General features: G+C 59.8%; 48 protein-coding genes, 4 tRNA genes and 1 riboswitch (1 of these 53 running past the window's edge). Of the genes, 14 read left to right on the top strand and 38 right to left on the bottom strand.

Features of this window, described 5'->3' with window-relative positions; translation table 11 throughout:
• A protein-coding gene (rne, locus tag ACTD9P_RS07220) for a ribonuclease E (RefSeq protein ID WP_438867173.1) crosses the window boundary here: on the top strand, positions 1-2076 show its 3' portion. The gene continues 1119 nt to the left of window position 1, outside the view; 2076 of the gene's 3195 nt are visible here — the last part of the coding sequence; the start codon falls outside the window, past its left edge; the stop codon is at positions 2074-2076.
• A 171-nt stretch (positions 2077-2247) separates the two neighbouring features.
• On the opposite strand, the gene ACTD9P_RS07215 is transcribed toward rne, so the two are convergent.
• From ACTD9P_RS07215 to ACTD9P_RS07205, 3 genes are all read right to left on the bottom strand, one after another.
• The gene (locus ACTD9P_RS07215) at positions 2248-2835 is read right to left on the bottom strand and encodes a nucleotidyltransferase family protein (protein ID WP_438867172.1); all 588 of its coding nucleotides are present in this window, start codon (positions 2833-2835) and stop codon (positions 2248-2250) included.
• Positions 2835-3821 (bottom strand): XdhC family protein, encoded by a 987-nt coding sequence (locus ACTD9P_RS07210; RefSeq protein WP_438867171.1) that lies wholly within the window; start codon positions 3819-3821, stop codon positions 2835-2837. Before ACTD9P_RS07210 ends, ACTD9P_RS07215 begins: the two co-directional genes overlap by 1 nt.
• Positions 3822-3956: 135 nt before the next feature.
• A complete protein-coding gene (locus ACTD9P_RS07205) occupies positions 3957-5288 on the bottom strand; it encodes a dicarboxylate/amino acid:cation symporter (protein ID WP_017138374.1) in 1332 nt (443 codons plus the stop codon).
• Positions 5289-5627: 339 nt separating this feature from the next.
• Here ACTD9P_RS07205 and ACTD9P_RS07200 point away from each other — a divergent pair, with 339 nt between their 5' ends.
• Entirely contained in the window at positions 5628-6626 is a 999-nt protein-coding gene (locus ACTD9P_RS07200; RefSeq protein WP_438867170.1) for an AraC family transcriptional regulator, read from the top strand.
• 119 nt (positions 6627-6745) lie between these two features.
• On the opposite strand, the gene ACTD9P_RS07195 is transcribed toward ACTD9P_RS07200, so the two are convergent.
• The 3 genes from ACTD9P_RS07195 to ACTD9P_RS07185 are packed head-to-tail and all read right to left on the bottom strand — an operon-like array spanning position 6746 to position 9093.
• Entirely contained in the window at positions 6746-8092 is a 1347-nt protein-coding gene (locus ACTD9P_RS07195) for an ATP-binding protein (protein ID WP_058420767.1), read from the bottom strand.
• Entirely contained in the window at positions 8089-8766 is a 678-nt protein-coding gene (locus ACTD9P_RS07190) for a response regulator (RefSeq protein WP_017138377.1), read from the bottom strand. Before ACTD9P_RS07190 ends, ACTD9P_RS07195 begins: the two co-directional genes overlap by 4 nt.
• An 18-nt stretch (positions 8767-8784) precedes the next feature.
• A complete protein-coding gene (locus ACTD9P_RS07185; protein WP_438867169.1) occupies positions 8785-9093 on the bottom strand; it encodes a hypothetical protein in 309 nt (102 codons plus the stop codon).
• Positions 9094-9231: 138 nt separating this feature from the next.
• On the opposite strand from ACTD9P_RS07185, the gene ACTD9P_RS07180 reads away from it, so the two are divergent.
• The gene (locus ACTD9P_RS07180) at positions 9232-9948 is read left to right on the top strand and encodes a 4'-phosphopantetheinyl transferase family protein (protein WP_438867168.1); all 717 of its coding nucleotides are present in this window, start codon (positions 9232-9234) and stop codon (positions 9946-9948) included.
• Positions 9949-10029: 81 nt separating this feature from the next.
• On the opposite strand, the gene ACTD9P_RS07175 is transcribed toward ACTD9P_RS07180, so the two are convergent.
• Together ACTD9P_RS07175 and ACTD9P_RS07170 are read right to left on the bottom strand one after the other, a co-directional pair.
• Positions 10030-11640: an ATP-binding protein gene (locus ACTD9P_RS07175; RefSeq protein ID WP_438867167.1), complete on the bottom strand. Its 1611-nt coding sequence runs from the start codon at positions 11638-11640 to the stop codon at positions 10030-10032.
• A complete protein-coding gene (locus ACTD9P_RS07170; protein ID WP_438867166.1) occupies positions 11637-12362 on the bottom strand; it encodes a response regulator in 726 nt (241 codons plus the stop codon). Before ACTD9P_RS07170 ends, ACTD9P_RS07175 begins: the two co-directional genes overlap by 4 nt.
• A 718-nt stretch (positions 12363-13080) precedes the next feature.
• Here ACTD9P_RS07170 and ACTD9P_RS07165 point away from each other — a divergent pair.
• Positions 13081-15975: a ribonucleoside-diphosphate reductase subunit alpha gene (locus tag ACTD9P_RS07165; RefSeq protein WP_200433157.1), complete on the top strand. Its 2895-nt coding sequence runs from the start codon at positions 13081-13083 to the stop codon at positions 15973-15975.
• Between the two features lie 82 nt (positions 15976-16057).
• On the opposite strand, the gene ACTD9P_RS07160 is transcribed toward ACTD9P_RS07165, so the two are convergent.
• From ACTD9P_RS07160 to flgB, 5 genes are all read right to left on the bottom strand, one after another.
• Positions 16058-17158, bottom strand: coding sequence for a hypothetical protein (locus tag ACTD9P_RS07160; RefSeq protein WP_438867165.1), 1101 nt, complete (start codon positions 17156-17158; stop codon positions 16058-16060).
• A gap of 186 nt (positions 17159-17344) precedes the next feature.
• Positions 17345-18655 (bottom strand): flagellar hook protein FlgE, encoded by a 1311-nt coding sequence (gene flgE, locus ACTD9P_RS07155; protein ID WP_438867164.1) that lies wholly within the window; start codon positions 18653-18655, stop codon positions 17345-17347.
• A 31-nt stretch (positions 18656-18686) separates the two neighbouring features.
• Positions 18687-19418 (bottom strand): flagellar hook assembly protein FlgD, encoded by a 732-nt coding sequence (gene flgD, locus ACTD9P_RS07150; protein WP_438867163.1) that lies wholly within the window; start codon positions 19416-19418, stop codon positions 18687-18689.
• Positions 19419-19434: 16 nt separating this feature from the next.
• A complete protein-coding gene (flgC, locus tag ACTD9P_RS07145) occupies positions 19435-19887 on the bottom strand; it encodes a flagellar basal body rod protein FlgC (protein ID WP_017138385.1) in 453 nt (150 codons plus the stop codon).
• 3 nt (positions 19888-19890) lie between these two features.
• Complete coding sequence (gene flgB / locus ACTD9P_RS07140; RefSeq protein ID WP_003214246.1) at positions 19891-20298, bottom strand: flagellar basal body rod protein FlgB; 408 nt, start codon at positions 20296-20298, stop codon at positions 19891-19893.
• Positions 20299-20623: 325 nt separating this feature from the next.
• Here flgB and ACTD9P_RS07135 point away from each other — a divergent pair, with 325 nt between their 5' ends.
• On the top strand, positions 20624-21400 hold the full coding sequence (locus ACTD9P_RS07135) for a hypothetical protein (protein ID WP_438867162.1): 777 nt from the start codon (positions 20624-20626) through the stop codon (positions 21398-21400).
• Between the two features lie 88 nt (positions 21401-21488).
• Here the strand turns inward: ACTD9P_RS07135 and cheR are convergent, their stop codons facing one another.
• Together cheR and ACTD9P_RS07125 are read right to left on the bottom strand one after the other, a co-directional pair.
• A complete protein-coding gene (cheR, locus tag ACTD9P_RS07130; RefSeq protein WP_017138387.1) occupies positions 21489-22316 on the bottom strand; it encodes a protein-glutamate O-methyltransferase CheR in 828 nt (275 codons plus the stop codon).
• Between the two features lie 43 nt (positions 22317-22359).
• Positions 22360-23292 (bottom strand): chemotaxis protein CheV, encoded by a 933-nt coding sequence (locus tag ACTD9P_RS07125; RefSeq protein WP_138814213.1) that lies wholly within the window; start codon positions 23290-23292, stop codon positions 22360-22362.
• 95 nt (positions 23293-23387) lie between these two features.
• Between ACTD9P_RS07125 and flgA the strand changes: the two genes are divergently transcribed.
• From flgA to ACTD9P_RS07105, 4 genes are all read left to right on the top strand, one after another.
• Positions 23388-24146, top strand: coding sequence for a flagellar basal body P-ring formation chaperone FlgA (gene flgA / locus ACTD9P_RS07120; protein WP_138814212.1), 759 nt, complete (start codon positions 23388-23390; stop codon positions 24144-24146).
• 142 nt (positions 24147-24288) lie between these two features.
• Positions 24289-24615, top strand: a complete 327-nt coding sequence (gene flgM / locus ACTD9P_RS07115) for a flagellar biosynthesis anti-sigma factor FlgM (protein ID WP_438867161.1) — start codon at positions 24289-24291, stop codon at positions 24613-24615.
• A gap of 48 nt (positions 24616-24663) precedes the next feature.
• A complete protein-coding gene (locus ACTD9P_RS07110) occupies positions 24664-25134 on the top strand; it encodes a flagellar protein FlgN (protein ID WP_138814210.1) in 471 nt (156 codons plus the stop codon).
• A 95-nt stretch (positions 25135-25229) separates the two neighbouring features.
• Complete coding sequence (locus tag ACTD9P_RS07105) at positions 25230-25979, top strand: flagellar brake protein (protein ID WP_219267049.1); 750 nt, start codon at positions 25230-25232, stop codon at positions 25977-25979.
• 61 nt (positions 25980-26040) lie between these two features.
• On the opposite strand, the gene ACTD9P_RS07100 is transcribed toward ACTD9P_RS07105, so the two are convergent.
• Positions 26041-27426, bottom strand: a complete 1386-nt coding sequence (locus ACTD9P_RS07100; RefSeq protein ID WP_200433165.1) for an MFS transporter — start codon at positions 27424-27426, stop codon at positions 26041-26043.
• A gap of 282 nt (positions 27427-27708) precedes the next feature.
• A tRNA-Arg gene (locus tag ACTD9P_RS07095) sits at positions 27709-27785 on the bottom strand.
• A 325-nt stretch (positions 27786-28110) separates the two neighbouring features.
• Between ACTD9P_RS07095 and ACTD9P_RS07090 the strand changes: the two genes are divergently transcribed.
• The 3 genes from ACTD9P_RS07090 to ACTD9P_RS07080 all read left to right on the top strand — a co-directional run bounded on the left by ACTD9P_RS07090 (position 28111) and on the right by ACTD9P_RS07080 (position 29249).
• On the top strand, positions 28111-28338 hold the full coding sequence (locus ACTD9P_RS07090) for a hypothetical protein (protein WP_138814198.1): 228 nt from the start codon (positions 28111-28113) through the stop codon (positions 28336-28338).
• An 11-nt stretch (positions 28339-28349) separates the two neighbouring features.
• On the top strand, positions 28350-28529 hold the full coding sequence (locus ACTD9P_RS07085; RefSeq protein ID WP_438867160.1) for a PA3371 family protein: 180 nt from the start codon (positions 28350-28352) through the stop codon (positions 28527-28529).
• Between the two features lie 393 nt (positions 28530-28922).
• Positions 28923-29249 carry an Arc family DNA-binding protein gene (locus ACTD9P_RS07080; protein ID WP_003193592.1) on the top strand — a complete coding sequence of 109 codons (327 nt, stop codon included), beginning with the start codon at positions 28923-28925 and terminating at the stop codon, positions 29247-29249.
• 173 nt (positions 29250-29422) lie between these two features.
• On the opposite strand, the gene mgtE is transcribed toward ACTD9P_RS07080, so the two are convergent.
• From mgtE to ltaE, 8 genes are all read right to left on the bottom strand, one after another.
• Complete coding sequence (gene mgtE / locus ACTD9P_RS07075) at positions 29423-30865, bottom strand: magnesium transporter (protein ID WP_065929353.1); 1443 nt, start codon at positions 30863-30865, stop codon at positions 29423-29425.
• Between the two features lie 339 nt (positions 30866-31204).
• Positions 31205-31281 (bottom strand) — tRNA-Arg (locus ACTD9P_RS07070).
• A 72-nt stretch (positions 31282-31353) separates the two neighbouring features.
• Positions 31354-31430, bottom strand: a tRNA-Arg gene (locus ACTD9P_RS07065).
• 108 nt (positions 31431-31538) lie between these two features.
• A tRNA-Ser gene (locus ACTD9P_RS07060) sits at positions 31539-31629 on the bottom strand.
• A gap of 62 nt (positions 31630-31691) precedes the next feature.
• Positions 31692-31880, bottom strand: coding sequence for a carbon storage regulator CsrA (gene csrA, locus ACTD9P_RS07055; protein WP_003175645.1), 189 nt, complete (start codon positions 31878-31880; stop codon positions 31692-31694).
• 175 nt (positions 31881-32055) lie between these two features.
• Complete coding sequence (locus tag ACTD9P_RS07050) at positions 32056-33297, bottom strand: aspartate kinase (RefSeq protein WP_056861669.1); 1242 nt, start codon at positions 33295-33297, stop codon at positions 32056-32058.
• A 97-nt stretch (positions 33298-33394) separates the two neighbouring features.
• On the bottom strand, positions 33395-36013 hold the full coding sequence (gene alaS, locus ACTD9P_RS07045) for an alanine--tRNA ligase (protein WP_438867159.1): 2619 nt from the start codon (positions 36011-36013) through the stop codon (positions 33395-33397).
• Between the two features lie 146 nt (positions 36014-36159).
• The gene (gene ltaE / locus ACTD9P_RS07040) at positions 36160-37164 is read right to left on the bottom strand and encodes a low-specificity L-threonine aldolase (protein WP_438867158.1); all 1005 of its coding nucleotides are present in this window, start codon (positions 37162-37164) and stop codon (positions 36160-36162) included.
• Between the two features lie 182 nt (positions 37165-37346).
• Positions 37347-37516, top strand: a riboswitch (FMN riboswitch).
• A 114-nt stretch (positions 37517-37630) separates the two neighbouring features.
• Here ltaE and ACTD9P_RS07035 point away from each other — a divergent pair.
• Positions 37631-38140: a 6,7-dimethyl-8-ribityllumazine synthase gene (locus tag ACTD9P_RS07035; RefSeq protein WP_003233516.1), complete on the top strand. Its 510-nt coding sequence runs from the start codon at positions 37631-37633 to the stop codon at positions 38138-38140.
• A gap of 133 nt (positions 38141-38273) precedes the next feature.
• Here the strand turns inward: ACTD9P_RS07035 and astE are convergent, their stop codons facing one another.
• From astE to ACTD9P_RS07000, 7 genes are all read right to left on the bottom strand, one after another.
• Positions 38274-39278 (bottom strand): succinylglutamate desuccinylase, encoded by a 1005-nt coding sequence (gene astE / locus ACTD9P_RS07030; RefSeq protein ID WP_438867157.1) that lies wholly within the window; start codon positions 39276-39278, stop codon positions 38274-38276.
• A gap of 11 nt (positions 39279-39289) precedes the next feature.
• A complete protein-coding gene (locus ACTD9P_RS07025) occupies positions 39290-39580 on the bottom strand; it encodes a hypothetical protein (RefSeq protein WP_003214319.1) in 291 nt (96 codons plus the stop codon).
• Between the two features lie 37 nt (positions 39581-39617).
• Entirely contained in the window at positions 39618-40964 is a 1347-nt protein-coding gene (gene astB, locus ACTD9P_RS07020) for an N-succinylarginine dihydrolase (protein WP_438867156.1), read from the bottom strand.
• 188 nt (positions 40965-41152) lie between these two features.
• Positions 41153-42622, bottom strand: coding sequence for a succinylglutamate-semialdehyde dehydrogenase (astD, locus tag ACTD9P_RS07015; protein ID WP_438867198.1), 1470 nt, complete (start codon positions 42620-42622; stop codon positions 41153-41155).
• Entirely contained in the window at positions 42619-43644 is a 1026-nt protein-coding gene (gene astA, locus ACTD9P_RS07010) for an arginine N-succinyltransferase (RefSeq protein WP_438867155.1), read from the bottom strand. Before astA ends, astD begins: the two co-directional genes overlap by 4 nt.
• A 49-nt stretch (positions 43645-43693) precedes the next feature.
• Positions 43694-44713: an arginine/ornithine succinyltransferase subunit alpha gene (gene aruF / locus ACTD9P_RS07005; RefSeq protein ID WP_169985057.1), complete on the bottom strand. Its 1020-nt coding sequence runs from the start codon at positions 44711-44713 to the stop codon at positions 43694-43696.
• Positions 44714-44970: 257 nt separating this feature from the next.
• Entirely contained in the window at positions 44971-46191 is a 1221-nt protein-coding gene (locus ACTD9P_RS07000; RefSeq protein ID WP_438867154.1) for an aspartate aminotransferase family protein, read from the bottom strand.
• A 299-nt stretch (positions 46192-46490) separates the two neighbouring features.
• On the opposite strand from ACTD9P_RS07000, the gene ACTD9P_RS06995 reads away from it, so the two are divergent.
• Positions 46491-51548 carry a dermonecrotic toxin domain-containing protein gene (locus ACTD9P_RS06995; protein WP_438867153.1) on the top strand — a complete coding sequence of 1686 codons (5058 nt, stop codon included), beginning with the start codon at positions 46491-46493 and terminating at the stop codon, positions 51546-51548.
• 6 nt (positions 51549-51554) lie between these two features.
• Here ACTD9P_RS06995 and ACTD9P_RS06990 read toward each other — a convergent pair whose 3' ends face one another.
• The 6 genes from ACTD9P_RS06990 to ACTD9P_RS06965 form a co-directional block, all read right to left on the bottom strand.
• A complete protein-coding gene (locus tag ACTD9P_RS06990) occupies positions 51555-52535 on the bottom strand; it encodes a GlxA family transcriptional regulator (protein ID WP_017138427.1) in 981 nt (326 codons plus the stop codon).
• A 297-nt stretch (positions 52536-52832) separates the two neighbouring features.
• Entirely contained in the window at positions 52833-53597 is a 765-nt protein-coding gene (locus ACTD9P_RS06985) for an ABC transporter ATP-binding protein (protein ID WP_003214336.1), read from the bottom strand.
• A gap of 27 nt (positions 53598-53624) precedes the next feature.
• Positions 53625-54737: a succinylglutamate desuccinylase/aspartoacylase family protein gene (locus tag ACTD9P_RS06980; protein WP_438867152.1), complete on the bottom strand. Its 1113-nt coding sequence runs from the start codon at positions 54735-54737 to the stop codon at positions 53625-53627.
• A gap of 1 nt (position 54738) precedes the next feature.
• Positions 54739-55437, bottom strand: a complete 699-nt coding sequence (locus ACTD9P_RS06975; RefSeq protein WP_058422264.1) for an ABC transporter permease — start codon at positions 55435-55437, stop codon at positions 54739-54741.
• On the bottom strand, positions 55434-56123 hold the full coding sequence (locus tag ACTD9P_RS06970) for an ABC transporter permease (protein ID WP_017138431.1): 690 nt from the start codon (positions 56121-56123) through the stop codon (positions 55434-55436). Before ACTD9P_RS06970 ends, ACTD9P_RS06975 begins: the two co-directional genes overlap by 4 nt.
• Positions 56124-56214: 91 nt before the next feature.
• Positions 56215-57000: an ABC transporter substrate-binding protein gene (locus tag ACTD9P_RS06965; protein ID WP_438867151.1), complete on the bottom strand. Its 786-nt coding sequence runs from the start codon at positions 56998-57000 to the stop codon at positions 56215-56217.
• Positions 57001-57671: the final 671 nt, after the last annotated feature.

Below are 57671 nucleotides of genomic sequence, written 5' to 3'. Positions count from 1 at the left end.
GGCCGTATCTCGCGCTTCGGCCTGCTGGAAATGTCCCGTCAGCGCCTGCGTCCATCCCTGGGCGAGAGCAGCGGCATCGTCTGCCCACGCTGCAACGGCACCGGCATCATCCGTGACGTTGAATCGCTGTCGCTGGCGATCCTGCGCCTGATCGAAGAAGAAGCCCTGAAAGACCGCACCGCCGAAGTCCGCGCGCAAGTGCCGATCCCGGTGGCAGCGTTCCTGCTTAACGAAAAACGCAACTCGATCACCAAGATCGAGCTGCGCACCCGTGCCCGTATCGTCATCCTGCCGAACGATCACCTCGAGACGCCGCACTTCGAAGTGCAACGCCTGCGTGATGACAGCCCGGAAGCCCACAGCGGCCAATCCAGCTACGAAATCGCTGCTGCCGCTGCCGAAGTGGAAGAAGTCCAGCCAGCCGCTGCGACCCGTACCCTGGTTCGCCAGGAAGCCGCCGTGAAGACGGCACCGGCGCGTGCCAACGCACCGGTCCCGGCTGAAGTGGCTGCACCGGTTGCCGCACCAGCCGCCATGCCTGAGCCAAGCCTGTTCAAGGGCCTGGTGAAGTCGCTGGTCAGCCTGTTCGCCAGCAAAGAAGAACCTGCTGCGCCGGTTGTGGTTGAAAAACCAGCCACCGAGCGCCCGGCCCGTAACGAAGAACGTCGCAACGGTCGTCAACAGAGCCGTAACCGCAACGGTCGCCGTGACGAAGAGCGCAAGCCGCGCGAAGAACGTGCTCCACGTGAAGAGCGCGCACCTCGTGAAGAACGCGCACCTCGCGAAGCCCGTGAAGAAACCCCAACCGTAGCCCGTGAAGAACGTGCACCGCGCGAAGAGCGCGCGCCACGTACTCCGCGTGCTCCACGTGAAGACCGCAAGCCACGTGGCGAGCGTGAAGAACGCGTGCGTGAACTGCGCGAGCCCCTGGACGCTGCACCGGCAGTAGCTGCCGTCGCTGCCGAAGCCGCAAGCGAAGAACGCCCGGCTCGCCAGCCGCGTGAAGAACGCGCCCCACGCGAAGAGCGCCAGCCGCGCCCACCGCGTGAAGAGCGTCAACCACGCGCCGAGCAGGCTGCTGCTGTCAGCGAAGAAGAAGAAACGCTGACCGGCGAAGAGCAACTGCAGGAAGATGGTCAGGACAACGCCGAAGGCGATCGTCCACGCCGCCGCTCCCGTGGCCAGCGTCGTCGCAGCAACCGTCGTGAGCGTCAGCGTGATGCCAACGGCAATGTGATCGAAGGCTCGGAAGAGACCGGCGAGAACGGCGAAGCGGCAACCGCAGAACCGACGGGCGCCGAACTGGCAGCCGGCCTGGCTGTGACTGCCGCCGTTGCCAGCAGCGTGATCAGCGCACCGGCTGAAGCCCAGGCGCATGAGCAAGCTGAACGCGCTACCGCTGCTGTTGAAGAAACAGCGCCTGTAGAAGCACCGGTTGCCGAGACCTCAGTGGTTGAAGCGCCGATTGTTGAAGCACCAGTCGTCGAAGCCATTACCCCGATCGAAGCCCCAGTGGTTCCGGCAGTGGAAGTAGCCTCGCCAGTGCGCGACGTTCAGCCAGAAGTCGAAGTGGCTGCTGCCGAGCCTCAGCCAGTGGTTGAAGCCATCGTTGAAGCGCCGGTTGTTGAAGAAACCGCCCCGGTAGTGCGTGAAGTTCGCGAAGAACAGACCGCCTTCCAGTGGACTGCCGAGCCAGCTGCACCGGTTGAAGCGCCAGCACCTGCCCCTGTGGTAGAAGAAGCGCCTGCACCGGTTGCCGAAGTGGTTGCCGAACCCGCCCCAGTGGTGGAGCCTGCACCCGTGGTTGAAGCGCCCGTAGTTGTTGAAGCACCCGTGGTTGCCGAAGTCGCAGCGCCAGTGATTGAAGCTGCTCCCGTTAGCGCCCTGACCGAAAACGGCCGAGCGCCGAACGACCCACGTGAAGTGCGTCGTCGTCGCAAGGAAGCTGAAGCCGCCGCTGCTGCAGCCGCTGCCGCACCGGCTGCCGAAGTAGTCGAAGCGCCAGCCCCGGTTGTTGAAGCCGTGGTTGAGCACAAGGCCCTGGAAGAAGAGCACGAGCCTAAACCCCTCGTCTGATTCCATCCGCCACTAAAAAGCCCCGCCTGAGTGATCAGGCGGGGCTTTTTTATGCGGTTTGGAAGCAGCAGGAGATCGAATGTGGGAGCGGGCTTGCTCGCGAATGCAGAGTGTCAGCCAATAAATCTGGTGGCTGATGCACCGCTTTCGCGAGCAAGCCCGCTCCCACATTTAGTCCGCGCCGAAACTCAATGCTTGCGGCAGGTCCACATCCCACAGCACACCGGGATCCTCCACTCTCACCTCCCGCACCACCGCCCGGGCAAATAAGGGCTTTGCGCCACGATCACCGCTCAATGCCATCAGTCGCGGCCCAAGCGCCCGGCCAAAAGCCACCGGATGCCCGTATCTACCAGCCTGCACCGGCACACTGATGCCATCGTCCTGGACCGCATCAACCACTCGCTCAATGGACGACGACTGAATAAACGGCATATCCCCCAACACCACCAACCAGCCATCGGCCTCACCACTGGCTGCGACGGCTGCCGCGATGCTGTCGCCCATACCTGGCGAGTCCAGCAACAAGACTTCACAGCCATACGCCTTGGCCAAACGAATAACGGCCAGGCGGTCCGGCGAGGTGACGAGCCAGCGCTTTACGATGCACTCGGGCAAGCTCACCAATACCTGTTCGATCACGGGGCGTGTCACACCATCGATGCCTACGCAATCGGCCAGCAACTTGTCCTGATCAGCACCGGCCTCAGCACGAAAGCGACTGCCCTGCCCGGCTGCCAGCACAATCGCCGTGACCATTACTCAGCCACCACGGGCATTGGTTTCTTCTGCATTGGCGCTACACCATTCTTGATCGCGACAATTTCCGCCATCAGTGACAGGGCAATTTCCGCCGGTGTATGGCTACCGATATGCAGACCGATCGGCCCATGCAAACGCGCAATCGCCTCCGCCGACAAACCCAGCGCCGCCAGGGTTTCCCGGCGTTTCTGCGTATTGACCCGCGAACCGAGGGCGCCAATGTAGAACGCCGATGAGTCGAGCGCCGTCAGCAGCGCCATATCGTCCAATCGAGGATCGTGCGTCAGGCAGACGATTGCCGTGCGCTCATCCGTCTGGATATTCAACACCGCCTCATCCGGCATGCCGGGCACAAAGCGGCCATGTTGTTCTTCCCAGCCGTAGACGAATTCTTCACGCGGGTCGCAGATCAGCACTTCGAAATCCAGCAAGCGCGCCATTTCAGCCACGTAGCGCGACAATTGCCCGGCACCGATCAGCAGCAACCGCCAACGCGGGCCGTAGATAGCCCGCAGGCGTTCACCATCAAAGGTCACGACATCGGTCTTGGCCGCGCTGCTCAGGGTGACCGCGCCACTGCTCAAGTCCAACTCACGCGCGACAATCTGGTGGTCTTCACAACGCGCCAGCAGTTGCGAGACCCAGTCGAAGTCATCCACGCGCTCCTCAGTCAGGCGCAACGTACCGCCGCAAGGCAAGCCAAAACGCGCCGCCTCATCGCGGGTGACGCCGTAGGTCACCAGCTGCACCGGCAGGCCATCCTCCGGCAAACGGCCATCTTGCAGGCGTGCGATCAAGTCATCTTCGATGCAGCCGCCCGACACCGAGCCGATCACCACACCATCGCCGCGCAAGGCCAGCATCGCCCCCGGCGGGCGTGGCGCGCTGCCCCAGGTCTGGACCACGCTGTACAACACCACTCGGTGCCCGGCGCGGCGCCATTCGAGCACGCTGCGCAGGACATTCAGATCCACACTGTCCATCAGGTCTCCTACAGCGGATGAAGTATTTACTTACTGTAAAGCAAGCAAAACCCAAAGCGCCACGTCAGAAACGCAAACGCCCCGAACCAGTCGGGGCGTTTGCAGGCTTTGGGTGTTGTTCACACCCCGGGCAATTTACTTGATAGCAGGCGCAGGGCCTTCAGCCACGCCCAGGTCATCTTCCGGACGGGTATCGGAGATACCGGTGCCGCCGGATGCCAACTCGCTGTGCAGCTTGTCGGTGTCCAGTTCTTTAACCCACTTGGCCACAACGATGGTGGCAACCGCGTTACCCACCAGGTTGGTCAGTGCGCGGGCTTCGGACATGAAGCGGTCGATACCCAGGATCAGCGCCAGGCCGGCAACCGGCAAGTGGCCGACGGCAGACAGGGTGGCAGCCAGTACGATGAAGCCCGAACCGGTCACGCCTGCAGCGCCTTTGGAGGACAGCAGCAGCACCAGCAGCAGGGTGATCTGGTGGGTAATGTCCATATGGGTGTCAGTCGCCTGGGCGATGAACACGGCAGCCATGGTCAGGTAGATCGAAGTACCGTCGAGGTTGAAGGAGTAGCCGGTTGGGATCACCAGGCCTACTACGGATTTCTTCGCGCCCAGACGCTCCATCTTGATCAGCATGCGTGGCAGTGCGGATTCGGAGGAGGAAGTACCCAGTACGATCAACAGCTCTTCACGGATGTAGCGAACCAGCTTCAGCACGCTGAAACCGTGCGCGCGGCAGATGGCGCCCAGCACCACCACCACAAACAGGATGCAGGTGATGTAGAAGCAGATCATCAGCTGACCCAACTGCACCAGCGAACCTACACCGTAGGCACCGATGGTGAACGCCATGGCGCCCAGGGCACCGATTGGCGCGAGCTTCATGATCATGTTGATGATGTTGAACATCACGTGGGCGAAGCGATCGATGAAGTCCAGCACAGGCTTGCCGTATGCACCCAGGCGATGCAGGGCGAAACCGAAGATCACCGAGAACATCAGCACTTGCAGGATGTCGCCGTTGGCGAAGGCACCGACGATGGTGTTGGGGATCACATTGAGGATAAAGCCAACCACGCTCTGGTCTGCACCAGCAGTCACGTAGGCCGCGACTTTGGAGGCGTCCAGGGTCGCTACGTCGATGTGCATGCCGGCGCCCGGTTGCACAACGTTGACGACGATCAGGCCGATCAGCAGGGCGATGGTGGAAACAACTTCGAAGTACAGCAGCGCGTAGCCGCCGGTTTTGCCCACCGATTTCATGCTTTGCATGCCAGCGATGCCGCTGACAACGGTGCAGAAGATGATCGGGGCGATGACCATTTTGATCAGCTTGATAAAGCCGTCACCCAGTGGCTTGAGGGCCACGCCGGTCTGTGGGTAGAAGTGACCGAGCAAAATACCGATAACGATTGCGACGATCACCTGGAAATACAGGGATTTGTAGATTGGCTGACGAGTCGTCATTGCAAAGTTCCTCAATCGCACCGTGTGGCAAAGATCCGCCATTGCCCACGACACTTGAATTGCGAACCCTCCTGCACTGGAGGGATTTGTTGTTTGCGAGGCCTGTAGGAACAAGCCTGCGCTGTAGTCCTTATCGCAAACGCCGTGCCACTTTGCTAAAAAACCCTGAAGGCCTTTAGACATCAGGGCCGAGGACCCACACCACGCCCTCGCCACTGTGGATGAGGTGGCGGAATTCCGCCCACCCATCCAATCGCGTCCTACAATTTGGCGGATATCCGCCTTGTCGCCCCACCTGGGGATGGCTAACATCCGCCACTCCATGGACGAGGCCCTCACATGCGTGAACGTACCATCGCCAGTCACTACGCCCGCGCCGCCCTGGGCGGAGCGCGCCGCGCGGGTTACGACTGTTCGGGCCTGCTGCTGCAAGTGGGCATCACACCGGAACTGCTGAGCGAAGCCCGCGCCCGCATCGCCCCGGAGCAATTTACCCGGTTGTTGCAGATGCTGTGGCTGGCGCTGGACGACGAATACCTGGGGTTCGCCGAAGGCCCGAGCAAGCGCGGCACCTTCGCCATGATGTGCCACGCGCTGATTCACTGCCGCACCCTGGAGAAGGCTCTGGAACGCGGCTTATTATTTTATAGCCTATTCCCGCAGGGTCCGCGCTGGCAGCTGACCAGAGAAGGCGACATGGCCCGCTTGAGCCTGGACGATTCGCAATTGTGGGACCCGGACCACTTTCTCAGTGAGTGCCTGCTGGTGATCTGGCATCGCCTCGGCAGTTGGCTGATCGGCCAGCGCATCCGGCTACAGCAAGCCACGTTCAGCTACCCGATGCCAGCGCATGCGGGCGAATATGATTTGCTGTTCCCCTGCCCTCAGGTATTCGGCGCGCCGAACAGCAGCCTGGTGTTTCCCGCCCGCTACTTGAGCCTGCCGTTGTTGCAGGACGAGCGCACCCTCAAGCACTTTCTCGAGCGCTCACCCGCCGACCTGTTGTCGCGCCCGGATGAAGGCGACAGTTTAAGCAGCCAACTGCGCCGCCTGCTCAGCCGCGACCGCACGCCCTGGCCCGACCTGGAGGCCGTCGCCCAGCACCTGCACATCAGCCCGCAAACCCTGCGCCGGCATTTACGTGAAGAAGGCAGCAGCTTTCAGGCGCTCAAGGATGAGTTGCGGCGGGACATCGCCATTTATCACTTGGGGCGCGCGGATTTGTCGTTGCAGGAGATTGCCGAACAGTTGGGGTTCTCTGAACCGTCCGCGTTTCATCGGGCGTTCAAGAAGTGGACGGGGCTGACGCCGGGGGCTTACCGCGCGCAGGAGAGTTAGATTTGTAGTGTTTGGACTGACGCTTTCGCGAGCAAGCCCGCTCCCACATTTGATTTGTGAATACATTCAAAATGTGGGAGCGGGCTTGCTCGCGAAGAGGCCGGCATGGCCTATAAAGATCAAGCTGCCGGAAAGTGAATCTTGAACGCCGCGCCACCCAAAGGTGAGTCACCCAGGGTCAACCGCGCGCTGTAGCTTTCAATGATGTCCTTGACCACCGCCAGGCCAATGCCCTGCCCCGGATGCTGACGGTCCAGCCGTTCACCCCTTTGCAGAATCCGCGCACGCTGATCGGGCGGCACGCCAGGGCCGTCGTCTTCGATGCACAACTCAGTACCTTCAAGGTTCTCCGTCAGGCTGATGCGCACTTCACTCAGGCACAAGCGATAGGCGTTTTCCAGCAGGTTGCCAAGCATTTCCAGCAAGGCGCCCTTCTCGATCGGCACATCACACTCGGGCGGCAACTCGAAGGTCACGGTCACGCGCTTGTCGCGGTAAACCTTGTCCAGCGTGTCGCACAGGCTTTGCAGTACCGGTTCCAGGCGCACCTGATGACGCACCAGGCCGCTTTTGCGCAGGCTGGCGCGCTGCAACTGGTAGCCGATCTGCTGGCTCATGCGTTCGATCTGTGATTGCAGCACCCAGGCCTGGCCGCGCTCTTCCGGGCGTTGGGCCATGTCTTCACTCACGCCCTGCAACACCGCCAGCGGGGTTTTCAGGCTGTGGGCCAGGTCGTCGAGGGAATCGCGGTAGCGCGCCCGTTGCTCGCGCTCGCTGTGCAGCAAACGGTTCAGCGAGCCGGTCAGGCGCAGCAGTTCGCGGGGGTGTTCTTCGGTAAGGCTTTCGCGAGTGCCGCCTTCGATCTGGTCAAGCTCCTGGCTCAAGCGCCGCAAGGCTTGCAAGCCCCAGGTCAGGCCCAGCCACAACAGCGTCAGCAATACCAGCAAGGCTGCGCCGAAGCCGAGGTAGAGGTTTTCCTGCAGGCCTTCGAGGGTCAGTTGGTATTCACGCACCGGTTGCAGCGCGACGATACTGAACGCCGCGCTCTTGCCGCCCAGCAGCTTGACCTCGACGTCATACACGAAGAACTCCTGGCCATTGGCTTCGCGAATCCGCGCAAATTCATTACCGCGCCCGTCGTAGCGCGGCTTGTAGTTGATGTTTTCTTCCTGGGTCGCCCGCGAGCGCCACACCAGATGGCCTTCACGGTCGTAGATGTAACCGAGCAGGCGACTGTCTGTGAGGTTGAAGCGTTCGTCCGGCAACTGCGCCGGCATCAACAGGCGGTTGTTTTCGACCCGCGCGGCGGAAATCAGCGTGGTGACGTCCGAGGCCAGGCGCTGCTCGATGGAATCCTGCAGCGCCAGGCTGAACGCGCCTTGCATGGCAGGCAACAAGCCCAGCATAAACAGCACGGCCAGGGTGGTGGCCGCGAGCATCAAGCGCACACGTAGCGAGCGAATCAACGGCAGCGCTCATTGAACAGGTAGCCCAGGCCACGCACGGTGTCGATCGGCTTGAACCCGGCCGGGCCTTCCAGCTTGCGGCGCAGACGCCCCACCAACACTTCGATGACGTTCGGATCACGCTCGTCGTCATCGGGGTAGAGCTGCTCCATCAAGCGGTCCTTGGCGACCACCTGCTGATGGTGACGCATCAGGTATTCGAGAATCCGGTACTCGTAGGCCGTCAGCGCCAACGGCTGCTCATCCAGCGAGGCTTGTTTGCGATTGAGATCCAGCAGCAAAGGCCCGGCGACGATGGTCGACTGGGTGAACCCGCTGGAGCGGCGCAGCAAGGCGTTCATCCGCGCCTCCAGCTCTTCGAACTGGAACGGCTTGACCACGTAATCGTCGGCGCCGGCGGCCAGGCCTTCGACCTTGTCCTGCCAGTTGCCGCGCGCGGTGAGGATCAGGATCGGGAATGTCTTGGCCTGGCTGCGCAGTTGGCGGATCAGGTCCAGGCCGCCCATGCCGGGCAGGCCCAGGTCGATAATCGCCAGGTCATGGTTGAATTGGCCGGTCTGGTACAGGGCCTCCTCGGCATTGGCCACGGCTTCGACCACATGGCCGCTGTCGGTCAGGCGGGTGAACAGGTGATGGCGCAGCAGCGCCTCATCTTCCACGACCAGCAATTTCATAAGGCTCTCCAAGGCGATTCAACTGTCCGACAGGGGGATATCATAGCGGCCCTGCAAGTCTTGCGGGCGCAGTTTAATGCCATTGTATTGGCCCGTCAGGTGTTCGTAGCCGGCGCGGTAGGCAGGTTGCGGCGTGGTCATGCCCAAAGACTGGCCCCACGGCGCGGCGTGGCCGCCCACCTCTTCGAAGCTCACACGTTGAACCAGGTTGCTGGATTTCCTGGTTTTCTCGCTGCCGAACGCGGCAAAAGCACCGTCCGAAGCCTGAACCCCAGCAGTGGCGCCGAGCATGCTTAAGGCCAGAATCAGCTTTTTGATCGCAGTCATGGGGCTTACCTCTACGCGTTTTGGCTGTTGAAGCCAGACTACGCAGGCGCCCCTGAACTCCCCCTGAACGGGCTCTGAACCGGGCCTGAACCGTTACGGGCTATCCACCGGCGCGCCAACTGACGCAAAATACCGCGCATGACGCCTCTACCCGCTTGCTGCACTCCGCTCGATGCCCATTGGCCACTGCCCATCCCGCTGCCGGGCACGGTGTTCTTGAGCACGCGATTCGACCCGGCCTTGCTGCTCGCCGATGACTTCCAGCGCAGCGCCGTGCCACCACCGGCCAGCATTCAGCGCTCGGTGGCCAAGCGCCAGGCGGAGTTCCTGGCGGGTCGCCTGTGCGCCCGTGCAGCGCTGCAACAGCTTGACCATCTGGATTGCGTGCCTGCCATCGGCGACGACCGTGCGCCGGTGTGGCCTGGGCATATCAGCGGCTCCATTACTCACAGCACCGGGCACGCGGCGGCGATTGTCGGGCACAAGGCGCAATGGCGCGGTTTGGGGATGGACCTTGAAAATCTGCTGTCACTGGAGCGAGCGGAACGTTTGGCTGGGGAGATTCTCACCGCCGACGAATTGCAGCGCATAGCATTAGTGCCGCGCGAACAGGTTGCCTTGTTGGTGACGCTGACGTTTTCGGTCAAGGAGAGCCTGTTCAAGGCGCTCTACCCGATTGTGCACAAGCGCTTCTACTTTGAGCATGCCGAGGTACTTGAGTGGTCGCAGGCCGGGCATGTGCGGTTGCGGTTGCTGACGGATCTGTCGGCAGAGTGGTGTTATGGCAAGGAGTTGGAGGGGCAGTTTGCGCTGGAGGGGGAGCAGTTGTTGAGCTTGGTGGCTATCGGCGCCTGATCTACCGCCTTCGCGAGCAAGCCCGCTCCCACATTTGGAATGCGTTCCCCTGTGGGAGCGGGCTTGCTCGCGAAAGCGGTGTCAGGATTTATCTTGATCCCTGGGCCAACTCAGACTAAAGCACGCCCCACCCAGGTTGTTGCTCTTGCTGATCAACGCCCGCCCGCCGTGCCAATAGATAATCCGCCGCACAATCGACAAGCCCAGGCCATGCCCGCCTGAAGCTCGCGTGCGACTGTCGTCCAGACGCAAAAATGGCGTGAATATCCGCTCCCAGGCGCTTTCCGGCACGCCCGGCCCGTCATCTTCGACATCAATGCGGCAACGCACCTGGCCCACCTGATAACTGATCAACACCTGGCCCTGGGCATGGCGCATGGCATTGCCCACCAGGTTTTGCAGGGCACGGTGCAGGTAGCGCGGCTCGGCGTCGACCCAGGCGTCATCCCAATGCGCCGATGACAGGCAGATACCCCGGCTGACACTGACCTGCGGGCGCAGTGGCGATAATTCGCCGATCACCTGATCGAGCAAGGCATTGAGGTCGACCCGCTGGAAATTCAGCTCCGGCGCACCTTGCTCCAAGCGGGCGTAGGTGAGCATTTCGTCGACCAGGCCGTCGAGATCCTGGATATCGCTGTCCATGCCTTCCATATATTTACGCCGCGCTTCTGGTGTGGCGGCGTCGCCGATCATCTCCAGGCCGAAACGCAGGCGCGCCACCGGGGTGCGCAATTCGTGGGAGACCGCGCGCACCAGCTCGCGCTGGATCGCCAGCAATTGCTGCAAGTGCTCGGCCATGCCATTGAAGGCGGCGGCCAAACGCCCTACCGAATCGGCGCCACGGGCCGGTACGCGCACTTCCAGGTTGCCTTTGGCAATGCGCGTGGCCGCCGCCTCCAGGCCTTTGAGGCGGCGCTCAAGCTGGCGCACCAATAAATAGACGATCAAACCGATCAGCGTGAGGCTGATCAACGCGATCAGGATCAGCCACTGCGGCGGGTACGGGTTCATTTGATACAAGGGGCCGATTTCCAGCACCCACGGCGTGCCGACCATGCCGGCGAACACGCGGATGGAGTCGCCGCCTTTGCCCAGGGCCATCACCGTATCGCCTTCCGCGACCCGGCGGCGCTGGTCGTCATCCATATCCGCCTGATCCAATGTCATCAGGTGCATCTCAAAACCAAAGCCCTTGGCCTCTTTTATATCCGCCAGGCGTTGCGGCTGCTCGGCCACCGGGAAACGCACCAGTTCGTCAGCCAACAGGTAAATCGTCGCACGCGCCAGTTGCTCGCTGATCTGCTGCACTTCACCGGTGAGCACCAGTTGCGACTGCTCACTGACCAGGCGCAGCACGCGCGCGGCGTGCGGGCCGGTCTGCTCCACCAGCACCTGGCCGCGTTGCAGGCGGTTGCGCTGGGTCAGGTCCAACTGCGCGTCCGCCAACGGGCGCAATTCCAGGGGAATGCCGAGCAAGCGCTCCCACACCGCCAGGGCGCGCTGGCGCTCGATGGGGCTCATGGGTTGCAGGTTGTCGCCCATCAGCGCAAAGGTGCCGTGGGCCAGGCGCTCACGGTACTGGCCACTGCGCACTTCATTGAGCAGGTGCAAGGCCAGCACGCCGAGCAACGCCACCAGGATCAGCGCCGCGCACATGCCGCCGTAGATGCGCAGGAAGATCGAGTTCACAGCGGCAGGTCGGCGGCAGCTTCAGGCACGAACAAGTAGCCTTTGCTGCGGATGGTCTTGATCAGCCGCGGGTGAATCGGGTCGTCGCCGATTTTGGGCCGGATACGCGAGATGCGTACGTCGATGGAGCGGTCCTGGCCGTCGTAGCCAATCCCGCGCAAGGCGATAAAGATTTCTTCGCGGGACAGGATGCGTCCGGCATTCGCCACCAGCAGCCACAGCAGGTCGAACTCGGCACTGGTCAGTTCGATGCTGCCCTCATGCAGCCAGGCTTCGCGCAGAGCGTTGTCCACCACCAGTGGGCCGAATTGCAGACGCCGCTGGTTTTCCACGGCGGTGGGTATTGCCGGCTCGCTGCGCCGCAACAACGCCTGGATACGCGCGAGCAACAAGCGCGGGCGCACGGGTTTGCACACATAGTCGTCGGCGCCCATGTCCAGGCCCTGTACCTGGTCCATGTCGTCGGTGCGGGCGGTGAGCATCAGAATCACGCCGTCATAGCGCTCACGCACTTTGCGGCAGATGCTCAGGCCGTCTTCGCCGGGCAGCATCAGGTCGAGGATCACCAGGTCCGGTTGTTTGGCGATGATGCGCGCCGCCGCCTGGGCGCCGTCGCTTTCCACTGACACCTGCAAGCCGTTGCTCTGCAGGTAGTCACGGGTCAACTCGGCCAATCGCTCGTCGTCCTCGACGATCAATATCTGCCAGGCTTCCTGCTCCATGCGCTACCTCGGTTCTCATTATTGTCATGTGCAGCAAACACACTACTGCCTCTTTTATAGAGGCCGATTGTAGCCATGGGCCAGCCCTCAAACACAAGCCGGGAAATGCATTCGGTGATCGCGTTTTTTTGTGATAGGGTTCGCGCCCTCAAAAATCCAACAGGCGGTTGTTGCCTTGGAATATTCGGTGACAAACGGCGTAATCCAGCAGTACTGCGGCCTACACGGGCGTTCCACGTTTCATACACATTTTACCCACAGCGTTATCCACAGGTAGTGCGTTGCTAAGCCCCCCAAAACGCATTATCTTGTACCTCGGCGCTAAAAAAACCCTACATGTAGGGTTTTAAGCGAAAAACCAAACACAAATCAGACAAGAAACTCAAGCGCTTTCTTGCTCCTGTTTGGTTGAACCAAAGCATTTTTTAAAAGCCCAAACCGCGCACGCGGATGGCAACCGTTCTCCCCGCCCAATTGGCAGAAAACGGTACGGGTGTTGCAGTGCTTGCAGCGAGCAACTGTTACCCAACAGGAATACGGCCAAGGGCTATTTCAAGCCCCGAACCGAAGACTTCGGCATGGAAGCGGCGCGAAAAGCTCCCTTCCTCCTGTCCCGAAGTTGTTATGCCAGGCCCAGGCCTGTTGTAAGTGCTTCAGGACGGAACGGTGGGCACCGTGATGGTGCCCAAATAAATATAGAATGTGGAGACAACCCCCCATGCAAACCGACACAACTCGCGAGAACCCGCAGGGCTCCGTGCCGCAGGCCGCTGATTCGAACCTGGATCTGTCCGCCACCGCACCTGGCCAACTGCGTGTGATCAAGCGTAACGGCACTGTCGTTCCTTACACCGATGACAAAATCACCGTCGCCATCACCAAAGCGTTTCTTGCAGTTGAAGGCGGCACCGCTGCCGCTTCGTCGCGCATTCACGACACCGTTGCCCGCCTGACCGAACAAGTCACCGCGACCTTCAAGCGTCGCATGCCCTCGGGCGGCACCATCCACATCGAAGAAATCCAGGACCAGGTCGAACTGGCCCTGATGCGTGCCGGCGAGCAGAAAGTGGCGCGCGACTACGTGATCTACCGTGACGCCCGTTCCAAGGAACGCGCCGTGCGCTCCCCGGCTGAAGAAGCGGCCGTGCAAGCTCACCCATCGATCCGCATCACCCTGGCCGACGGCAGCTTTGCGCCGCTGGACCTGGGCCGCCTGAACACCATCATCACCGAAGCCTGCGAAGGCCTGGAAGAAGTCGACGGTGACCTGATCCAGCGCGAAACCCTGAAAAACCTGTACGACGGCGTGGCATTGACCGACGTCAACACCGCTCTGGTGATGACCGCCCGTACCCTGGTTGAGCGTGAGCCGAACTACTCGTTCGTGACCGCCCGCCTGCTGATGGACACCCTGCGTGCCGAAGGCCTGGGCTTCCTGGGCGTGGCCGACAGCGCCACCCACCACGAGATGGCTGACCTGTACGCCAAGGCCCTGCCGGCCTACATCGCCAAGGGTATCGAATTCGAATTGCTGAACCCGATCCTGGCCACTTTCGACCTGGAAAAACTCGGCAAGGCGATCAACCACGAGCGCGACCAGCAGTTCACCTACCTGGGCCTGCAAACCCTGTACGACCGTTATTTCATCCATAAGGACGGTGTGCGCTTCGAACTGCCGCAAGTGTTCTTCATGCGCGTGGCCATGGGCCTGGCGATTGAAGAGAAGCACAAAGAAGACCGTGCCATCGAGTTCTACAACCTGTTGTCGTCCTTCGACTACATGTCGTCGACCCCGACCCTGTTCAACGCCGGCACCCTGCGTCCACAGCTGTCGAGCTGCTACCTGACCACCGTGCCGGATGACCTGTCGGGCATCTACCACGCGATCCACGACAACGCCATGCTGTCCAAATTCGCTGGCGGGCTGGGCAACGACTGGACGCCGGTTCGCGCCTTGGGTTCGTACATCAAGGGCACCAACGGCAAATCCCAGGGCGTCGTACCGTTCCTGAAAGTGGTCAACGACACCGCCGTTGCGGTTAACCAGGGTGGCAAGCGCAAAGGCGCTGTGTGTGCCTACCTGGAAACCTGGCACATGGACATTGAAGAGTTCATCGAGCTGCGCAAGAACACCGGTGATGATCGTCGTCGTACCCACGACATGAACACTGCCAACTGGATCCCTGACCTGTTCATGAAGCGTGTCTTCGATGACGGCCAGTGGACCCTGTTCTCGCCATCCGAAGTGCCGGACCTGCACGACCTGACCGGCAAGGCCTTCGAAGAGCGTTACGAGTACTACGAAGCCCTGTCCCAGTACCCAGGCAAGATCAAGCTGTTCAAGACCATCCAGGCCAAAGACCTGTGGCGCAAAATGCTGTCCATGCTGTTTGAAACCGGCCACCCATGGCTGACCTTCAAAGACCCGTGCAACCTGCGCAGCCCGCAGCAGCACGTGGGCGTGGTTCACAGCTCGAACCTGTGCACCGAGATCACCTTGAACACCAACAAGGACGAGATCGCCGTTTGCAACCTGGGCTCGATCAACCTGCCGAACCACATCGTCAACGGCAAGCTGGACACCGCCAAGCTGGAACGCACCGTCAACACCGCCGTACGCATGCTCGATAACGTTATCGACATCAACTACTACTCGGTGCCACAGGCGCAGAACTCCAACTTCAAGCACCGTCCGGTTGGCTTAGGGATCATGGGTTTCCAGGACGCCTTGTACCTGCAGCACATTCCTTACGGTTCGGACGCTGCGGTCGAGTTCGCCGACAAGTCCATGGAAGCGGTCAGCTACTACGCGATCCAGGCTTCCTGCGACCTGGCCGACGAGCGCGGCGCCTACGAGACGTTCCAGGGTTCGCTGTGGTCCAAAGGCATCCTGCCGCTGGATTCGCAACAGATCCTGATCGAGCAGCGTGGCCAGAAGTACATCGACGTTGACCTGAACGAATCCCTGGACTGGGCGCCGGTACGTGCCCGTGTGCAGAAAGGCATTCGTAACTCCAACATCATGGCCATCGCACCGACCGCGACCATCGCCAACATCACTGGCGTGTCGCAGTCGATCGAACCGACCTACCAGAACCTGTATGTGAAATCGAACCTGTCGGGCGAATTCACCGTGATCAACCCGTACCTGGTTCGCGACCTCAAGGCTCGCGGCCTGTGGGACTCGGTCATGATCAACGACCTGAAGTACTACGACGGTTCCGTACAGCAGATCGAGCGCATCCCGCAAGAACTCAAAGAGCTCTACGCGACTGCCTTCGAAGTGGACACCAAGTGGATCGTTGACGCCGCCAGCCGCCGTCAGAAGTGGATCGACCAGGCGCAGTCGCTGAACCTGTACATCGCCGGCGCATCGGGCAAGAAGCTCGACGTGACCTACCGCATGGCCTGGTACCGTGGCCTGAAAACCACTTACTACCTCCGTGCCCTGGCTGCGACCAGCACCGAGAAGTCGACCATCAACACCGGTAAGCTCAACGCTGTTTCCAGCGGCAACCACGGTGATGATTCGGTGCTGGCAGCTCCCGCCGGCCCGGCGCCAGTGCCAAAGGCTTGCGCGATTGACGAGCCGGATTGCGAAGCTTGCCAATAAGCTGAGTGAGTCCTGGGCTTGAACGCCCAGGATGTAAAAAACCGATAAACCTGGATGCATTTGGGTTTATCGGTTTTTTTTGCTACGTGAATGCGTAGGCGTTACCGTCCTGGGGCCTGCCACCGCGCCCACCCCACAATTCTATGCGCCCGCCAATCACCGCCATTGAATGGCCGCCATAATCCACAACACCCAGCCTGCCGCTTGCCAGCTCGGAACTCGAAGACTGCCTGTAGAGACCTTTCAGCCCAAGCCGGTCCAGCGCTTCCCAGCCCATTTCGCCATTGTTCAAACTTTGCATCGCATGAGCGAAACTCTGTTTTGCAGTATTGGGGTTGTCATCATGGCCATTGCCTTCTATTTGAGCCCGCTTGGCGCTCGCGGCATACATGAAATTTGCGTCGGTAAGCATGCCCGGATTATCGCCCTTGAACTGCGCGTAAGCGGCTGCATGCCTTAACTCGCCCTTGGTTAAATCAAGCTCGAAACCGTCTCGCATTTTCACGTGGTAACCCTCTGGCGTCTCACTCACCTCCTTGAAGACGTCGGTAGGTTTTTGACCAAACTTCATCATTGCACCCTTTATCGCCGACACGGTGACACAATTGCCGTCAGGGCCCTGGCTGAAGCCACTCCAGATATTGTCCGGCTTTTTACCTGGGTTGCTTGCATCCGGCTGGTAGTTAAAATGCCTGGAGCCCTCGGTAATCGGCAGATTACTCATGGGTTCGCTACCGCCGAAATCCTTCGGATTTACCCTGGCACCACCACCACCACCACCACCACCACCACCACCACCACCACCTGGTGACGGTCGAGGAGCTGGAGCAGGCGCTGGAGACGGCTCATCCGCAAATAAATCCGGAAACAGCCTCTTCAACAATGCGAGCAAATCGGTAGACGCGTCCTTCTTCAGTTGCTCAAGGATCTCCTTGAACTTCTCGTCCCCCAGCGCTTTGCGCTTTTCGTTGAGTTTGTCCCGCAAGTCCTGGGCAGTTTGGTTTTTGTGGCCCTTTTCGGCCTCATCCAGCTCTTTGAGCATCTGGGCGACGGTTGTTTTATCGGCTTCTACGTCATCTTTTTTTTGCTCTGAAAGGCTTACGCCCCACAGGTTCTGCCCCCCACCACCCACGTCATAACGCACACCTCCAGCCCCATGGCCAGACACCGACGAACTCCACATACCCAGCCCCTGTAATATCCAATACCTTTAAGCCCGATAAGTGGAGAGAACGGCGTGGTCGGTTCCAACAAAAGCCTGTCGGCTGGCAATCGCGCGCAAAGTCGGAATTGTTTCCGGCCAAATAACACGCAAAAAAAGCCCCTCGCGTGAGGGGCTTTTGTTCGCAGCAGTGTCAGGCCAACTGCATCAGGTCATCTGAATGATGGTCTGCATGATGGTGCTCTGGGTAGAGATGGTCTTGGCGTTCGCCTGGTAGTTACTCTGGGCCTTGATCAGGTCCACCAGCTCGTTGGTCAGGTTAACGTTGGAGTTTTCCAGGGACTTGGACACGATAGAACCCAAGGTACCGGATTGCGGTGCGTCGTAACCCGGCTGGCCTGAGGCGAAGGTCTCTTTCCAGGTGGTGCCACCCGCCGGTTGCAGGCCTTGTTCGTTGTTGAAGCTGGCCAGGGAGAGCTGACCAATGGCCTTGCTCTGCTGGTTGCTGAAAGTGGCGAACAGCACGCCGTTACCGTCGATGTTCAGGCCGGTGATCTGGCCGGTGGCGTAGCCATCGGTGACCGGCGGGTTACGGTAAGTGGCCGAGTTGTACTGGGTGATGTTGCCCATGTTGATGGCGATGCCACCAGGGTTGGCATTCGCGCCGTTTTTGGTCCACACACCATTGGTCACTGTGCCCGGCACCCAGCCGCTAAGCTGCAAGGTGGTGCTGGAAGTGGTGCCGGTAACAATCCCGGTAAGTTTGCCCGAGCCGTCAAAGCTCAACGTCGATGCCACTGGTGGCGTCGAGCCGGTGCCGGTCGGTGCCGAGCCGTCAGGGTTGCGGCCGTCGATCAGGGTGTAGGACTTCCAGGTGTTGGAGTCGGTTTTGACCAGGTACTGCACCATCGGGTGCGCGTTGCCCTGGGTGTCGTACAGCGTGGTGTTGTACTGGGTGCTGAACGAGCTGGATTCGGTTGGATCGAACGGGTGGGCCGCCTGGTCGATTACCGGCGACGACGAGTTCAGGTTACTGGTGGAATCCACTTTGGTGGAGGCCTTGGGCGGCAGGTTCGACAGGTTCAATTGCAGGTCGGTCAGCGCGCCTTTGATGATGTTGCCGTCAGCGTCCGCTGCGTAGCCTTGCAGACGCGAGGTGCCGGTGTTGTTGGTGATGTAACCGTCTTTGTCCGAACGGAAGGTGCCGCTGCGGGTATATTCCAGCGAACCGTCGCTGCCCTTCTGCACGAAGAAGCCGCCGCCCTGGATCGCCATGTCCAGCAGGCCGCCGGTGTTGTTGACGTCACCCTGGGTGAACTGCTGGGACACCGCCGCCAGGTTCACGCCACTGCCGACACTGTTCTGGCCAGTGCCCAGTTTGGACGCCGCGTAGATGTCGGAAAACTCCGCGCGGGACGATTTGAAACCCGTGGTCGCAACGTTGGCAATGTTGTTGCCGGTTACGTCCAGTTGTTTGTTGGCCGCATAGAGGCCGCTAAGGCCGATGTTAAAAGACATGTTTCTCTCCTTCTGCCGTATTTAGCCGGCTCTATGTACCGATAGTCTGGATTTGCGACAGCTTGACGCTGCCCATGCCGCCAGCAAGGTTGAGCAGCATTTCGCCGCCGGTCTTGCTCAGCGTCACGCTGGTGACCGTTGCCGGCAGCGACGTCAACAAGGCAACCGAGTCGCCTTTGTCATTCTTGGTGCTGGCTGCGAAGGTATAAGTGCCGGCGGGGGCGACTTCACCTTTGTCGTTCTTGCCATCCCAGATAAAGCTGGAATCACCGGCGCTTTGGGCACCCATGTCAATGGTGCGTACCACGTTGCCGTCTTTGTCGGTGATTTTCACCGAGACGTTGCCCGTCGCTGCCGTCACTGCCACCGAGCCAGTCATGCTCTTGCTGGTATCAACCATGGCCTTGTCGGTCTGGGTGATGATCGAACGCCCGACCAGCGAAGACGCCTGCAGCGCCTGCGAGGAGCTGAAGTTGCTGGAGATCGCATTCACCGAGTCATTCAGGGTGTTGATGCCTTCCAGGCTGCTGAACTGTGCCAACTGGGCCACGAACGCGCCGTTGTCCTGAGGCGACAGCGGGTTCTGGTTTTTCAGCTGGGTCACCAGCAGTTGCAGGAACGCATCCTTGCCCAACGCCTGGTTGCCCGTGGCCGCCTTGGCAGCACCATCAAGGCCGCTGTTGTCTGTGGCGGTCTTGACCTTGGAGTTGAACAGGTCCTGAACCGCCGTGTTAGTTGTAGAAGTGGTATCAACAATGGCCATTATTTGGCGCCCCTTATCACTGACCCAGGGTCAGGACCTTCTGCATCATGGTTTTGGCGGTGTTCATCATTTCCGCGTTGGTCTGGAACGAGCGGCTGGCGGAAATCATGTCGGCCATTTCCTCGACCACGTTGACGTTGGGGTAGTACACGTAACCCTTTTCGTTCGCGGCGGGGTGGTTGGGCTCGTAGCGGGCTTCGAGGTTGCTCTGGTCTTCGACCACGCCGAGCACCTGCACACCCTGGCCTGCGGCGTCCTGGTTCTGGAACAGCGAGTCGCCACTGCCGCTCTGGCCGGCCTGGCCGCCCTGAAACATGGTGGCGAACACTGGGTGACGGGCACGGTAAGTCTGGTCAATGCTCGAGGACACGGTCTCGGCGTTGGCGATGTTACTGGCGACGGTGTTCAAGCGCGTGGTCTGCGCGCTCATGCCACTGCCGGCAATATTAAAAACACTGGCGAGGGACATGGCTTACTCTCCACGCAGGGCTGACATCAGCCCTTTGAATTTGCTGTTTAGCAGGGTGAAGCTGGCCTGAAAGTTCACCGAGTTCTCGGCATAGGCCGATTGCTCCAGCTGGGCGTCGACGGTGTTCTGGTCGATCGACGGCTGCATCGGCGTGCGATACAGCAGCGACTCGTCACCATTGCCCAGGCCTTGCGCTTCGATATGACGGCTATTGGTCATGTTCAAGGCGAAGGTGCCGTTTTTGGTCTTGTCCTGCTGCGCGGCGAGCACGGCGGAGAAGTCCAGGTCCCGAGCCTTGTAGTTCGGGGTGTCGGCGTTGGCAATGTTGTTGGCCAGAACTTCGGCACGCTGGGCGCGGAAGCCCAAGGCTTGTTCGTGGATACCGAGCGCTTTATCGAAGCTGATGCTCATGGTGGAAACCTTTAGGCTGACCTGCTATTCGTAACTGGGTTATAGCAAGGCGCATGCCAATTCTCTCAAGCCCCGTAATTCAAGGGGTTGCGCAAGGTTTGCCGGCGGCAATGCCAGAAAAGCGGCAATGGCCTTCCGCGTGGCGCCAGTAAAGCGGCAACGGCGATTGCCGCTTTCTCGCCCGGAGGCAATCATTCAACTGGCTACCCCAGCGCTGCGGATACTTCGACCGTTCGTCTGCACTGTCATTTCTGACAGTTGTTGCGCCTACGTCTTTGCGTGCCTCATCGGGTGACCCCCTACATGCATAAAGCAGAGGCGCACCATGCTGACTATTCCCCCCCTCAGATTCGTCCTGCAAGACAGAACACAACCCATTCCAAACCTCGATACCAGCCAGATCGTGGGTGACGTCGTTGAATTGATCTGTGATTTCGCAGTCCAGCGCCGGGACTTTGTAAATGTGAACATGATCAGCAGTGTCGTCGGCGGCTCATACAATCTAAGCTTCGAAGTGGGTACTGACGCCCCATCACTCAAGATTTACTTTCCAAAAAACGTTGTTGTTCCCAACTCAGGCAAAAATGTTCAGTTACTGACGCGCTTCCAGCGTGGCATGTCCTACCCCGCACCGGACGCAACCGTGTCCATCGACGCAGGCGGCATCGTGGTGCCTACTGTCACAGTGTGGGATTTCGCCGATGGCACGCTCCAAGGCTGGGTACCTCCAACAGTTTATGCAGGCGGGAAGCTGCACGTCGTCAACGGCAGCGTGGTCGTTGACCTGCCCAGCAGCAACGTAAGCGAGGCTCACATCATCACCAACACCGTATCGGTCACCCCAGGGCGCATCTACGATGTCAGCTTTGAGGTCCGGGGTGGTACAGCCGCTGGAGATGGCTCGACGCTGCACCTGAGGGTTAACGGCAGACAAATCGGCAACAACGTACAAAACATAACCAACGCATCAACACAGACCGGAACCGGGACATTTACCGCAGATAGTACCGGCCATATGAGTTTGGGTATTTTCAATGAGAATATCCCCAGCAGTAACAATCTTCTATTCCTGGGCATTATCCGCATGAAACCCAGGCCCTGACCACCGCCCGCAAAAAACTGGCGCACGGCGCGCAAAAAAAAACGGGAAGCCTTTACGGGGCTTCCCGTTTTTCATGCTCAAACCACCATCACTTGGCCTGATAAATGATGCCAGGACTGCACTGCACCATCTGGTAATGATCCGGTAGCCCGTTGAGCGCTTCGGACGCCCCAAGAAACAGGTAGCCACCACGCTTGAGCGTGCCGTGAATGCGCAACAGGATGTCTTTCTTCACCTCTGCCGAGAAGTAGATCAACACATTGCGGCAGAACACCATGTCGAACTTGCCAAGGCTGGCATAGCTGTCGAGCAGGTTGAACGAGCGAAATTCCACCCGGCTCTTGATCGGCGCCTTGACTGCCCAGCGCCCTGCCCCTTTGGGGTCGAAAAAACGTTGCAGGCGTTCCTGGGACAAACCACGGCCCAGGGCCAGGCTGTCGTACTCGCCGGTCTTGCAGTTGGTGAGCATGGTGCCGGACAAGTCGGTGGCGACAATTTGTGCGCCGGCCTTCAATTGGCCCATGTTCGTGCGCTCGAACTCATCGATGGACATCGAGATCGAGTACGGTTCCTGCCCCGACGAACAGGCGGCCGACCAGATGCGCAAACGCTGACCGGGGCTGGCCTTGATGGCCTCCGGCAGCACCTTGTTCTTGAGCACCTCAAACGGGTAGGTATCACGAAACCACAGGGTTTCGTTGGTGGTCATGGCATCCACCACCATTTCCTTGAGCCCGCTGCGTGGCTGGCCCTGGATGCGCTGGACCAACTCACCCAGGGACTTGATGCCCTGTTGTTCCATCAGTTTGTTGAGACGGCTGGATACCAGGTACTGCTTGTTTTCACCGAGCAATATGCCACAGGCTTTTTCCAGGAAGACCCGGAACTGTTCGAAATCCAAATTACCCGTAGACAATGATACCGCCTCTTAAATCGTGTGACCGCCAGGGGAATGCCCCCTAGCCGTGATCTGCTGCCTTGATCCGGTCAACTACCCGGGATGCCAGGTCATCAGGGCGGAATTTGGCCAGGAAGTCATCGGCACCGACTTTCTTGACCATCGCCTGATTGAAAACACCCGACAATGAAGTATGCAGGATGATATGCAATTTTTGCATGCGTGGGTCGTTACGTATCTCGGCCGTGAGGGTGTAGCCATCCATTTCCGGCATTTCAATGTCGGAGATCATCATCAGGAACTCTTCTTCCGGCTTCTTGCCTTCGTCCACCAGCTTGCGCAGGTAATCCAAAGCCTGGCGACCATCGTTCAGGGCCACCACTTCCACGCCGACCGTTTGCAGGCAGCGGCTGACTTGCTTGCGCGCCACCGAAGAGTCGTCCACCGTCAGCACGCGCAGCGACACCGCTTTGTGCGCGGTTTCGGCGTCTACCACGCCAACCGAGATGGTTTCCGAGGTGGGTGCAACTTCGGCTAGGATTTTCTCCACGTCGATGATTTCGACCAGCTGGTTATCCACCCGCGTCACCGCCGTGAGGTAATGATCGCGTCCGGTGCCCTTGGGCGGTGGATGGATCTCTTCCCAGTTCATATTGACGATGCGCTCCACCGAGCGCACCAGGAAACCCTGGGTCTTGGTGTTGTATTCGGTGATGATCACAAAAGGGTTTTCGCGGTCCTGCAAACCTGCTGAACCGGTGGCCATGGCCAGGTCAAGAATCGGGATGGTCGCGCCTCGGATATTCGCCACGCCGCAGACCACCGGGCTGGATTTGGGCAATATGGTCAGCTTGGGACACTGCAGCACTTCCCGCACTTTAAACACATTGATGCCGTACAGCTGCTTGCCGTCCAGGCGAAAAAGCAACAGTTCCAGGCGATTCTGCCCGACCAGCTGTGTGCGCTGGTTTACTGAGTCCATTACTCCTGCCATGCCTTGACTCCTACGCTAAAACCTTTGGCTATACCTACAAGGGCAACGACGCTCACCCAACGCTAAACGGCACGAGCTTTGCTATTTATTGGTTTATGAACCTTAAAACGACAGTTTCCCGACGCATCCCACGCTACCGCAGATTGCTCTGCGTCACGATGGCGCTGCTTGCCTTGGGCTCAGGCACCACGGCTCGCGCCGATAATGTCACCTTGCCTGATCTCCTTATCGGCGTCACTCAAGGCTTTCTTGAGTTCACTGTAGAAGATTATCTGGCGACCACTCAGACGCCGGGGCGTTATGAAATCCAGGTCAACCAGTTAGACCCGCGCCTGCGCATGCCCATGTGCGACAAGGAATTGACGGCCAGCTTGGAAAGCCCGGCCCAACCGATTGGCCGCGTGACGGTCAAAGTGCGCTGCGAGGGCGCTTCACCCTGGACCGTGTTCGTGCCGGCGCAGGTCAAACTGTTCCGCGACGTCGTGGTGGTCACGCGCCCGCTCAAGCGCACCGGCATCATCGGCTTTGAAGACGTGGCCCTGCGGGAACGCGACATCAGCCTGATCAACCAGGGCTATCTCACCTCTGTAGATCAAGCCATCGGGCAGAAACTCACCCGACCAATGGTCACCGACCAAGTCATTACACTGGTGCATCTGGAACAGGCAGAAGTGATTCGCAAGGGCGATCAGGTGGTGATTTCCGCCAGCAGCGGCGGGCTTACGGTAAAAATGCCGGGGGAGGCGCTGTCCAACGGCGGGATGAGCGAGCAGATTCGGGTCAAGAACCTCAATTCCAACCGCGTGATCAAGGCGCAGGTGACCGCGCCGGGCCAGGTTGAAGTGGCGTTATAGATCACTGGTGTGAAACGCCAGCTTTTCCTACACTGTGCGTGGGATGTCGACCTGTACAGGTTTATTGTCAATCGAGCCTAAAGTTTGTCCGGGTATGGCCGAAAACATGGCAAGCGTCCAAATACCCAGAGGTTTTTTTAACATGGTCATTGATTTCAGTCGTTTAAATAACACCCAGGCTTTGCCGGGCAATACGCGCACCAGCGGGGCCAAGGACAGCGTAGAAGCCAAGTCCCAGCCAGCACCTGCGGCCAAGCCAGAACAGGCTGGCGCCAGCCAGAGCGGGGAATCGGTACACCTGAGCAATGAGGCTCAACAGTTGCAGAAGGTCACTGACTCGCTGAGCGATCAACCCGTTGTCAATAAAGCCCGCGTGGCCGAGTTGAAACAGGCAATCGCTGATGGCAGCTATAAAGTCGACAGCAACCGTGTCGCCAGCAAGCTGCTCAACTTCGAAGCCGAGCGCTAGGCAAAGGCCTGCGCAGGGCTTTTGGACGCTTAAAACCCAAGGCCAGCCATGCACCACGACGAACATTTGCTTGAACTGATCATTGATGATCTGGCGCCGACGCAACATTTGCTCGAGCTGCTAAAAGAAGAATCCCTGGCCCTCTACGGCCGGGATATGCGCTTGCTGGAAGAAATCCTGGCGCGCAAACAGTCGCTGATCGTGCTGCTGGAGCAGCATGGCAAGAAACGCAGCGAAATTCTCATCAGCCTGGGCCTGCCGGCTGATCATGACGGCCTGGCACAACTGGCCAGCCACTCCTCGGTAGGCGATCAGTTGCTGGCGCAGAGCACCGCACTCAATCAATTGCTTGCCCAGTGCCAGGAAACCAACCTGCTCAACGGGCAGTTGATCCAGCTGCAGCAGGCTACGACCGCCAACCAGTTGCGTATACTCCACGGCGGAGAGCCTCCGGCCCTTTACAACGCCCAGGGTTCCACCTCGCGCCTGGTCAAGCCAAGCACCCGCAGCCAAGCCTGACACCGGTTTACTGCGCGCCCTATCAAGGCGCGTTACATGCTGGCAAAATGCCGGTTCTTGCGTGTAGTCGTATTTTGTCTGGAGATGGAAGAACCGTGTTCAACGCCCTTAATGCGGAAGATGCTCCGCAGCCACCCAAGGTGCTCACCACGCCTCTGGAGATCGCCAGCACGTTGCGGATGCTGCAAGAAAGCCATGACCCGCTGATCATCACTTTCCATGAACGCAGCCAGCGGTTTCAAAGCTATCTGGTGGATATTGACCGGGACAGCAAAACGCTGACCCTGGACGAAATGATCCCCCGCGACGGTGAACGCTACCTTGAGAATGGCGAACCGTTCCGCATCGAAGGCTTCCATGACGGCGTGCGTATCGCCTGGGAAAGCAACGGCACGCTGACCATCAGTGAAAAAGGCGGCCACCGCATCTACACCGGCAGCCTGCCCGACGAAGTGGTCTACCATCAGCGTCGCAATGCCTTTCGGGCCGCGTTGAAGCTGGCCCAACTGGTCAGCATCGAACTGGGTGGCGAAAAGCTCAAGGCACCGATCAGTGGCAAGCTGCTGGACATCTCCGCCACCGGCTGCAAGCTGCGCTTTGAAGGCGACATCTCCGATCGCCTGCAACTGGGCCAGGTCTATGACCGTTTTATCGCCGCCCTGCCCTTTGGCAGCATGACCACCTCGGTGGAGCTGCGTTACCTGCACGTCGAAGACAAGATCAACACCACCTTCGCCGGCGTGCGCTTCCACAACATGAGCGGCCTGGTACAGCGCCAGGTTGAACGGTTTGTGTACCAGCTGCAGCGTGAAGCGCGGCGCTTTGACAAAGACGACGACCTTTAAGCTTCAAAGGCCGCGCCAATAAAAACGGGCAGATCCTGATGGGATCTGCCCGTTTTTGCTTTCAGGGGCGGGCTCTGCTCAAGTCGTGAGGATGCTCGTCCGGCCCCAGAGGCTCCGGCGGCCCCTCGAAAGGAGGCTCCTCTGCGGGTTGTTGCGGGTCGGCTTCAGGTTCCGGGTCGGGCACCACGGTCTGCATTTGTTCCTGCACCACCGCCTCATCCACCCGTGGGTCGAGGCACGCCACCAGCGGCGAGCTGGACATGCTGTCAGGCATCGCTACGTGGTGCAGCGGCGCATCGTCCACCTGATGCAGGTTGGTGACCGCCTTCGGCCGGATCCGCCATACCAGGATCAACGCACACAGGCTGAAAAACGCATACAGCATGTGGCTGCCGAACAGCTTCATCACCACACCCGCCAACAGCGGCCCAACACTTGCGCCGATGCCGTAAGTCACCAGCAACATGGCCGTCAGCGACACCCGGCGATCACCTTCCACATGGTCATTGGAGAACGCCACCGCCAAGGGATACAGGCAGAACTGCACCAGAGAACAAAGGAAGCCGGCAACGAACAGCACTTCCAGCGGCACGTGGGTCATCACGGCCAACGGCAACGCCGCTACTGCCAGGCACAAGGCAAAGCAGCGAATCAGCAAGGCGCGATCGTAGCGGTCCGACAACCAGCCCAACGGCCACTGCACCAACAGACCGGCAAAAATGCAGCTACCCATAAACAGACCGACCTGCTCAGTACTCAAACCTTGCTGCGAGGCATACAGCGGCGCCAGGCCGTAGAAAGAGCCGACGATGAGCCCCGCCCCCAGTACCGTGCTCAGCGACTGCGGCACACGCTTGATAAAGAAGCGCGGCTCCATAGGCGCAGGATGCAGCGGCGCCGGGTGAATGCGTCGGGTCATGGCCACCGGCACCAGGCACAAGGCAAAACACAGCGCCACCAGCATGAGCAATTCGAGGCCAAGCTGCGGGTGCATGACCAGGATCAACTGACCCAATACCAACCCGAGGTAGGAGGCGATCATGTAGCCGCTGAACACCACGCCACGTTGCTTGGCGTCCGCCTGCTCATTGAGCCAGCTTTCGATAACCATGTATTGGCACATCATCCCCAGGCCAACGATCATCCGCAGCACAATCCAGGCCGGCAGCCAGTTGATGAGGCCATGGCCCAACACCGCCGCGCCCACAATCCCGGCACAGGTGGCATACGCGCGAATATGCCCGACGCGGGCAATCAGGCGGTGCCCGATCTTGCCGCCCAGCACCAGGCCGAAGTAGTTGGCCGCCATCAGCGCACCCACCCACAGGCTGTCGACGTGGTCGGCTGCCAGACGCAAGGCCAGGTAAGTGCTGAGCAGGCCGGAGCCGATCAACATCATCAAGGAGGCGAAATAAAGGGCTCGAAAAGATTTCCAGATTTGGCGCATCGGCGTTCCGAGCGGCTCCTTGCAGTGAGGGACAGGGCTATCAGCATGATAGTCCGGGGTTGCCGGGAGCGGACAGACGCAGCGGGCCGTTTTCCGGGGAATATTTTGCTTAATCGTTCAGACGCTGCCTGGCCGCATGCAAGGTACATATGCAACGTACAAAAGCGACGAGAAACACACTGCGCACCTGCTGTGAACCCTGATAGGCGGCAAGGTTCGACCGGTGTTGCAGGCACGCACAAAAAAGCCCTGCCAGGACAACCTGTGCAGGGCTTTTGAAGATGGTGTCCCAGGGCCGGTTCGAACGGCCAACCTTCCCCTTAGGAGGGGGATGCTCTATCCAATTGAGCTACTGGGACAAATGACAGCCATCGCGCACGGGGCACTGCGACGGACGGCGTGCATGTTAACGGCCGAGGTGGGTTTTGTCATGTCGTCCGTGGGCTTTTTGAGTGTAGGCCGATCCTTGTTCCGCCGAGGCCCGCTTTGCCTAGCAACGACGGGACTTGAGCGCCGTCGTGCAAAATGCATTACCCCAAAATGCCATCATTGCAAATTGCAACCCGGCGGTGCTTTAAAGTAGACTCAAGCCATTGATTTTAATGAAATAATAGATTGGCACGGGACCTGCAATACTTCTCCTACAAACCCATTCAGCCACGGCGTTTAGCGGAGAACATGACCATGAACAGTGCCCTTCTGTTAGCCCTCAACAGCATAGCCTTGGCTGCACTGGTGATGTTTCATTTCCAATCCACCGGCAGTAACGACCCTGCGCAACTCAGCCAGGCCGTGCCGCACCATCTGCAACAACGCCCGCAATTGGCGGTGATGACGCCCAACGCGCAATCGCCGGTACGCCTGACCCAGGGCACCCAGACTGCACCGGCATCCGAACATTGGGTTTTCTAAGGACGCCTTTCATGAGCAAATCCGCCTGGCTGTTTCTGTGCCTGACTGTCGTCACCGGCCTCTTGGCCCTGGGCGCCACTTCTGAAGAGGGTCAAACCGCTGCTATGGTTGCTGCCGGCGTGTCTACGAGCCTGCTTCTGCTGACGCTATTCATGGGGCGCAAAATCAAATTCGACCCTATTCTACGCTGACCCCTGCGCTGCACCTCATCCCTCGACCTTATGTCGCCCCGCACTAGCAAATCGGCAAATTGCCACTAGTCTTAAAAATAGGGGCAAAAGGCCACTTTGCTTTAGGATGTGCGGCCTCAACCCCTGTGCGGGCCAAGACTTACGGGAAGTTCCCTTGAGGAATGACGCGTTGAAAAGTTTTCCAACCAGTCCGCAAAAATACAAATCAGTGCTGGCATTACGCCTTTAGGCAGTTCAATATTTGTCACAGAATTGACGCCAAGGAACTGTCAAATCTGAGGCATGATGCGGCCTCTTTGCAATTCGGGTTGAACTTTGGTCGTGAGCCTTGTCTTAACACTCATCTTGCGGCCAATTCCAAAAACCGCTCCCCTGAACTAACCGGTTAAATATATGCGCCCATTGAAACAGGCAATTTATTCCAGCCGTACGGCTGACAAGTTCGTCGTACGTCTGCCAGACGGAATGCGGGAACGCATTGCCGAGGTGGCTCGCAATCATCACCGCAGCATGAACTCCGAAATCATCGCGCGCCTGGAGCAAAGCCTTATTCAGGAAGGTGCGTTGGGCGAAGAGTTGAGCATGCGCCTGGACAGCCCTGAGCTGTCACTGCACGAACGCGAACTGCTGCAGCGTTTTCGTCAGCTCTCCCACCGCCAGCAAAATGCTCTCGTCTCGCTTATCGCGCACGACGTTGAGGCGGCCGCAGAAGCCAATTGATCTGCAACTGAAAGCCGAAGCCAGCGCTATGCTGGCTTTTTTTTGCGTGAAATTTGAGGGGCACCGCGCAGGGCTTGCATGGGAGCGGGCGTGCTCGCGAATGCGGTGGATCAGCTAGCAGACATTTCGACTGCTACACCGCATTCGCGAGCAAGCCCGCCCCCATAGGGGGATCAGAGCAGAAAGATCGTTGCCAGGCCCAGGAAGATGAAGAAGCCACCGCTGTCGGTCATGGCCGTGATCATCACACTGGCACCCATGGCGGGGTCGCGCCCCAGGCGTGCCAGCGTCATGGGGATCAATACGCCCATCAGCGCCGCCAACAGCAGGTTAAGGGTCATGGCCGCGGTCATCACCACGCCCAGCGACCAACTGCCATACAGCAAATAAGCCACCACACCGATCACGCCGCCCCACACCAAGCCATTGATCAGGCCCACGGCCAATTCTTTGCGCAACAGGCGCGAGGAGTTGGCGGTACTCACCTGGTCCAGCGCCATGGCACGCACGATCATAGTGATAGTCTGGTTACCGGAGTTACCGCCAATACCGGCCACAATCGGCATCAGGGCCGCAAGCGCTACCAGCTTCTCGATCGACCCCTCAAACAGACCGATCACGCGCGAAGCAATGAACGCCGTGATCAGGTTGACAGCCAACCACGCCCAGCGGTTATGCAGGGAGCGCCAGACTGACGCAAAAATATCTTCCTCTTCACGCAGACCCGCCATGTTGAGGACTTCGGTTTCACTCTCTTCACGAATCAGGTCGACCATTTCATCGATGGTCAAACGGCCAATCAGCTTACCGTTCTTATCGACCACCGGCGCCGAGATCAAGTCATAACGCTCAAACGCCTGCGCGGCCTCGTAAGCATCTTCATCCGGATGAAAGCTCACCGTATCGCTGGCCATCAAATCCGCAACTTTTTTGTCGGGATCATTGACCAGCAAACGCTTGATCGGCAACACGCCTTTAAGAATGCCTTCGTAGTCGACTACGAACAATTTGTCGGTATGACCCGGCAGCTCTTTGAGGCGACGCAGGTAACGCAAGACCACTTCGAGGCTGACGTCTTCGCGGATGGTGACCATCTCGAAGTCCATCAGTGCGCCAACCTGATCCTCGTCATAAGACAACGCGGAGCGCACACGCTCACGCTGTTGGCTGTCGAGGGCTTCCATCAGCTCATGGACAACATCACGCGGCAGCTCAGGTGCCAGGTCAGCCAGTTCGTCGGCGTCCATCTCCTTGGCGGCGGCCAGGAGCTCGTGATCATCCATGTCGGCGATCAGGGTTTCACGAACCGAGTCGGATACTTCCAGGAGGATATCGCCGTCGCGGTCAGCCTTGACCAACTGCCACAGGGTCAGTCGATCATCGAGCGGTAAGGCTTCAAGAATATAAGCGACGTCGGCGGAGTGCAGGTCGTCGAGCTTGCGTTGCAGCTCGACGAGGTTTTGCCGGTGAACCAGGTTTTCAACGCGGTCGTGGTGCGGACCTTCCTGGCGGTGCGTGAGGTCTTCGACCACGCGCTGACGCTGCAGCAGCTCGATGACTTGAGCCAGGCGATCCTGCAGGCTGTCTTGTGTTTTCTTTACTTCTACTTCGGTCATAGGCGAACTCCACTCCCAGCAGCGGGGCACGCCGGAAGGATCAATCAGTCAATTCATGATTGGTAAAACGGGGTACTGAGCAACTACTGGGTAAGTCCATGGAGGTATTCCACAAGCCCCGGCGGGGCTGACGGGCGCAATGATACACGCTGCGCGCGCTTTAAACGTTAAAAAACTGGAAAGAACAAGTGCTTGCGAGCCAAAGCTGAGCAGTGGCTGCATCTATGAACTGCGACGACGCAGACGGAAAGGAAAACACATGGGCGTGCGAGAAAAGATGAAATCCTACACAAACCCCAGACGGCAAAAAGCCCGCACTAGGCGGGCTTTTTGTTTGTATGGTGCACTCGACAGGATTCGAACCTGTGACCGCTCGGTTCGTAGCCGAGTACTCTATCCAGCTGAGCTACGAGTGCAGATTGTGTTTTTAGACCAGATCACAACTGGTTGAAGCCAAGTCATCTGCATTGCTGCAACTGACTCTTAAATGGTGCACTCGACAGGATTCGAACCTGTGACCGCTCGGTTCGTAGCCGAGTACTCTATCCAGCTGAGCTACGAGTGCATTTGTTGCCGCGCATTATAGGCCGTTCAATCTCTATGTAAAGCTATTTTTTCGTTTAATTTCAACAACTTAGCGAAAAAACCAGATTGCAACGTACTAAGCAAATAATGGCGGAGAACGGGGGATTCGAACCCCCGACACCCTTTTGAGGTGTACTCCCTTAGCAGGGGAGCGCCTTCGGCCACTCGGCCAGCTCTCCGCAACACGGGGCGTATATTAACCACGTTCATCCCCGTTTGCAAACATAAAAAACGATAAAAATTAAAGGCTTGGTTCTTCGTCCTTCTCTTTCTTGATCCGCAGGTAGATTTCCTCGCGGTGGACCGCTACCTCTTTCGGAGCGTTAACCCCGATACGCACTTGATTGCCTTTGACGCCGAGCACAGTAACGGTGATTTCCCCATCACCGATAATCAGGCTTTCTGCGCAACGACGAGTCAGAATCAGCATACCTTTCACCTCACGCATTTCAGTTCAGGAACAACAGTCTGCAAAAAAAAGGCGTTCGGCCCACAACCTGACGGCCATAGCCCTAACGGCCTAAGTATTGTCGAGCCCACGCAAAAGACCATGCGCCCCACAAAAAAATGAAAGGCGCGGTAAACCGCGCCTTCCTGGCATTGCCTTACTCGCCTTGTCGCGCCGGCGCATCCAGCTCAAAAGCGGTGTGCAGCGCGCGTACAGCCAGCTCCAGGTACTTCTCCTCGATCACCACCGAGACTTTGATTTCCGAGGTGGAGATCATCTGGATGTTGATGCTTTCCTTGGCCAGCGCCTCGAACATACGGCTGGCAACGCCGGCATGGGAGCGCATGCCAACGCCCACGATCGACACCTTGGCGATCTTGGTATCGCCGACCACTTCACGGGCGCCAATCTCGCTCGCGGTGTTCTGCAAAATACGCTCAGCCGCATCGTACTCGTTACGGTGCACGGTGAAGGTGAAATCGGTGGTGTTATCGTGCGAAACGTTCTGCACGATCATGTCGACTTCAATGTTCGCACCGCTGATCGGGCCGAGGATCTTGAAGGCCACGCCCGGGGTGTCTGGCACGCCACGGATCGTCAGCTTGGCTTCATCACGGTTGAAAGCGATACCGGAAATGATCGGCTGTTCCATGGATTCCTCTTCATCAATAGTAATGAGGGTGCCCGGACCCTCTTTGAAGCTGTGCAATACGCGCAGCGGAACGTTGTACTTGCCGGCGAACTCCACCGCGCGGATCTGCAATACCTTGGAACCGAGGCTGGCCATTTCCAGCATCTCTTCAAAGGTGATCTTGTCCAGGCGCTGGGCCACCGACACCACACGCGGGTCGGTGGTGTACACGCCGTCCACGTCAGTATAGATCTGGCATTCATCGGCCTTGAGAGCCGCTGCCAGCGCCACGCCGGTGGTGTCCGAACCGCCACGCCCGAGGGTGGTGATGTTGCCCTGCTCGTCCACGCCCTGGAAGCCAGCTACTACTACCACGCGGCCGGCTTTCAGATCTGTGCGGATTTTCTGATCATCGATCTGCAGGATGCGTGCCTTGGTATGCGCGCTGTCGGTGAGAATGCGCACCTGGCTGCCCGTGTAGGACACTGCCGGCACGCCACGTTTGTTCAGTGCCATGGCCAGCAAGGCAATGGTCACCTGCTCGCCGGTGGACACGATCACATCCAGCTCACGCGGCAGCGGCTGTTGATCACCACTGATTGCCTTGGCCAGATCGATCAGGCGATTGGTCTCGCCGCTCATGGCCGACAGCACCACCACCAGGTCATCGCCGGCGTCGCGGAATTTCTTAACCTTGTCGGCGACCTGCTCGATTCTTTCGACAGAACCGACCGAGGTGCCTCCGAATTTCTGTACGATCAAAGCCATTTCTAAGCCGCCTCAGCCCGTAAAGGGGCGCCCAATAAACAAATCTTCCAGCACCCAAACGAGCCCATGACTAGACCATGGGCTCATTAACAGTGCCTTAAATGCCGGCCTCGACAAACGGCACGGTCAGGGCCAGGGCCGCGTCCAGGGAGCCTGCGTCTACACCACCGCCTTGCGCCATGTCCGGACGACCACCGCCCTTCCCGCCCACTGCCGCAGCGGCTTGCTTCATCAAATCACCGGCCTTGAGTTGGCCAGTCAGGTCTTTGGTTACACCGGCAACCAGAACGACCTTTTCCTCATGGACACCGCCGAGCAGGATCACTGCGCGGCCGAGCTTGTTCTTCAACTGATCGACCAAGGCCAACAGCGCCTTGCCGTCCTGGCCGTCCAGGCGCACAGCCAGCACTTTCACGCCCTTGACGTCCAGCGCGGAGGCCGACAGATCGTCGCCCGCTGCGCTCGCCGCCTTGGCCTGCAACTGCTCCAGCTGTTTTTCCAGTGCGCGGTTGCGCTCCAGCACGGCCGACAGCTTGTCGATCAGGTTGTCACGGCTGCCCTTGACCAGGCCGGCCGCTTCCTTGAGTTGTTCTTCAGCCGCATTGAGGTAGGCCAGGGCCGCAGCGCCGGTGACCGCTTCAATACGCCGTACACCAGAGGCCACGCCGCCTTCGCTGATGATTTTCAACAGGCCGATATCGCCCGTACGGTTAGCGTGGATACCGCCACACAGCTCCACCGAGAAGCTGCCGCCCATGCTCAGTACGCGCACTTCGTCGCCGTACTTCTCGCCAAACAGCGCCATGGCGCCTTTCTTCTTGGCGGTTTCGATGTCGGTTTCTTCGGTTTCAACCGGGGTATTCTTGCGAATCTCGGCGTTGACGATGTCTTCCAACGCCTTGATCTGCTCAGGCTTGATCGCTTCAAAGTGGCTGAAGTCGAAACGCAGGCGCTGGCTGTCCACCAACGACCCCTTCTGCTGCACATGCTCACCCAACACTTGGCGCAACGCAGCGTGCAGCAAGTGAGTGGCAGAATGATTCAAAGCAGTTGCATGCCGCACGTCGGCATCGACTTGAGTGTCGACCGGCGCGCCGACCGTCAGGTTACCCAACACCAGCACGCCGTGGTGCAGGAACGCGCCGCCGGTCTTGGTGGTGTCACGCACTTCAAAACGCCCGGACGTCGAACTCAGGAAACCACAGTCACCCACCTGGCCACCGGATTCGGCGTAGAACGGCGTCTGGTCCAGAACCACCACCGCTTCGTCGCCTTCGCTCAATACGTCGACCGACTTGCCGTCTTTGTAGATGGCCACGATCTTGGCCGCGCCAACGGTCGCCGCGTAACCGGTGAACTCGGTGGGCACGTCAACCTTGACCAGGGTGTTGTAGTCCAGGCCAAAGGAGCTGGCGGAACGGGCGCGCACGCGCTGGGCCTCCATCTCACGCTCAAAACCCGCCTCATCGATGGTCAGCTCGCGCTCGCGGGCGATGTCGGCGGTCAGGTCCATCGGGAAACCGTAGGTGTCATACAACTTGAACACTACATCGCCCGGCACCACGGTGCCTTTGAGTTCAGCCAGGTCCTGCTCGAGGATCTTCAGGCCGTGCTCCAGGGTCTTGGAGAACTGCTCTTCTTCAGCCTTGAGCACGCGTTCGATGTTGGCCTGCTGCTGCTTGAGTTCCGGGAAGGCATCGCCCATCTCGGCCACCAGCGCGGCAACGATCTTGTAGAAGAAGCTGCCGGTGGCGCCCAGCTTGTTACCGTGACGGCAAGCGCGGCGAATGATGCGGCGCAGCACATAGCCGCGGCCTTCGTTGGACGGCAGCACACCGTCGGCGATCAGGAAACCGCACGAACGGATGTGGTCCGATACCACCTTGAGCGAAGACTGGTTGTCATTGGCGCAGCCAATGGCGGCCGCCGATGCGCTCAGCAGGTTGGTGAACAGGTCGATTTCGTAGTTGGAATGCACGTGCTGCATCACCGCACTGATCCGCTCCAGGCCCATGCCGGTGTCCACCGACGGCGCCGGCAGCGGATGCAACACGCCATCGGCGGTGCGGTTGAACTGCATGAACACGTTGTTCCAGATCTCGATGTAACGGTCGCCGTCTTCTTCCGGCGAGCCCGGTGGGCCGCCCCAGATATCGGCGCCGTGATCATAGAAAATCTCGGTGCACGGGCCACACGGGCCGGTATCGCCCATGGTCCAGAAGTTGTCGGATGCGTAAGGCGCGCCCTTGTTGTCGCCGATGCGAATCATACGCTCGGCTGGCACACCAATTTGCTGGGTCCAGATGTCGTAGGCTTCGTCGTCGGTCGCGTAGACCGTAACCCAGAGCTTTTCCTTGGGCAGCTTCAACACGCCGGTCAGGAAGGTCCAGGCGAAGGTGATCGCATCTTTCTTGAAATAGTCGCCGAAGCTGAAGTTACCCAGCATCTCGAAAAAGGTGTGGTGACGGGCGGTATAACCGACGTTTTCCAGGTCGCTGTTCTTGCCGCCGGCGCGTACGCACTTCTGGCTGCTGGTGGCGCGGGTGTAGGCGCGCTTTTCCTGGCCCAGGAAGCAGTCCTTGAACTGGTTCATCCCCGCGTTGGTGAACAGCAGGGTTGGGTCATTGCCTGGGATCAAGGAGCTGGAGGCTACACGGGTGTGGCCTTGCTCTTCGAAGAAGCGAAGGAAGGCTTCACGGATTTCTGCGCTTTTCATTAGGTTCTTCCACGGAGTCTGCGGCCAAAGGCCAGTGCGCAACATCATCAGACGGAGCGACGGCAAAGGGCCGCATTATATCGGCCCTTTGCCGGGGGTACAGCGTGTTTATGTGATAGAAACAGTCAATTAGACGGTCTGCACGGTCATTTTCGGGAAAACTCGACAAATGTCTGCACCACTTGCTCCATCTGCGCCCGGCTGACATCCAGGTGAGTGACCATGCGCAGACGTGGCGCGGCGCTCAACTTGATCCCGCGTTCGGCGGCAAAGGCCTTCAGCGCCTGGGCCTGATCGCCAATCTGCACGTACACCATGTTGGTTTGCACCGGCTCCACCTCAAAGCCGGCGTCGCGCAGTGCATCCCCCAGCCATTGGGCGTTGGCGTGGTCATCCGCCAGGCGCTGCACCTGATGATCCAGGGCATACAGGCCCGCCGCCGCCAGCGAGCCGGCCTGGCGCATGCCACCGCCGACCATCTTGCGCAGGCGCCGCGCCTTGGCGATCAGCGCCGTGGAGCCACACAGCACCGAGCCGATCGGCGCACCCAACCCTTTGGACAGGCACACCGACACCGAGTCGAAATGCTGAGCGATCTCCCGCGCATCCACACCGAGCTTGACCGCAGCGTTGTAGAGTCGCGCGCCATCCAAGTGCAACGCCAGGCCATGTTCACGGGTAAACGTCCGCGCTTTCGCCAGGTATGCCAGCGGCAGCACTTTGCCCTGCATGGTGTTTTCCAACGCTAACAAGCGGGTGCGGGCGAAGTGGAAGTCATCCGGCTTGATCGCCGCCAGTACGTGGTCCAGGTCCAGCGAACCGTCGGCTTGCACCTCCAGCGGCTGCGGCTGGATCGAGCCGAGCACCGCCGCGCCACCGCCTTCGTATTTGTAGGTGTGGGCCTGCTGGCCGACGATGTATTCCTCGCCGCGCTCACAGTGGGCCATCAGCGCCAGCAAGTTGCTCATGGTGCCGGTGGGCACGAACAGCGCGGCAGCGAAGCCCAGGCGCTTGGCCAACTCGGCTTCCAGCTGGTTGACGCTCGGGTCTTCACCGTAGACATCATCACCGCTGACGGCAGTGGCCATCGCGTCGAGCATGCCAGGGGTGGGTTGGGTCACGGTGTCGCTGCGCAGGTCTATGACGGTCATCCGGGGGCCTCTGAACTTTGTTGTCGTATTAACGATTACTGCGGGCAAAGCCACGCAATATCAAGCCCCACGTGCATTCAATCGAATACCAACCAAACAAACCGATATAGCTTATCGATACGACGCTCGTGCAGTTTTTGAAAAACCATGTTAAAAACTCTCCGCCGCCAGGGTTCTGGCGGCAACGTTCTCAGGGCGGGGTGTAATTCCCCACCGGCGGTAATTGCACGCAATGTGCATAGCCCGCGAGCGCTTGGCGCCTCGAACTGCTCACGCAGGACGGCGACAAGGTCAGCAGACCCGGTGTGATCCCGGGGCCGACGGTCATAGTCCGGATGAAGAGAGAACGGGATTGGCACCCAAGGGCCGCGCGCTGAACTCATGCCTGCATGACGCCGCTGTTCGTACCCTTGAAATCCCATTCGATTCATAACGCCCTGTTTTTTTCTTAAACAGGAGTCAGAACATGCAACCCACCGCAATCGACAGCAAAAGCAAAAACCATCACGGCGAGCGCGTCGCGTTTATCCAGGCCTGCTGGCACAAGGATATTGTCGACCAATCGCGCAAAGGCTTCCTCGCCGAAATGATCGCCCAGGGCTACCAGGAATCGGACATCGATTTCTTCGAAGTCGGCGGCGCCTTTGAAATGCCCCTGCACGCCAAGCTGCTGGCCAAGACCGGCCGTTACGCCGGCATCGTTGCCGCTGCGCTGGTGGTGGACGGTGGCATCTACCGCCACGAATTCGTTGCCCAATCGGTGGTCAGCGGCCTGATGCAAGTGCAGCTGGAAACCGAAGTGCCGGTGTTCTCGGTGTCCCTGACCCCGCATCACTTCCACGCGGGCAGCGAGCACCACACCTTCTTCTACGAGCACTTCGTGCACAAGGGCCAGGAAGCTGCGCGTACTTGCGCCGACACGCTGCACAAGGTGCGTGCGATCCGTCGCAGCGAGCCGCGTGCTGTAGCGGTCTAAGCAACACTGCAAAACCAATGTGGGAGCGGGCTTGCTCGCGAAGGCGGTCTATCAGTCAGCTTATGTATTGACTGACACTGCGCTTTCGCGAGCAAGCCCGCTCCCACATTTGGATCCCGCCAAGCCTTTAGATTTATGCCAGGCCAGCATCCGTGGTCGGCACGATCAATATCCCCGCCCGCAAACCATTCTTGACCTTCGGGTTCGGGAAAATGATGCGCGCGCCCTCCTCCTCGATCACCCAGCGGGTCTTGGCCACGTCTTCAGCCAACAGGTAGCCCTTGGCCAACGGCGAGAAGTTTTCCACATCCGCCGGCAGGTGCAGCAGAAACGCATCACTGTGCTTGATCACTTCGCGTGAGACGGCAAACAGTTGCAAGCCATCGACGCTCTCGGTTTCGGGCTCATTGCCCTCGATGATCTGCTTGAGGCGGGTTTCCAGGCGTGACACATCCACGCCCTGGTTCTGCCCGAACGGCCGCGCCTTGCCCAACTCCAGGGTGAAGGCTTCGGCGTCCAGTTGCTCGTAGGTGAACGCGGTAAAGGTGATCGAGGTTTTGTTCTGCAGCAACACCGCCTGCATACCGGCAGCGTTCAGGCGCGCCAGCTCATGGCGCGAATGCTGGCGCCCGTCCTTGAACGGGTACAGCGCGAACTGCTCGATCTTCGAGCCGCGAATGGCCGTGTGCAGGTCGTAATGCAGGCGCGAACGGTCCGGCAGGCTGAAGAAGCTGCGAGCCAATTGCTCAAGCTCGGCGGCGCGCATGGCCTCCGGGCCGATGTTTTGTTCGTGGCGGCCGTTGAACAGCCGGTTGACGTCCAGTTCCAGGTAACGCTCGCCGCGGCGCATGGCCTCGGGGTTACCGAACAGGAACAGAATACGCGTGCGAGGCTTGATCTCCCCACGGGCGATGCCATGCAACAGGCGGTCGAGCAGTTCGATCGGCGCGGTTTCGTTGCCATGGATGCCGGACGACAGCAGCAGGTCGCTGCCGTTGTCCAAGGCCTGCGGAGGGCGCACTTCGAGCGCGCCTTCGCTGAGCCAGCGCATCTGCACGCCGTCGACAGTCAGTTGAATTTTTTGCGCCGGTTCGCGACCGGCGAGGGTCAGTTCAAGCAGTTTGCCGAGGGCGAGCATAAGCAGCTTCCTTAGTGGTTGCAGCCAGGGCCGTGAACGTGATCGTCGTCATCACCTTCAACGTCGGCCGGTTCCATTTCCAATTGCAGGCTCATCAGGTTGGTGGCCAGCGGGCGCATCAGCAGGTTGGCGTATTCAGCGTCACCTTCTTCCACGTCCACGCCGATCAGCAGTTGGCCACGGCCGTCGTGCTGGATCCAGATTTCCTTGCCCTGCCACACCACGGCAACGCGGGTGCAGGAGGTTTCCAGCTGGGTGCCGTCGGTGTCTTCAAGGATCAGTTTCAGGGTGTCGGTGGTCATAAATAGTTCTCAGCACAGGGTGTAAAAAGAGGCGGATTTAATTGATCTGGAAAGGATAAACCGAGCCCAGTTTAAGGATTTGCGTCAGTTCATCCAGTGCCGTCCGGCACTCAAGCAGCAATTGCGGGTCAGCCAGGTCGCTTTCACGCAGGCTGTCGCGGTAGTGCTTGTCGACCCATTGGGTCAGGGTTTCGTACAACGGCGCGGTCATGATAACGCCTGGGTTCACCGCCGCCAGTTCCGTTTCATTCAAGGCCACACGCAAGCGCAGGCACGCTGGGCCACCGCCGTTCTGCATGCTTTGCTTGAGGTCGAACACTTTCACTTCACGGATCAGCCCACCGGACGCGGTCAGGCCTTGCAGGTACTGCCAGACACGCTCGTTGGCGCGGCATTCTTCCGGCACGATCAGCAGCATCGAGCCGTCGGCGCGGGTCAGCAACTGGCTGTTGAACAGGTAGGAGCGCACCGCGTCCTCTACGCTGACCTGGGCGCGGGGCACACACACCGACTGGAAGTTGCCCCCCAGCTTGCCCAACTTGCCTTGCAATTCGGCGAGCATCTGCTCGGTATTGAGGAACGCGTCCTCGTGGTAGAACAGCACTTCGCCGTTGCCCACTGCGATCACGTCATTATGGAACACGCCGGCGTCGATCACCGCCGGGTTCTGCTGGCCGTACACCACGCCGTCGTCTTTCAAACCGTGCAGACGTGCAACCGCCTGGGAGGCTTCGAGGGTCTGGCGCGCCGGATATTTTTGCGGCGCCGGGTAACGGGTGTCGAAGGCACTGCGGCCGAACACGAAGAACTCAACCCCAGCCTCGCCGTACTCTCGGCAAAAACGCGTGTGGTTGGCCGCGCCTTCGTCGCCGAACTGCGCCACCGCCGGCAACGCGGCGTGATGGGCGAAGTGTTTGCCGTCAGCAAACATCGCCCCCAGCACACGGCTGGTGGTCGGGTGCTCGATGCTGCGGTGGTATTTACAGTTGAGGTTGGCAGCAGTGAAATGCACGCGGCCATCCGCCGTGTCGGCGCTCGGGCTGACCGTGGCAGCGTTGGCCACCCACATGCTCGACGCCGAGCAGCTGGCCACCAGCAAAGGCATCGCCTGCTTGGCGGCTTGCTGGATCACTTGGGCGTCAGTGCCGCTGAAGCCTAAGTTGCGCAAGGCGGCCACATCCGGGCGCTCTTGCGGCGCCAGCACGCCTTGCACAAAGCCCATGTCCATCAGGGCTTTCATTTTCTGCAGGCCCTGCAACGCCGCTTCCTTGGGGTTCGAAGACTGCTGGCTGTTGCTCTGAGACGCGACGTTGCCGTAGGACAAACCGCCGTAGTTATGGGTCGGCCCCACTAGACCGTCAAAATTGACTTCATAGGATTTCATCGGCGAGGCTCCACGAACATCTGTTTTTATAGGCATCAAATTACTTGAACACACCACAAATCAACTGTGGGAGCGGGCTTGTGTGGGAGCGGGCTTGCTCGCGAATACGGTGTGTCAGTCAATACATCTGGCGACTGAACCACCGCTTTCGCGAGCAAGCCCGCTCCCACATGGGCCCGCACCCACCTTTAGATCAGCGTAATGCCCGGGGTCAGCGTTGCCGGGACCACCAGGCTTGGGGTTTCCAGCGACGCCACCGGGTACGCGCAATAGTCCGCCGCATAATAGGCGCTGGCGCGATGGTTGCCCGAAGCACCCACACCGCCGAACGGCGCAGTACTGGCAGCGCCGGTCAGCTGTTTGTTCCAGTTGACGATACCGGCGCGGCTTTCCAGCCAGAACTGCTGATAGCGCGCTTCGGAGTCCGACAACAGCCCCGCGGCCAGCCCGTATTGAGTGTTGTTGGCCTCGGCAATCGCCCCGGCAAAGTCAGCGTAGCGGATCACTTGCAGCAATGGGCCGAACAGTTCTTCATCTTCGCGCTCGGTCACGCCGGTCACGTCGATGATGCCTGGCGTCAGCAAGGCCGCTTGAGCCTGAGGCTGGGTCATTTCCAGCAGCGCTACCGCGCCATTGGCCAGCATCAGTTCCTGGGCGTCCATCAAGGCTTTGGCCGCGCCAAGGGAAATCACTGACCCCATGAATGGCGGCGGCTGCTGGTCAAACGCACCGACTGCGATGGTCGCGCTCACCGCCACCAGACGCGCCAGCAAGGCATCGCCCCAGGCGCCTTCGGGCACCAGCAAGCGACGGGCGCAGGTGCAACGCTGGCCAGCCGAAATAAATGCCGACTGAATAATGGTGTAGACCGCCGCGTCCACATCGGCCACTTCGTCGACCACCAATGGGTTGTTGCCGCCCATCTCCAGGGCGAGGATCTTGTCCGGACGCCCGGAGAACTGCTGGTGCAGATGATTGCCCGTGCGGCTGGAGCCGGTGAAGAACAAGCCGTCTATGCCTGGGTTGGCCGCCAGCGCTATGCCGGTTTCCCGCGCACCTTGCAGCAGGTTCAGCACGCCCGCCGGCAAACCGGCTTCGATCCAGCATTGCACGGTCAGCTCGGCGACTTTTGGGGTCAGCTCGCTCGGCTTGAACAGCACCGTGTTACCCGCCAGCAAGGCCGGCACGATATGCCCGTTGGGCAAATGGCCCGGGAAGTTGTAAGGGCCGAACACCGCCACCACACCGTGGGGTTTGTGACGCAATACGGCCGTGGCGTCGCCCAATGGGCCGCTCTTTTCGCCGGTTCGTTCGCGGTAGCTTTGCACCGAGATGGCAATCTTGTTGGCCATGCTGGTGACTTCGGTGGCCGATTCCCACAGGGGCTTGCCGGTTTCCTCGCCGATGCAGCGGGCGATTTCATCGGCGCGCGTTTTCAGCGCGGCGGCAAAGGTTTCCAGCATGCTGATGCGCTCGTCCAGCGGGCGGCGCGCCCAGCCTGGAAACGCCTGGCGCGCTGCCTGCACGGCGGACTCAACCTGTTCGGCGGTGGCGCCATTACCGGCCCACAGCACCTGTTGGGTCACCGGGTTGCGCGATTCAAACAGTTCACCCTGGCCAGCCAGCCAGCTACCTGCGATATACAGCGAATTCATTATTTCGACTCCCGAGCAGCAGACAACGCAACAGCGCGCACTTGATCACCCACCACCAGTTGCAGGCGCTTGGCGGTTTGCGGATCGACCACCAAAGTGCCTGCCGCCAGCCGGGCCGGAGCGGCCGTAATGCGGCACTCCTCGCGCTTGCGGTTATGGATCAGGAACGGCGTAGCGTCGTCCCCCGGCGTGCCGATGGCTAACACCAGCGACTGGCTGTCACGCACCGCACGGATTTTGCTGGTTTCACATTCCACCGCCGGGCCGGCGTCGAAGATATCGACATAGCCCTGGTAGCTGAAGCCTTCACTCTTGAGCATGCTCAGCGCCGGCTCGGTGTCGGGGTGAACCTTACCGATGACATGGCGCGCGTCTTCAGACAAGAAGCAGCTGTACAGCGGAAACTTGGGCATCAGCTCAGCGATAAACGCCTTATTGCCCACGCCGGTGAGGTAGTCAGCCTGGCTGAACTCCATCTTGAAAAAGTGTCGCCCCAGGCTTTCCCAGAAAGGCGAACGCCCGGCTTCGTTGGACACGCCACGCATCTCGGCAATGATCTTGTTACCGAACAGCTGCGGGAACTCGGCGATAAACAGCATGCGCGCCTTGGCCAGCATGCGGCCGTTAAGGCCGGTACGGTAATCGGCGTGCAGGAACAACGAGCACAATTCGGAATTGCCGGTGAGGTCGTTGGCCAAAAACAGCGTCGGAATCTCGCGGTAAATGTTCAGTTCCTGGGAAGCGCTGACCGTGAGGCCGACCCGGAAGTTGTACCAAGGCTCACGCAGGCCGACGGCACCGGCGATGGCAGAAATGCCCACCACGCGGCCTTCGTCGTTTTCCAGCACGAACAGGTAGTCGGCATCGCCACGCCCGGCTTCGCCACGGAAGGTTTTTTCCGCCCAGCCAACCCGGTGGGTCAGGCGTTCTTCGTTGGCCGGCAAGGTGGTGAGGCCGGTGCCGGTGCTGCGCGCCAGATCAATCAGGGCCGGTAAATCGCTGCTGCGTACGGGACGAACGATCATGCTATCTCCTCAGACGGGCCGCTTTGCAGCCACCCGCGAAACTCTCTTTTTAAACCGCTACCAGGCGCACACTCGCGCCTTCACCAACGCCCAACGCTTCGGCCGCTTCCAGGTCCAGGGTCACTGGCTTGCCGGGCGCGTAATCCAGTTCCAGCATCACCGCGCGGTAATCCTGCAACTGCGCGTTGCTTACCAGGTACTGGCGGCCAACACCCTTGGCCATCTCGCCGATTTTTACCGGCACCACGCGGCTCTGGGCGATCGAGCGAATGCCCGAGACCCGTGCGTGCAACGTTGGGCCGCCGTCGAAGATGTCGATGTAGTGGTCGGTCTCAAAGCCTTCGCGCATGAGGATGTCGAAGGTGATCTGCGCACGCGGGTGCACCTGGCCCATCGCCTCCTGGGCTTCGTCCGGCAACAGCGGCACGTAGATCGGGTAGTGCGGCATCAGTTCGGCGAGGAAGGTGCGGCTTTTCAGCCCGCACAGGCGCTCGGCGGCGGCGTAGTTGAGGTCGAAGAAGTTGCGACCGATGGCGTCCCAGAACGGCGAGTCACCGTTCTCATCGCTGTAGCCGACAATTTCGGTCACCACCGAGTCGGCAAAGCGCTCGGGGTGGCTGGCGACGAACAGCAGGCGGCCGCGGGAATTGAGTTCCGACCACGGCGAACCGACCAGCGCAGGCTGCACGTAGAAACTGGTGAGCAGGCTGTTGCCGGTGAGGTCGTGGCACTGGGAAAGCACGTGGATCTTGTTGTGGATCTTCAGCTCGCGGGAAGCGTGCACGAAGGTCTCGTTACGGAAGCTGTAGAACGGCTCCGAGTAACCGGCCGAGGCGACGATGGCCGAGCAGCCGGCAAGCTTGCCGGTCTCGGTGTCTTCGAGCACGAAGAAATAGCTTTCTTCACCGTTGAAACTCACCTCGGCCGCGAAGGACGCTTCGCTGGCGGCGATCTTGTCGCTCAGGCGTTCCACATCGTCCGGCAAGGAGGTGACACCAATCGGGCTGTCCGCAGCCAGACGCTGTACCTCGCCCAGATCAGCCATTTGCGCGGGGCGCATCACCAGCATGGTGTCACTCCTTAACTCGAAAAACTCACAGAGGGAAAAATGCCGGACAGGTTTTGAATCAACACAGGGTGTAAGCGCACGTGTGTGGCGAGGGAGCTTGCTCCCGCTGGGCTGCGTAGCGGCCCCAATATTTTGGGAGCGCTACGCACTCCAGCGGGAGCAAGCTCCCTCGCCACACAAGCGGCTCCCAGATTGGATTCTGGTCCGGCATTTGAAATATGTGCTCGACGTCTGATCACCAGACGCCAAGCGGTCCATCACGCTTGCGTCAGCGTCTTCACAGCACGTTCGAAGCGGTCCAGGCCTTCGTTGATATCCGCGTCTTCCACCACCAGACTCGGTGCGAAACGCACCACGTCGGGGCCGGCTTGCAGGATCATCAGGTTTTCTTTTTCGGCCGCGTTGAACACGTCCTTGGCACGGCCTTTGAACGCATCGCTCAGCACGCAACCGATCAGCAGGCCCAGGCCGCGCACTTCGGTGAAAATGCCATATTGCTTGCCGATCTGCTCCAGGCGTGCCTTGAACAGGTCGTGCCTGGCGTTCACACCGGCCAGCACTTCTGGGGTGTTGATCACGTCGATCACCGCCTCGGCCACCGCGCACGCCAGCGGGTTGCCGCCGTAAGTGGTGCCGTGGGTGCCGACCACCAGGTGCTTGGCCAGGTCTTCACGGGTCAGCATGGCTGCGATCGGGAAACCACCGCCCAGGCTCTTGGCGCTGGTGAGGATGTCTGGCGTCACGCCGTAATGCTGGTAGGCGAACAGGTGGCCGCTGCGGCCCATGCCGGTTTGCACTTCGTCGAACACCAGCAGCGCGTTGTTGGCGTCGCACAGTTCGCGGGCGCCTTGCAGGTAAGCCAGCTCGGCCGGCAATACGCCGCCTTCGCCCTGGATCGGCTCCAGCACCACGGCGCAGGTCTTGTCCGACACGGCGGCTTTGAGCGCGGCCAGGTCGTTATAAGGCACGTGGGTGATACCGGTGATCTTGGGCCCGAAACCATCGGAATACTTGGACTGGCCACCGACGTTGACGGTGAACAGAGTGCGGCCGTGGAAGCTGTTCAGCGCGGCAATAATTTCGTATTTCTCGGTGCCGAAACGGTCGAACGCCACGCGACGGGCCAGCTTGAACGCGGCCTCGTTGGCTTCGGCGCCGGAGTTGCAGAAGAACACGCGCTCGGCAAAGGTGGCGTCAATCAGTTTATGGGCCAGGCGCAGGGCCGGCTCATTGGTGAACACGTTGGAGACGTGCCACAGCTTGTTGGCCTGTTCGGTCAGTGCACCGACCAGCGCCGGGTGGGCGTGGCCCAATACGTTGACCGCGATGCCGCCGGCAAAGTCGATCAGCTCGCGACCGGCCTGGTCCCACACGCGCGAACCTGCGCCACGCACGGGGATAAAGGCGGCAGGTGCGTAGTTGGGCACCATCACCTGGTCGAAATCGGCACGTTGCACCGGGGCTTGCTCAACGGACATCGGAGTCTCCTGAAGAGGAACGCCTGCCTGGAACTGGCGGGCGATGCAGGGATTGTAAGGACAGTTTTCAGCGCGGCCTTGCCGCCAAGCGACAACTTCTTATAGCGCCAACCCGCGTTTTTGGCGGGTTTACGCCAATGCGACAAATAGCGTCGCAATGGCGCAGTTTAAACGTTGCATCGTTTGAGAGGCAGGGGCATCGCCTGCTGATTTCAAAGGTTGCGTCAACTATCTGGCCCCCGGGTGCCAATCAGGCTTGCTGTGATGAAGGTGACTCAACTCACTGAAGGATCAGCCACATGTCCATCCTCACACTGACGACGATCAGCCATCGGCTCAAACAGGCCGCAAGCAAAGTGCCTGCCGGGGTTCATACCCGTCTGCCGCAATGGTTGGCAAATGCGTCAAACGCCAGGCTCCAGACCTTGAAAAGCACCTCGCTTGACTTTGCAGACTGGCAGGCCAGCGCCAGCCGCGAGCAACAGGCTGCGCTCAAGCAGGCCACGGAGAAAAGCTGGGCGGCGCAAAACGCCCTGGACACGGCGCTGGCCGACCTGAAAACGCCGCAAGCTTTCGCCGCGCCGTTGCTGCAAAACGCGCTCAAGGCGCAGTTTGATATCGCGCCCGATGTCAGTAGCACCTACCTGCGCCTGTACGCGCCCCTGACGATACCGCTGTTCCCCATCGAAACCGGGGGTGTCAAAGCCTGGACCGTATCGTTGGTGGACGCGGCGCTGCACAACTTCGACGCCGCAGAAAGCGAAAAAGCCGCCTACACCGCAGAGTCAACCTTCATCACCCAACCCTCCGCTTCGGGGCAGTTCGATACTTTGCCTGCGCTGAAGGGCAAAATCAGTATCGAGGAATTCATCGGGCTGTGCCGTGAACTGGACATCGGCGCGCAATACCAAGGCTACCTCGAAACATTTTTCGGTGGCAAAAACGCCACTCGCAAAGCCGCGCTGCGCAGCAAGGTGGTCGAGAGCCTGAAGGCCGAGGCCCAGGCGGCAGTGCACATGGCACGCCTGAAAAAAGATGGCAGCAACGCAGTGCTGCGCACCCTGCAGGAGCAGCTCAAAGGCTTCAGCGGCCTGACGCTTGAAGGCAAGACGCTGCTCAACCACAGCCTGAGCCTGATGGATGCGCCACTGGCCGGCATTGTGCTGTTTGCCGCAGACCTGGAGTTGCACCACAGCGAAGCCCCCATGGTGGCGTACATCCCTGGCGACCCAATGGCCCCCCTCAAGTATTACGCCAACGGCATAGCGTTTATTCAGGACCTCTGCGAAAAACTACGCGATACCGAGTACCAGGCGTTCTTCAGCCGCTTCGTCAACCACGAACACCGCGCCTACTTCTTTGCCGACCTGAACAACCGCTTATCCGAGGTGATCTGGCATCAGCCGACTCCCGGCGACCCAAGACCGGCATGGCGCGCCGAGCCGATCGCCAAACCCAAACTGCAGTTGCATGCGACAAAAATCAGCGGTGACCTGTATGAGCATCTGTATGAGACCAAGCTCAGCAAATTGCTCAACGATGCGCGAGACATCGCCGTGTCCACCGCCGACGTCGACAGCAAGGCACGCTGGCAGCGCTGGGACATTGTGCAGAAAATCGGCAAAGCCCTGCTCGAAGTCGCCGCCTTCATCGCAACCCCCTTCATTCCACCGCTAGGCCTGCTGATGCTCGGCTACACCGCCTACCAACTGATGGATGAGGTTTTCGAAGGCATCATCGGCTGGGCCGAGGGCCTCAAACGCCAGGCATTCGGGCACCTGATGTCGATCCTTGAGCAAATGGTGCAACTGGGCATGTTCGCAGTTGGCGCACCGATTGCCGAAGGCCTGCTGCGAGAGACACTGCCGCGTGAAGTCTGGGACTTCCTTGACGGTCTTCACCCGGTCACCACGAGCGACGGAAAAACCCGCTTATGGAACCCGGACCTGGCGCCCTATGCCCATGACATTCAACTGGCCGACGAATCACAGCCCAACCGCGAAGGGTTACACACCCTCGCCGACAAACAGATCCTGGCGCTCAACGGGCAGCATTTTTCCGTCAAGCAATCCACCGGCAACGCCATGCTGGCGCACCCAACCCACGCGCATGCCTACAGCCCACCCATTATTGGCAATGGAAAAGGTGCCTGGCTGACACCACTGGACCGCCCACTGACATGGGATCGCACCACCTTGCTGCGCCGCCTCGGCCCACCCGCCGACAGCATCAGCGAAACACGCCTGGAGCAAGCCCATCGCATCAGCGGCACCGACGACGGCGCCCTGCGCAAGCTGTATATGGACAATCAGCCGGCGCCACCCTTGTTGGCCGACACACTCAAGCGCAGTCTTATCGATCAACAATTGCAAGACTTCATCGACCAAATGAACAGTGATGACCCACTGATTTATCAAAAGGCCGATGTGCAGACCCAGCTCTGGCTGCTTAGCCAGACAGGCCTGTGGCCCGAGTCTAAAACGTTGCGCTTTCTCAACGCCAAAGGTGAAACCGTCTGGGAACATAAGGGCCGGGAAGACGCCGCCGTGGCGCAAATACACGAAGCCCAGATGAACAACGGCGGCTTGCTCAAGACCTTGCTGGAAACCCTGGACGAATCAGAACGCAAAACCTTGCTCGAAGAAGACTTCGGTACACCTGCCACGCAACTGCACGTGCGCGCCGCAAAACTGCGCAAACAGCTGGCAAGCAAAGCCCAGGACAAACGCGCCTCGATGTTTGACTCCCGTTATCGCGGCTTAGAAATCACCAAAGACGCCCGCCTGCAAAAAATCCTCGACACCACACCCGGCCTGCCGACCAGCGCCGGCGAAGAAGTGTTGCTCGGCGCCACCGGCCAGGACCTGTTGGCAATCGACCAGGGCAACGTGCCCGCACACCTGGTTGAACGCGCACGCTGGGCGGCACATCAGGTCAGAATCAGCCGAGCATATGAAGGCCTGTACATGAGCACGCTGGAAACTGCCGACACCCACCGGCTCGCCCTGCACTCCCTGGAGAACCTGCCGGGCTGGTCGCCGCAGGTCCGCCTGCGAGTGCGCGACTTCAGCCGCACCGGCCCGGTCCGCGATGCCGTCGGCTCCGCCGAGGCGCCGATCCAGCGCCTGCTCGTGCGCACCATTGAGGGTGACTATATTCCCGAAGACAGCAAGGGCACCCTGCTGGGCGAAACCGATTTTTATACCGCCGTGCTCCAGGCGCTGCCCGACGCGCAGCGCGGCGCACTGGGTATTCATATCGGGCAAGGCCCACGTTTGAAAGAAACCCTGCGCCAGCACACATTGGGGCGCGAGGACGTCGGCGCGCTGCTGGCCGAAGCACCTGTGCTCAAACCGGCCTACGACCCGACACTGATGCGCCTGCCCGGCGGCATGGAAGGCTACGAGGCAAGCCCCTCGGCGCCGGACGGCAGCGCGCAGCCGACACTGGAAGAACGACTGCACGAATTGTATCCGCGCCTGAGCCCCAGCGAGTTGAACGCCGTACTGGTGTCGATGCAACACGACCCCGGCACGCCGTTACTCACCCTGCAATACCTGAAACAGGAGTTCTCACAGTTAAACAACCGCCTGCTGGCCTGGCGGCAGAATGTGCCGCAAACATTGCTGGGCACCGACCTGCCGTTAAACCGCTGGACAATTGCCTCAGAACAGCAGAACCGCTTTGTCTGGGCCCAACGACTAATCAGTGCCTGGCGCCACGAAACACCATTGGACCCACCGTATGACAATGGACACTTTTTACAACTCAACCAGCCCATATACGGCGAACTGCCCCTACTCGATACCGGTTTCGGGCACATCACCAGTCTGGAGTTGAGGGGCTACCTCACCACCCGAGGCACACCGGTTTTCCTCGCGCGTTTCCCCGGGCTGCGCCGGCTGGCCATCAGTGACATCGCCCTGAGAACCCTGCCTGCCGAGATCACCGCATTGACCCCCCTCAATGCACTGACCCTGCGTAACTGCGCGCTCAACCTGACCACCCAAAGCCGCGCAGACCTCGCCAACCTGACCGCACTTCACACCCTGGATCTTGCCAACAACCCGCTGGCGCTTGCCCCCAATCTGGAAAACATGGCCCACCTGCAAACGCTGGACCTGAGCAACACCGGGCTGTCCCTGCTCCCCAGTGGCCTGCTTGACCGGCCGCTGTTGAGAAGCATCAACCTGCGCGACAACTACCTGCGCAGGCTACCCGATACGCTCTTTTCCCTGCCCGCCACCGCTGCCAGGGCCTTTGACCTTTCCGGCAACCCGCTCTCACGCGCGACCCTGCAAAGGATCAAAACCTACTGCCAGGCCACCGGAGAACATTTTGGCGCAGACGCCAACCCTGCCGAGTTGCGCCTGGCTCAGGCGCTTTACCCGACCTACACCCCCTATGAAGCCAATCAATTTATCTTCAGGCTGCCCGGCAGCCTGGATGAATCAATGGCGGCACTGGTAGACCTGACCGCAGACTATGAACGCCTGCAGGCGGACCTGCAGGAGTGGGTCGTGAATGTACCCACGCGCGATCCGTTCATAGACCAACCCATGGGCGAGGTGTCACGCGCAGAGCAACAACTCATTCGCGGGCAACTCAAGGACATACTGGAGGAAGGCTGGCGCCGCGAAACCAGCCTGAATTTAAATCATGAGCCGCCGGCACAGACCCATCAAATGGCAATAACACTGCCGCTGCTGGGCGATTTGCCAAAACTGAACGTGGATTTCAAGCACGTGACCCGGCTGGACATGCGAGCGCAGGAAACCACCTCAATACCTGATGGCTTTCTGGCTCGGTTCCCCAACCTGGAAAGTTTGCTGATCCACCGTTATCGGCTGCAAGACATCCCCGCCGATGTGTTCAATCTGCCCAGGCTGAAGACCCTCAGCCTGACGCGAAGCCATCTGCGCCTGACCCCCAGCAGTGTCGACGCCTTGAGCGACCTGCACACCCTGGAATACCTGGACCTGAGTGACAACCCGCTGGAACTCACGCCCGATGTGAGCAAAATGTCTGGCTTGACCACCTTGATGATGGAAAGCAGCGGGCTTACCGAGGCACCGCGCGGTACCTTCAACCTGCCGGAGCTCACGCAACTGAACCTGGGCAATAACCGTATTACTGAACTGCCCACCGACCTGCTGGAGGTCGACCCTGACGCTGCGGCAGGTTTCGATTTGAGCGACAACCGGTTCTCACCCGCCACCCTTGCCATGTTGCGTCGTTACTACAACCGCACGGCGGTGGATTTTGACGTGCCGCAGGCTCGGCAACCGGCGCCCATCAACTCCGACACAGAGACCGAGTCCTCAGCCACTTCGTCCGAAACAGAGGGGGAGCAGTAAAGCGGCTCAACCGCGCTCGGACGGCACCGACGACAGCTCAAACGGGCTGCTGCTGCGCCGCTGGTTACGGTCTTCACGCGGCGTGGCGCCGAAGAAATTGCGGTAGGCGCTGGAGAAGTGCGGCCCCGAGGAGAAACCGCACGACAGGCCGATCTGGATGATCGACTTGCTGGTTTGCATGAGCATCTGGCGGGCCTTGTTCAGGCGCAGTTCCAGGTAGTACTGGCTCGGGACGCGATTGAGGTACTGCTTGAAGATCCGCTCGAGTTGTCGTCGCGACACGCACACGTGCTGGGCAATTTCGTCGGTGGTCAGCGGTTCTTCGATATTGGCTTCCATCAGCAACACCGCCTGGGTCAGCTTCGGATGGCTGGAGCCCAGGCGGTTTTGCAGTGGGATGCGCTGGCGCTCGCCGCCTTCGCGGATGCGCTCCACCACCAGCTCTTCGGAGACCGCACCGGCCAGTTCGGCGCCATGGTCACGGGCCAACACCGCCAGCAACAGGTCGAGCACCGACATGCCGCCGCAGGCGGTCAGGCGGTCGCGGTCCCAGTCGAACAAATGGCTGGTGGCGATCACCTTGGGGAAACGCTCGGCGAAGTCATCCTGCCAGCGCCAATGCACGGCGGCGCGGTAGCCGTCGAGCAAACCCAACTGGGCCAGTGGGTACACGCCCGCCGACAAGCCACCAATCACACAGCCCGCCCGAACAAGCTGCTTGAGCGCGGTGCTGAGCTGAGAGGCGATCACGGTCGGCGGTTCGTCCGCCAGCAGGAACAGTTTCTGGAAGCCTTCAAGCTTGCCGGCCCAAGGCTCGCCCGGTAATTGCCAGGCCCCTTCGGTGCGCGGTTCGGCCTGCAAGAACGACAGTTCGTACACCACATCCGGATGCACCCGCTGAGCAACGCGCAAAGCCTCCTCAGCCAGCGCAAGCGTGAGTGCTTTTGTGCTGGGCCAAATCAGGAAACCAATTTTATGGGCGGTCATGGAGTGCTATCCGAAACGAAGAACGGTGATGAAGACAAAGGCCAATGCTAGCCCGGAAACCAACACAAATCTCAAACCATATGAGATCTAATGTGGGAGCTGGCTTGTTGTGGCGAGCAAGCTTGCTTGCGCTGGGGTACGAAGCACCCCCAAACGCCGGCTCCAGCTGCGCTGTCGTGCGGGACGGTGCGACGACTCGCCAAGCTCCCTCGCCACAACAAGCCAGCTCCCACAGGAAACGAGGCGACCTCAAGGCTGCGAAATATGCACTATTTGAGTGCACAAAAGCAGTCTTGATTATTTCAAGCTACCGGACAGGAACTGCTGCAACCGCTCGGACTGCGGGTTCACCAGCACTTCACGCGGGTTACCCCGTTCTTCGACGATGCCTTTGTGCAAAAACACCAACTGGTTCGAGACTTCACGGGCAAAGCCCATTTCGTGGGTCACCACCACCATGGTGCGGCCTTCCTGGGCCAGGTCCTGCATCACCTTGAGCACTTCACCGACCAGCTCCGGGTCGAGGGCCGAGGTGGGTTCGTCGAACAGCATCACCTCCGGCTCCATCGCCAGGGCGCGGGCGATGGCCACGCGCTGCTGCTCGCCACCGGACATGTGGCCGGGGAACGCATCCTTACGATGGCCCACGCCGACTTTGGCCAGGTAGTGCTCGGCCTTTTCACGCGCGTCTTTTTTCGACATGCCCAACACATGCACCGGCGCTTCCATCACGTTTTCCAGCGCAGTCATGTGCGACCACAGGTTGAAATGCTGGAACACCATGGACAGGCGCGAACGCATGCGTTGCAGTTGCTTCGGGTCGGCGGCCTTCATGGCGCCGTCCTTGTTGGCCACCAGTTTCAGCTCTTCGTTATTGAGCAGAATCTTGCCGGCGTGGGGTTGCTCCAGCAGGTTGATGCAGCGCAAAAAGGTACTTTTGCCCGAACCACTGGAACCGATGATGCTGATCACATCACCGGCCGCTGCGGCCAGGGACACGCCTTTGAGCACTTCATGACTGCCATAGCGTTTATGCAGGTCTTGGACTTCAAGTTTGTACATGCGGTCGGTTCTCACAAAAACAGGTGGTCAGTCGTTGAGCAAGCGCCCGTGACGCAGCGCTTCGCGCCCCGCCACCTTGGCCAGCCAGAAACCCGCTTGGGCATAACGTAGCCGTTCAACGGCAAACAACACCCCGGATGTACCCGCGCAGACAATGCTGACGCGGTCGGTCAGAGGGTCAATCACTTCAAAAATCTCATCGCCCGCCTGCACCGAATCACCGGCTTTACGCAGGTAACTGATGACGCCGGCATGGGGCGCGAACAACAATTCGGTGCCTTCAAACGGCAAGCCTTCGCACGCTTCGTATTGCGGCGCCGGCCATTGACCTGTGATCAAGCCCTGCTCGGCCAGGAACGCCAGGATGCCCTCGGCATGGAAAATCGCTTCATCACGGCCCGTGTCGGCCTGGCCGCCCAATTCCAGGGTAGTCGCCAGGCACGCCAGTGGAATCTGCGCGTCCGGGAACGCCTGCGACAGACGCAACCACGGCAGCGAGCACGCCTCATCAAACGAACTGCCGCCGGAGTCTTCCGCCAGCAGGCCGACTTTCACATTCAAGTGCGCCGACAACGAGCGCCACTGCGGCCAGTGCTGGGGCAACGCATACATGTGCAATGCAGCTTCGGCGTCGCAATGCAGGTCGAGCACCACATCGGCGCTGCAGGCGTGGCTGAGCAAAATGCGCTGCATGCCTTGCAGCTGACTGCTCGGCGCGGGCAATGCGGCGAGTGCGTCGGCCATCGCCTGGCGGATCATGCGCACATTAGCGTGGGCATCATCACCCAGCTTGCCCTTGAGCAACTCGGCAACCGGCGCGCTCAACTCGACGAAATCACGGTTGAAATTCTTGCCGCTACCCACCTCGAAACGCCCCTGGTGGCTGCCTTGCAGCAGTTGGCCCAGGCCCATCGGGTTGGCCACCGGCACCAACTCGATCACCCCGTTGAGGGCGCCTTGCTGTTCAAGCTCGGTAAGGCGCTTTTTCAGCTCCCACGCTGCGCGCATCCCCGGCAATTCGTCGGCGTGCAGGCTGGCCTGGATATAGGCCTTGCGCTCGCCACTGCCGAAGCGAAATACGCTCAGCTGACGCTCGCAGCCCAGCTGCCCCCAGGGCAACAGGTGATCGATACGTTCCATATCAATGCTTCCGTGGAGCCAGGTAGCTCAGCCAGCGGCGCTCGGCCAACTTGAACAGGCGTACCAGGATAAAGGTCAGGCACAGGTAGAACACGCCGGCGGTGATATAGGCTTCGAACGGCAAGTAATACTGAGCGTTCACGGTGCGTGCAGCACCGGTGATGTCGATCAAGGTGACGATGGACGCCAGGCTGGTGGTCTGCAGCATCATGATCACTTCGTTGCTGTACTGCGGCAGCGCGCGGCGCAGGGCCGACGGCAGCAGGATGCGGCGGTACAGCTTGTAGCGCGACATGCCCATGGCCTTGGCCGCTTCGATCTCACCGTTCGGCGTGGCCTTGAGGCTGCCGGCGATGATTTCGGCGGTGTAGGCGCTGGTGTTGATCGCAAACGCCAGGCACGCGCAGAACGTGGCGCTCGACAGCAGCGGCCACAGGAAGCTTTCACGCACCGCTTCAAATTGGGCCAGGCCGTAGTAGATCAAAAACAGCTGCACCAGCATCGGCGTGCCGCGGATCACATAGGTGTAGAGCCAGGCCGCACCGTTGATGACCGGCTGCTTGGACACACGCATCAAGCCCAGGGGCAAGGCGGCGAGCAGGCCGAAGAACAGCGAAATGGCCAGCAGTTTCAGGGTGGTTGCCAGGCCGCCAAGGTACAGCGGCATGGCTTCCCAGATGACGTTGTAGTCGAAGATCATAGATCAGCCGCCCTTACGCCTACCGAGTAGCGCTTCTCAAGGTAACGCAGGGCCAGCAACGATACGCTGGTGATCACCAGGTACATCGCCGCCACTGCGAGGAAGAAGGTAAAAGGCTCGCGGGTGGCGTCTGCCGCCTGCTTGGCCTTGAACATCATGTCTTGCAGGCCCACCACCGAAATCAGCGCGGTGGCCTTGGTGAGTACCAGCCAGTTGTTGGTGAAACCAGGGATCGCCAGCCGAATCATTTGCGGCACCATCACCCGGAAAAACACCTGGAAACTGCTCATGCCATACGCAAGGCCGGCCTCGGCCTGGCCCTTGGGGATGGCCATGAAGGCGCCACGGAAGGTTTCCGAGAGGTAGGCGCCAAAGATGAAACCCAGGGTGCCGATACCGGCGGCCAAGGGGTTCAAGTCGATATAGTCGTCATAGCCAAGCATCGGCGCGACGCGGTTAAGCAGGTCCTGGCCGCCGTAGAAAATCAGCAGAATCAGCACCAGGTCGGGGATCCCGCGGATCACCGTGGAGTACAAGTCACCCAGCCAAGCCAACCAGCGCACCGGCGACAGGCGTAACGCGACCCCGATCAGACCCAGAACAATGGCCAAGGCCATGGACGACAAGGCGAGCTGAAGCGTCAACCATGCGCCATCGAGGATGACAGCCCCGTAGCCGTTCAACATGATTCAGGTCCTCGAAAAGGGGGATGAAAAAATGGCGCAAACCTCAGGAATTCTGTTGCTTGCGCCATTGTGGACAGTCAGCTGCGACGAGTTACTTAGGGTCAGCGCCGTAAATATCGAAGTCGAAGTATTTGTCCTGGATTTTCTTGTATTCGCCGTTGGCACGAATCGCCGCGATGGCCGCGTTGATCTTGTCCAGGTCGGCCTTGTCGCCTTTACGCACAGCGATACCGATGCCGTCACCGAAGTACTTGGCGTCGGTGAACTGTGGGCCCACGAACGCGTAGCCTTTACCGGCCGGGGTTTTCAGGAAGCCATCTTGCAGCAGGGTGGCGTCGGCCACGGTGCCGTCAAGACGAGCGGCTTCCACGTCCAGATAGATTTCGTTCTGCGAGCTGTAAGGCACAACCGTGACACCTTTAGGCGCCAGGACTTCCTTGGCGAAACGATCGTGGATCGAACCGCGTTGCACGCCGATTTTCTTGCCCTTCAGTTCATCCAGGCTGTCGCTGACCTTAGTGCCTTCCTTCATCACCAGCTGCGCTGGGCTCAGGTAATAGCGGTTGGTGAAGTCCACAGACTTCTTGCGGTCTTCGGTGATGGACATGGACGACAGGATCGCGTCGATCTTGCGCACTTTGAGCGCAGGGATCAGGCCGTCGAATTCTTGCTCAACCCATACGCACTTGACCTTCATCTCAGCGCACAGGGCGTTGCCGATGTCGTAGTCAAAACCGACGATGCTGCCATCCGGCGCCTTCGAGGCAAACGGAGGGTAAGCCGCTTCGATACCAATTTTCAGAGGCTTTTCATCAGCGAAGGCCTGCATGGACAGCACGGACAGCGCCAGGGCGCCCAACAGCACAAGTTTCTTCATCTTGGGACTCCATCGGTATAGGGCAAAAAGCAGAATGAGCCGTGGCCCACGATGCGACTTAAGTGAAACCGAATAGCGGTGCTGCGTCCTACCCCGAATTGATACAGGAGACGACGAGCGAGTGATCGGCATTCTAACGACAGGCCGGAAGCCGATATTTCCTCAATGCGACAACAATTTACAGAAGCACTGAGAAAGCGGTTCCAGCACATTGACAGCCTCTGAATTTTATGCAGAGACAAAAGATATTAAACCTGTTGATGCTGCAAATTGCGGGCCTATTATTCGCAAACCCTTCTAGCACGGCAAGTCTGGCGTTTAATCTTATTTCCGAGGGCGTCTAAAACGCGGGTTTTCGGGGCACAGGCGTAGCACATTGCCTCAGGATTGGGCGTGGGGTTACACATTTAGAGCGGCCGGTAACATTCAGAAACCTCCTACGAAAGAAACCGATATTTATTGGCCTATGCACAGATCGTTCCCACGCTCTGCGTGGGAATGCATCCTGTGACGCTCTGCGTCACGCCCCAAGCGCGGACGCGGAGCGTCCAGGGCGGCATTCCCACGCAGAGCGTGGGAACGATCAGATGAAATACATTCCAAATGTGGGAGCGGGCTTGCTCGCGAATGCGGTGGGTCAGCTACATCTCTGCTCACTGATCCACCGCATT

This window comes from Pseudomonas onubensis (assembly GCF_965653655.1).
Taxonomy (GTDB): Bacteria; Pseudomonadota; Gammaproteobacteria; order Pseudomonadales; family Pseudomonadaceae; genus Aquipseudomonas.
The sequence above is the reverse complement of the archived record's forward strand: the minus strand, read 5'-3'. Positions and strand labels throughout refer to the sequence as shown.

What these genes read in the sequence shown, in the direction of transcription:
- ACTD9P_RS06985 (WP_003214336.1), bottom strand. Translation starts at nt 53,597, where the DNA reads ATGTACAAACTTGAAGTCCAAGACCTGCATAAACGCTATGGCAGTCAT.
- ACTD9P_RS07025 (WP_003214319.1), bottom strand. Translation starts at nt 39,580, where the DNA reads ATGACCACCGACACCCTGAAACTGATCCTTGAAGACACCGACGGCACC.
- ACTD9P_RS07210 (WP_438867171.1), bottom strand. Translation starts at nt 3,821, where the DNA reads ATGGACAGTGTGGATCTGAATGTCCTGCGCAGCGTGCTCGAATGGCGC.
- flgM (WP_438867161.1), top strand. Translation starts at nt 24,289, where the DNA reads ATGGTCATTGATTTCAGTCGTTTAAATAACACCCAGGCTTTGCCGGGC.
- ACTD9P_RS07000 (WP_438867154.1), bottom strand. Translation starts at nt 46,191, where the DNA reads ATGTCCGTTGAGCAAGCCCCGGTGCAACGTGCCGATTTCGACCAGGTG.
- flgA (WP_138814212.1), top strand. Translation starts at nt 23,388, where the DNA reads ATGAACCTTAAAACGACAGTTTCCCGACGCATCCCACGCTACCGCAGA.
- ACTD9P_RS07085 (WP_438867160.1), top strand. Translation starts at nt 28,350, where the DNA reads ATGAGCAAATCCGCCTGGCTGTTTCTGTGCCTGACTGTCGTCACCGGC.
- ACTD9P_RS07165 (WP_200433157.1), top strand. Translation starts at nt 13,081, where the DNA reads ATGCAAACCGACACAACTCGCGAGAACCCGCAGGGCTCCGTGCCGCAG.
- ACTD9P_RS07125 (WP_138814213.1), bottom strand. Translation starts at nt 23,292, where the DNA reads ATGGCAGGAGTAATGGACTCAGTAAACCAGCGCACACAGCTGGTCGGG.
- flgC (WP_017138385.1), bottom strand. Translation starts at nt 19,887, where the DNA reads ATGTCCCTCGCCAGTGTTTTTAATATTGCCGGCAGTGGCATGAGCGCG.
- aruF (WP_169985057.1), bottom strand. Translation starts at nt 44,713, where the DNA reads ATGCTGGTGATGCGCCCCGCGCAAATGGCTGATCTGGGCGAGGTACAG.
- ltaE (WP_438867158.1), bottom strand. Translation starts at nt 37,164, where the DNA reads ATGACCGTCATAGACCTGCGCAGCGACACCGTGACCCAACCCACCCCT.
- mgtE (WP_065929353.1), bottom strand. Translation starts at nt 30,865, where the DNA reads ATGACCGAAGTAGAAGTAAAGAAAACACAAGACAGCCTGCAGGATCGC.
- ACTD9P_RS06995 (WP_438867153.1), top strand. Translation starts at nt 46,491, where the DNA reads ATGTCCATCCTCACACTGACGACGATCAGCCATCGGCTCAAACAGGCC.
- ACTD9P_RS07200 (WP_438867170.1), top strand. Translation starts at nt 5,628, where the DNA reads ATGCGTGAACGTACCATCGCCAGTCACTACGCCCGCGCCGCCCTGGGC.
- ACTD9P_RS06975 (WP_058422264.1), bottom strand. Translation starts at nt 55,437, where the DNA reads ATGATCTTCGACTACAACGTCATCTGGGAAGCCATGCCGCTGTACCTT.
- ACTD9P_RS06980 (WP_438867152.1), bottom strand. Translation starts at nt 54,737, where the DNA reads ATGGAACGTATCGATCACCTGTTGCCCTGGGGGCAGCTGGGCTGCGAG.
- astE (WP_438867157.1), bottom strand. Translation starts at nt 39,278, where the DNA reads ATGCTCGCCCTCGGCAAACTGCTTGAACTGACCCTCGCCGGTCGCGAA.
- ACTD9P_RS07110 (WP_138814210.1), top strand. Translation starts at nt 24,664, where the DNA reads ATGCACCACGACGAACATTTGCTTGAACTGATCATTGATGATCTGGCG.
- ACTD9P_RS07180 (WP_438867168.1), top strand. Translation starts at nt 9,232, where the DNA reads ATGACGCCTCTACCCGCTTGCTGCACTCCGCTCGATGCCCATTGGCCA.
- ACTD9P_RS07160 (WP_438867165.1), bottom strand. Translation starts at nt 17,158, where the DNA reads ATGTGGAGTTCGTCGGTGTCTGGCCATGGGGCTGGAGGTGTGCGTTAT.
- ACTD9P_RS07050 (WP_056861669.1), bottom strand. Translation starts at nt 33,297, where the DNA reads ATGGCTTTGATCGTACAGAAATTCGGAGGCACCTCGGTCGGTTCTGTC.
- ACTD9P_RS07215 (WP_438867172.1), bottom strand. Translation starts at nt 2,835, where the DNA reads ATGGTCACGGCGATTGTGCTGGCAGCCGGGCAGGGCAGTCGCTTTCGT.
- ACTD9P_RS06970 (WP_017138431.1), bottom strand. Translation starts at nt 56,123, where the DNA reads ATGTTGAACGGCTACGGGGCTGTCATCCTCGATGGCGCATGGTTGACG.
- ACTD9P_RS07205 (WP_017138374.1), bottom strand. Translation starts at nt 5,288, where the DNA reads ATGACGACTCGTCAGCCAATCTACAAATCCCTGTATTTCCAGGTGATC.
- ACTD9P_RS07185 (WP_438867169.1), bottom strand. Translation starts at nt 9,093, where the DNA reads ATGACTGCGATCAAAAAGCTGATTCTGGCCTTAAGCATGCTCGGCGCC.
- ACTD9P_RS07080 (WP_003193592.1), top strand. Translation starts at nt 28,923, where the DNA reads ATGCGCCCATTGAAACAGGCAATTTATTCCAGCCGTACGGCTGACAAG.
- flgD (WP_438867163.1), bottom strand. Translation starts at nt 19,418, where the DNA reads ATGGCCATTGTTGATACCACTTCTACAACTAACACGGCGGTTCAGGAC.
- ACTD9P_RS07100 (WP_200433165.1), bottom strand. Translation starts at nt 27,426, where the DNA reads ATGCGCCAAATCTGGAAATCTTTTCGAGCCCTTTATTTCGCCTCCTTG.
- ACTD9P_RS07135 (WP_438867162.1), top strand. Translation starts at nt 20,624, where the DNA reads ATGCTGACTATTCCCCCCCTCAGATTCGTCCTGCAAGACAGAACACAA.
- ACTD9P_RS07170 (WP_438867166.1), bottom strand. Translation starts at nt 12,362, where the DNA reads ATGGAGCAGGAAGCCTGGCAGATATTGATCGTCGAGGACGACGAGCGA.
- csrA (WP_003175645.1), bottom strand. Translation starts at nt 31,880, where the DNA reads ATGCTGATTCTGACTCGTCGTTGCGCAGAAAGCCTGATTATCGGTGAT.
- flgE (WP_438867164.1), bottom strand. Translation starts at nt 18,655, where the DNA reads ATGTCTTTTAACATCGGCCTTAGCGGCCTCTATGCGGCCAACAAACAA.
- ACTD9P_RS06990 (WP_017138427.1), bottom strand. Translation starts at nt 52,535, where the DNA reads ATGACCGCCCATAAAATTGGTTTCCTGATTTGGCCCAGCACAAAAGCA.
- ACTD9P_RS07090 (WP_138814198.1), top strand. Translation starts at nt 28,111, where the DNA reads ATGAACAGTGCCCTTCTGTTAGCCCTCAACAGCATAGCCTTGGCTGCA.
- ACTD9P_RS06965 (WP_438867151.1), bottom strand. Translation starts at nt 57,000, where the DNA reads ATGAAGAAACTTGTGCTGTTGGGCGCCCTGGCGCTGTCCGTGCTGTCC.
- astA (WP_438867155.1), bottom strand. Translation starts at nt 43,644, where the DNA reads ATGATCGTTCGTCCCGTACGCAGCAGCGATTTACCGGCCCTGATTGAT.
- ACTD9P_RS07035 (WP_003233516.1), top strand. Translation starts at nt 37,631, where the DNA reads ATGCAACCCACCGCAATCGACAGCAAAAGCAAAAACCATCACGGCGAG.
- flgB (WP_003214246.1), bottom strand. Translation starts at nt 20,298, where the DNA reads ATGAGCATCAGCTTCGATAAAGCGCTCGGTATCCACGAACAAGCCTTG.
- astB (WP_438867156.1), bottom strand. Translation starts at nt 40,964, where the DNA reads ATGAAATCCTATGAAGTCAATTTTGACGGTCTAGTGGGGCCGACCCAT.
- ACTD9P_RS07190 (WP_017138377.1), bottom strand. Translation starts at nt 8,766, where the DNA reads ATGAAATTGCTGGTCGTGGAAGATGAGGCGCTGCTGCGCCATCACCTG.
- alaS (WP_438867159.1), bottom strand. Translation starts at nt 36,013, where the DNA reads ATGAAAAGCGCAGAAATCCGTGAAGCCTTCCTTCGCTTCTTCGAAGAG.